This window comes from Halioglobus sp. HI00S01 (assembly GCF_001635445.1).
GTDB classification, from domain to species: Bacteria; Pseudomonadota; Gammaproteobacteria; order Pseudomonadales; family Halieaceae; genus Halioglobus; species Halioglobus japonicus.
In genome coordinates, this window is sequence record NZ_LWEE01000265.1 from 1 (window position 1) to 57,671 (window position 57,671).

At 57.4% G+C, this 57,671-nt stretch carries 51 protein-coding genes (1 of these 51 running past the window's edge); 28 read left to right on the top strand and 23 right to left on the bottom strand.

Going from position 1 to position 57,671, the window contains the following annotated elements:
* Positions 1-2,598 (top strand): type I secretion C-terminal target domain-containing protein (locus tag A3709_RS17470; protein WP_156507835.1); only part of this gene is annotated, 2,598 nt, incomplete at its 5' end.
* The gene (locus tag A3709_RS17475) at positions 2,598-2,912 is read left to right on the top strand and encodes a hypothetical protein (RefSeq protein ID WP_066057500.1); all 315 of its coding nucleotides are present in this window, start codon (positions 2,598-2,600) and stop codon (positions 2,910-2,912) included. The genes A3709_RS17470 and A3709_RS17475, both read left to right, overlap by 1 nt.
* Positions 2,913-2,919: 7 nt before the next feature.
* On the opposite strand, the gene A3709_RS17480 is transcribed toward A3709_RS17475, so the two are convergent.
* On the bottom strand, positions 2,920-4,839 hold the full coding sequence (locus tag A3709_RS17480) for an EAL domain-containing protein (RefSeq protein WP_066057502.1): 1,920 nt from the start codon (positions 4,837-4,839) through the stop codon (positions 2,920-2,922).
* Positions 4,840-4,864: 25 nt separating this feature from the next.
* Complete coding sequence (locus A3709_RS17485) at positions 4,865-5,533, bottom strand: transglutaminase-like cysteine peptidase (protein ID WP_066057506.1); 669 nt, start codon at positions 5,531-5,533, stop codon at positions 4,865-4,867.
* Between the two features lie 330 nt (positions 5,534-5,863).
* Between A3709_RS17485 and A3709_RS17490 the strand changes: the two genes are divergently transcribed.
* Positions 5,864-7,759, top strand: a complete 1,896-nt coding sequence (locus A3709_RS17490) for a TolC family outer membrane protein (protein WP_066057509.1) — start codon at positions 5,864-5,866, stop codon at positions 7,757-7,759.
* A 55-nt stretch (positions 7,760-7,814) separates the two neighbouring features.
* On the opposite strand, the gene A3709_RS17495 is transcribed toward A3709_RS17490, so the two are convergent.
* Positions 7,815-9,407 (bottom strand): S1C family serine protease, encoded by a 1,593-nt coding sequence (locus A3709_RS17495; RefSeq protein WP_066057512.1) that lies wholly within the window; start codon positions 9,405-9,407, stop codon positions 7,815-7,817.
* Positions 9,408-10,100 carry a DNA-3-methyladenine glycosylase I gene (locus A3709_RS17500; RefSeq protein WP_231871229.1) on the bottom strand — a complete coding sequence of 231 codons (693 nt, stop codon included), beginning with the start codon at positions 10,098-10,100 and terminating at the stop codon, positions 9,408-9,410.
* 85 nt (positions 10,101-10,185) lie between these two features.
* Between A3709_RS17500 and A3709_RS17505 the strand changes: the two genes are divergently transcribed.
* Positions 10,186-11,544, top strand: coding sequence for a mechanosensitive ion channel family protein (locus tag A3709_RS17505; RefSeq protein WP_082850182.1), 1,359 nt, complete (start codon positions 10,186-10,188; stop codon positions 11,542-11,544).
* An 8-nt stretch (positions 11,545-11,552) separates the two neighbouring features.
* Here the strand turns inward: A3709_RS17505 and A3709_RS17510 are convergent, their stop codons facing one another.
* Genes A3709_RS17510 through A3709_RS17520 form a run of 3 tightly spaced genes read right to left on the bottom strand, consistent with a single transcriptional unit; the run spans position 11,553 to position 17,148 of the window.
* Positions 11,553-13,508 (bottom strand): PQQ-binding-like beta-propeller repeat protein, encoded by a 1,956-nt coding sequence (locus A3709_RS17510; protein WP_066057515.1) that lies wholly within the window; start codon positions 13,506-13,508, stop codon positions 11,553-11,555.
* On the bottom strand, positions 13,505-15,403 hold the full coding sequence (locus A3709_RS17515) for a pyrroloquinoline quinone-dependent dehydrogenase (RefSeq protein ID WP_066057517.1): 1,899 nt from the start codon (positions 15,401-15,403) through the stop codon (positions 13,505-13,507). Before A3709_RS17515 ends, A3709_RS17510 begins: the two co-directional genes overlap by 4 nt.
* Positions 15,403-17,148 (bottom strand): lyase, encoded by a 1,746-nt coding sequence (locus tag A3709_RS17520; RefSeq protein WP_066057519.1) that lies wholly within the window; start codon positions 17,146-17,148, stop codon positions 15,403-15,405. Before A3709_RS17520 ends, A3709_RS17515 begins: the two co-directional genes overlap by 1 nt.
* A 167-nt stretch (positions 17,149-17,315) precedes the next feature.
* Here A3709_RS17520 and A3709_RS17525 point away from each other — a divergent pair, with 167 nt between their 5' ends.
* Entirely contained in the window at positions 17,316-18,350 is a 1,035-nt protein-coding gene (locus tag A3709_RS17525; RefSeq protein WP_066057522.1) for an AraC family transcriptional regulator, read from the top strand.
* Here A3709_RS17525 and A3709_RS17530 read toward each other — a convergent pair.
* Positions 18,347-19,588: a cytochrome P450 gene (locus A3709_RS17530; protein WP_066057525.1), complete on the bottom strand. Its 1,242-nt coding sequence runs from the start codon at positions 19,586-19,588 to the stop codon at positions 18,347-18,349. The genes A3709_RS17525 and A3709_RS17530 overlap by 4 nt on opposite strands.
* Positions 19,589-19,792: 204 nt before the next feature.
* The gene (locus A3709_RS17535; RefSeq protein WP_066057528.1) at positions 19,793-20,719 is read right to left on the bottom strand and encodes a histone deacetylase family protein; all 927 of its coding nucleotides are present in this window, start codon (positions 20,717-20,719) and stop codon (positions 19,793-19,795) included.
* A gap of 131 nt (positions 20,720-20,850) precedes the next feature.
* Between A3709_RS17535 and A3709_RS17540 the strand changes: the two genes are divergently transcribed.
* Positions 20,851-23,532, top strand: coding sequence for a bifunctional acetate--CoA ligase family protein/GNAT family N-acetyltransferase (locus A3709_RS17540; protein WP_066057532.1), 2,682 nt, complete (start codon positions 20,851-20,853; stop codon positions 23,530-23,532).
* Here A3709_RS17540 and A3709_RS17545 read toward each other — a convergent pair.
* Complete coding sequence (locus A3709_RS17545; RefSeq protein ID WP_066057535.1) at positions 23,516-23,905, bottom strand: YbaN family protein; 390 nt, start codon at positions 23,903-23,905, stop codon at positions 23,516-23,518. The two genes, A3709_RS17540 and A3709_RS17545, sit on opposite strands and share 17 nt — an antisense overlap.
* A gap of 105 nt (positions 23,906-24,010) precedes the next feature.
* Here A3709_RS17545 and A3709_RS17550 point away from each other — a divergent pair, with 105 nt between their 5' ends.
* The 4 genes from A3709_RS17550 (at position 24,011) to A3709_RS17565 (ending at position 28,782) form a co-directional block, all read left to right on the top strand.
* Positions 24,011-25,195, top strand: coding sequence for a patatin-like phospholipase family protein (locus tag A3709_RS17550; protein ID WP_066057539.1), 1,185 nt, complete (start codon positions 24,011-24,013; stop codon positions 25,193-25,195).
* Positions 25,196-25,244: 49 nt separating this feature from the next.
* A complete protein-coding gene (gene xrtH, locus A3709_RS17555) occupies positions 25,245-25,751 on the top strand; it encodes an exosortase H (RefSeq protein ID WP_066057542.1) in 507 nt (168 codons plus the stop codon).
* Positions 25,735-26,364, top strand: a complete 630-nt coding sequence (locus A3709_RS17560) for an exosortase H-associated membrane protein (RefSeq protein ID WP_066057545.1) — start codon at positions 25,735-25,737, stop codon at positions 26,362-26,364. The genes xrtH and A3709_RS17560 overlap by 17 nt, the downstream gene beginning before the upstream one ends.
* Positions 26,365-26,499: 135 nt before the next feature.
* Positions 26,500-28,782, top strand: a complete 2,283-nt coding sequence (locus tag A3709_RS17565) for a TonB-dependent receptor (RefSeq protein ID WP_066057548.1) — start codon at positions 26,500-26,502, stop codon at positions 28,780-28,782.
* Positions 28,783-29,297: 515 nt separating this feature from the next.
* On the opposite strand, the gene A3709_RS17570 is transcribed toward A3709_RS17565, so the two are convergent.
* From A3709_RS17570 to A3709_RS17580, 3 genes are all read right to left on the bottom strand, one after another.
* Positions 29,298-30,596 carry an NCS2 family permease gene (locus A3709_RS17570; RefSeq protein WP_066057551.1) on the bottom strand — a complete coding sequence of 433 codons (1,299 nt, stop codon included), beginning with the start codon at positions 30,594-30,596 and terminating at the stop codon, positions 29,298-29,300.
* A gap of 88 nt (positions 30,597-30,684) precedes the next feature.
* Positions 30,685-30,903 carry a DUF1653 domain-containing protein gene (locus A3709_RS17575; protein ID WP_066057555.1) on the bottom strand — a complete coding sequence of 73 codons (219 nt, stop codon included), beginning with the start codon at positions 30,901-30,903 and terminating at the stop codon, positions 30,685-30,687.
* Positions 30,904-30,923: 20 nt separating this feature from the next.
* Complete coding sequence (locus tag A3709_RS17580; protein ID WP_066057558.1) at positions 30,924-31,532, bottom strand: Crp/Fnr family transcriptional regulator; 609 nt, start codon at positions 31,530-31,532, stop codon at positions 30,924-30,926.
* A 40-nt stretch (positions 31,533-31,572) separates the two neighbouring features.
* Between A3709_RS17580 and A3709_RS17585 the strand changes: the two genes are divergently transcribed.
* The 6 genes from A3709_RS17585 to A3709_RS17610 all read left to right on the top strand — a co-directional run bounded on the left by A3709_RS17585 (position 31,573) and on the right by A3709_RS17610 (position 36,183).
* Complete coding sequence (locus A3709_RS17585) at positions 31,573-32,364, top strand: class II aldolase/adducin family protein (RefSeq protein WP_066057561.1); 792 nt, start codon at positions 31,573-31,575, stop codon at positions 32,362-32,364.
* Between the two features lie 95 nt (positions 32,365-32,459).
* On the top strand, positions 32,460-34,130 hold the full coding sequence (locus tag A3709_RS17590; protein WP_066057563.1) for an alkaline phosphatase: 1,671 nt from the start codon (positions 32,460-32,462) through the stop codon (positions 34,128-34,130).
* 92 nt (positions 34,131-34,222) lie between these two features.
* Positions 34,223-34,708 carry an RNA polymerase sigma factor gene (locus A3709_RS17595; RefSeq protein ID WP_082850185.1) on the top strand — a complete coding sequence of 162 codons (486 nt, stop codon included), beginning with the start codon at positions 34,223-34,225 and terminating at the stop codon, positions 34,706-34,708.
* Positions 34,705-35,136 carry a hypothetical protein gene (locus A3709_RS17600; protein ID WP_066057570.1) on the top strand — a complete coding sequence of 144 codons (432 nt, stop codon included), beginning with the start codon at positions 34,705-34,707 and terminating at the stop codon, positions 35,134-35,136. Before A3709_RS17595 ends, A3709_RS17600 begins: the two co-directional genes overlap by 4 nt.
* Complete coding sequence (locus A3709_RS17605) at positions 35,133-35,657, top strand: DUF4252 domain-containing protein (protein ID WP_066057573.1); 525 nt, start codon at positions 35,133-35,135, stop codon at positions 35,655-35,657. Before A3709_RS17600 ends, A3709_RS17605 begins: the two co-directional genes overlap by 4 nt.
* A 4-nt stretch (positions 35,658-35,661) precedes the next feature.
* Positions 35,662-36,183 carry a DUF4252 domain-containing protein gene (locus A3709_RS17610; RefSeq protein WP_066057576.1) on the top strand — a complete coding sequence of 174 codons (522 nt, stop codon included), beginning with the start codon at positions 35,662-35,664 and terminating at the stop codon, positions 36,181-36,183.
* Here the strand turns inward: A3709_RS17610 and A3709_RS17615 are convergent.
* Together A3709_RS17615 and A3709_RS17620 are read right to left on the bottom strand one after the other, a co-directional pair.
* Positions 36,180-36,923: a gluconate 2-dehydrogenase subunit 3 family protein gene (locus A3709_RS17615; RefSeq protein ID WP_066057579.1), complete on the bottom strand. Its 744-nt coding sequence runs from the start codon at positions 36,921-36,923 to the stop codon at positions 36,180-36,182. The genes A3709_RS17610 and A3709_RS17615 overlap by 4 nt on opposite strands.
* Complete coding sequence (locus tag A3709_RS17620) at positions 36,920-38,605, bottom strand: GMC family oxidoreductase (protein WP_066057582.1); 1,686 nt, start codon at positions 38,603-38,605, stop codon at positions 36,920-36,922. Before A3709_RS17620 ends, A3709_RS17615 begins: the two co-directional genes overlap by 4 nt.
* A 109-nt stretch (positions 38,606-38,714) precedes the next feature.
* On the opposite strand from A3709_RS17620, the gene A3709_RS17625 reads away from it, so the two are divergent.
* The 3 genes from A3709_RS17625 (at position 38,715) to A3709_RS17635 (ending at position 42,770) form a co-directional block, all read left to right on the top strand.
* Positions 38,715-39,578, top strand: a complete 864-nt coding sequence (locus A3709_RS17625) for a sugar phosphate isomerase/epimerase (RefSeq protein ID WP_066057585.1) — start codon at positions 38,715-38,717, stop codon at positions 39,576-39,578.
* A 21-nt stretch (positions 39,579-39,599) separates the two neighbouring features.
* Positions 39,600-40,424, top strand: a complete 825-nt coding sequence (locus A3709_RS17630) for an SDR family oxidoreductase (protein ID WP_066057588.1) — start codon at positions 39,600-39,602, stop codon at positions 40,422-40,424.
* Between the two features lie 279 nt (positions 40,425-40,703).
* Entirely contained in the window at positions 40,704-42,770 is a 2,067-nt protein-coding gene (locus A3709_RS17635) for a VCBS repeat-containing protein (protein ID WP_197484273.1), read from the top strand.
* 491 nt (positions 42,771-43,261) lie between these two features.
* Here A3709_RS17635 and A3709_RS17645 read toward each other — a convergent pair whose 3' ends face one another.
* Positions 43,262-43,618 carry a DUF3127 domain-containing protein gene (locus A3709_RS17645; protein WP_066057600.1) on the bottom strand — a complete coding sequence of 119 codons (357 nt, stop codon included), beginning with the start codon at positions 43,616-43,618 and terminating at the stop codon, positions 43,262-43,264.
* 248 nt (positions 43,619-43,866) lie between these two features.
* Here A3709_RS17645 and A3709_RS17650 point away from each other — a divergent pair, with 248 nt between their 5' ends.
* The 3 genes from A3709_RS17650 (at position 43,867) to A3709_RS17660 (ending at position 46,191) form a co-directional block, all read left to right on the top strand.
* Entirely contained in the window at positions 43,867-44,598 is a 732-nt protein-coding gene (locus A3709_RS17650; protein WP_156507836.1) for a hypothetical protein, read from the top strand.
* 30 nt (positions 44,599-44,628) lie between these two features.
* The gene (locus tag A3709_RS17655) at positions 44,629-44,847 is read left to right on the top strand and encodes a hypothetical protein (protein ID WP_066057605.1); all 219 of its coding nucleotides are present in this window, start codon (positions 44,629-44,631) and stop codon (positions 44,845-44,847) included.
* A 339-nt stretch (positions 44,848-45,186) separates the two neighbouring features.
* A complete protein-coding gene (locus tag A3709_RS17660; protein ID WP_231871230.1) occupies positions 45,187-46,191 on the top strand; it encodes a RimK family alpha-L-glutamate ligase in 1,005 nt (334 codons plus the stop codon).
* Here the strand turns inward: A3709_RS17660 and A3709_RS23430 are convergent.
* Positions 46,122-46,742 carry a VOC family protein gene (locus A3709_RS23430; RefSeq protein WP_156507837.1) on the bottom strand — a complete coding sequence of 207 codons (621 nt, stop codon included), beginning with the start codon at positions 46,740-46,742 and terminating at the stop codon, positions 46,122-46,124. The two genes, A3709_RS17660 and A3709_RS23430, sit on opposite strands and share 70 nt — an antisense overlap.
* Before the next feature lie 160 nt (positions 46,743-46,902).
* On the opposite strand from A3709_RS23430, the gene A3709_RS17665 reads away from it, so the two are divergent.
* Both A3709_RS17665 and A3709_RS17670 read left to right on the top strand, forming a co-directional pair.
* Positions 46,903-47,319, top strand: a complete 417-nt coding sequence (locus A3709_RS17665; RefSeq protein WP_066057608.1) for a YidB family protein — start codon at positions 46,903-46,905, stop codon at positions 47,317-47,319.
* Between the two features lie 175 nt (positions 47,320-47,494).
* Entirely contained in the window at positions 47,495-48,268 is a 774-nt protein-coding gene (locus A3709_RS17670) for a hypothetical protein (protein ID WP_066057611.1), read from the top strand.
* Here A3709_RS17670 and A3709_RS17675 read toward each other — a convergent pair.
* Positions 48,257-49,009, bottom strand: a complete 753-nt coding sequence (locus A3709_RS17675; RefSeq protein WP_066057614.1) for a 2OG-Fe(II) oxygenase — start codon at positions 49,007-49,009, stop codon at positions 48,257-48,259. The two genes, A3709_RS17670 and A3709_RS17675, sit on opposite strands and share 12 nt — an antisense overlap.
* 316 nt (positions 49,010-49,325) lie before the next feature.
* Here A3709_RS17675 and A3709_RS17680 point away from each other — a divergent pair, with 316 nt between their 5' ends.
* The 3 genes from A3709_RS17680 to A3709_RS17690 all read left to right on the top strand — a co-directional run bounded on the left by A3709_RS17680 (position 49,326) and on the right by A3709_RS17690 (position 52,852).
* Entirely contained in the window at positions 49,326-50,510 is a 1,185-nt protein-coding gene (locus A3709_RS17680) for a hydroxymethylglutaryl-CoA reductase (protein ID WP_066057617.1), read from the top strand.
* A 12-nt stretch (positions 50,511-50,522) separates the two neighbouring features.
* Positions 50,523-51,638 (top strand): acyl-CoA dehydrogenase family protein, encoded by a 1,116-nt coding sequence (locus tag A3709_RS17685; RefSeq protein ID WP_066058522.1) that lies wholly within the window; start codon positions 50,523-50,525, stop codon positions 51,636-51,638.
* 11 nt (positions 51,639-51,649) lie between these two features.
* Entirely contained in the window at positions 51,650-52,852 is a 1,203-nt protein-coding gene (locus tag A3709_RS17690; RefSeq protein ID WP_156507838.1) for an acyl-CoA dehydrogenase family protein, read from the top strand.
* A gap of 17 nt (positions 52,853-52,869) precedes the next feature.
* Here A3709_RS17690 and A3709_RS17695 read toward each other — a convergent pair whose 3' ends face one another.
* From A3709_RS17695 to flgA, 5 genes are all read right to left on the bottom strand, one after another.
* Positions 52,870-54,171 carry a PAS domain-containing protein gene (locus A3709_RS17695; protein WP_066057621.1) on the bottom strand — a complete coding sequence of 434 codons (1,302 nt, stop codon included), beginning with the start codon at positions 54,169-54,171 and terminating at the stop codon, positions 52,870-52,872.
* Positions 54,172-54,368: 197 nt separating this feature from the next.
* Positions 54,369-55,556: an EAL and HDOD domain-containing protein gene (locus A3709_RS17700; RefSeq protein WP_066057624.1), complete on the bottom strand. Its 1,188-nt coding sequence runs from the start codon at positions 55,554-55,556 to the stop codon at positions 54,369-54,371.
* The gene (gene flgN, locus A3709_RS17705) at positions 55,549-56,010 is read right to left on the bottom strand and encodes a flagellar export chaperone FlgN (protein ID WP_066057627.1); all 462 of its coding nucleotides are present in this window, start codon (positions 56,008-56,010) and stop codon (positions 55,549-55,551) included. The genes A3709_RS17700 and flgN overlap by 8 nt, the downstream gene beginning before the upstream one ends.
* Positions 56,011-56,013: 3 nt before the next feature.
* A complete protein-coding gene (gene flgM / locus A3709_RS17710) occupies positions 56,014-56,286 on the bottom strand; it encodes a flagellar biosynthesis anti-sigma factor FlgM (protein WP_066057630.1) in 273 nt (90 codons plus the stop codon).
* 102 nt (positions 56,287-56,388) lie between these two features.
* A complete protein-coding gene (flgA, locus tag A3709_RS17715; RefSeq protein ID WP_082850189.1) occupies positions 56,389-57,126 on the bottom strand; it encodes a flagellar basal body P-ring formation chaperone FlgA in 738 nt (245 codons plus the stop codon).
* Between the two features lie 159 nt (positions 57,127-57,285).
* On the opposite strand from flgA, the gene flgB reads away from it, so the two are divergent.
* Positions 57,286-57,671, top strand: the 5' portion of a protein-coding gene (flgB, locus tag A3709_RS17720; protein ID WP_066057636.1) for a flagellar basal body rod protein FlgB. Its footprint extends 37 nt past the window's final position; the window shows 386 of its 423 coding nt (coding positions 1-386); the start codon lies at positions 57,286-57,288; its stop codon lies beyond the right edge, outside the window.

Below are 57,671 nucleotides of genomic sequence, written 5' to 3' on the forward strand. Positions count from 1 at the left end.
GAAATCGATGTACGTGACGATGGTCCGCAAGCGGTGGACGATGGCGCCTTCGACGTTGAAGAAGACAGCACAGAGGTCATTAGTTTCGCTGATGTGCTGGACAACGATATTGAAGGTGCAGATCAGCCGGTTAGCGTCACACTGGGTGACGACGCGACCAACGGTACTGTGGTGGTAGTGGGCGAGACCTTTGAGTACACCCCGAACGAAGGTTACGCAGGTCCGGACAGTTTCACATACATCATTACTGACGCCGACGGCGATACCTCCGAGGCCACCGTTTCGCTGAACGTTGATAGCGATTCTGTACCGATGGTGTCTGTGGTATACGCGGGTGAGCGCGATTGGGTGGCTGAATCAGCACTGGCTGATGGCAGCAACCCGGGCAGCCCCGATGAAGCCACTTCCGGTGACTTCAATATCACCCACACTGGCACTGATACTACCGACAAGTTGGAAGTGCAGGACAAGGACGGCAACTACATCGATGTCACCAATCCTCCCGGTGGTGGAATTGATGTTGAAGGCGACTATGGTGTGTTGAATGTGCAGCTTGTTGCCGGGGAATATGTCTGGACATACACTCTTAGCGGGCCGACTGACGATCACGACGATATAAGTATTGTTGAAGCCGGCGATACGGTTCCCGAGAGCTTCGCTGTACGGGTAACTGATACTGACGGCGATACTGACGATACAACGCTTGATATCGATGTACGCGACGATGGTCCCGAGGTCGAGATCGCCGAAGCAGATGAGTATGACTCAGATGACGATTCTGACACCGTGCCGGAAGACAAGAGCGGCGACGTCAGCATTGGTGCTGCTATCAATATTGTCGAAGGTGCTGATCAGGATGGTGAACTGAGCATCAGTCTCGATGATGCCAACTACAACGGTGCCGCACTCACAGCTCTGGCATTGACTGCCGGTGTACCAGTATCGACCTCGGCGACGATTGCCAAGAACGGTAATGACCTCGGTGTGCTGACCATTGATTGGGACGGTACTAGTGCCAGTTGGTCGTTTGAACCGGTAGGCAACACCGCTGAGACCAATCCGGACAACCTCGAGTTCACGTTCACAACCAATGTAACCGAAAGCGATGGTGATATAGCCTCTGATTCGCACCAGGTTGAAGTGGACCCCGTAGCGGACGTCCCCACCGGTGTGGTGATCTCCTTTGGCGATCCCAGTATTGAAGGTAACGACCTTGAGGTCTTCATCAATCAGGAGGTTGGTGATCAGCTTGGCGACGACGTGATTAACGGTACTCCCAACTTTGACTACAACGACATCGTTGTAGTGCCGCTGGACTTCGGTGGCGAGTTTGCTAACCAGGTTATTACGATTAACCCTTCAGTGGATATCACCGGTAGCTGGAACCATGACGGCGACGGTGCGTACTTCGACGATAACTGGGGCATGATTGTTTACGATCCCACGGATCCGGCCTTTGGCGGTGGTTTTGACGATGGCCTGTCGTCCATTCCCAACGGTGCCCAGGGTAATCCGGTAGCGTTCTTTTTCTACAACGAAAATACTGTGGAGCAGAACCAGACCGAACCGGATATCGAAGTGATCGATGGTGTGCAGTTCTTCCGCTTTGGTGCGCCCCAGAATGGCGAGAATGATTCATTTGCCTTCTCGCACACTCCGTCTCTGGATATTCAGCTGAATGAAAACGGCCAGGCTTATGTGGTCTTTGGGGCCGAAACCACGCAGCAATCAGAATCGGTTGTGATTGACGGCGTTGCCGTTGCCGATGCTCCCGACACTTACGTGTATGGCGTCGATCTCGATGTGGGCCTGGCGGATACCGACGGCAGCGAAAGCATGACGGTAACTATTACCCTCAATACCTTCGAAACCGGTACCGATATACCGGTGGATGTCTCTGCCAACCTTCTCGATGGTTCCAGCGATGAAGTGCCTGATACAGGCGCGCCAACTGATAATCAGTGGGTGGTCACAGTGGCACCGGGGCAAAGCCTGGATGAAGTGTTCGAGTTGCGTATGCTGCAGACAGAGGAGGGTTTCGACTTCAGTGTCACCATTGTTGCCGAGACTACCGAAGCTGCAAATAGCGACACCGCAGACACGCTGCCGATTACATCGGGGGTCGAGAGTGTTCCTCCTGCCGGTGCCGCGGCGGCCAGTTCCGCAGCGCCTGCGGCATTCGCCACGGGGCTCAGTGAGCAGGATCCGGTCGAGGAGGTGGGTTCCCCCGATAATGAGCTTGCTGCCGGTGAAGTTCCGCTGATTGGTACGGACGCAAACGACGTATTCATGTTTGACCTGGCCGATGCGGGCTCACCTGCCAGCTATGAAGTTTCCAACTTCGGCGCGGACGGTCAGGATGCGCTTGATCTCAGCGACCTGTTGCAGGGTGAGTCGGAGGACACGCTGGAGAACTATCTCAACATCACGTCTGACGGTACCAATACCGTGATCGAGATAGCCTCGAGCGGCTTCAGCAGTGGTTACGATGCTGCCGAGGTAGACTCCACCATCACGCTGCTCAATGTCGACCTTGGCAATGATACGGCGGCCGCCATCGCTGAGCTGTTGAGCAATCAGCAGCTGAACGTCGACTGATGCCGTTTGTGATGCGGGGCGACGACGGTTCCGTCGTCGCCATCAGTCTTGTTCAGAAAGATGGTTTCAATGAGGAATTGCCCGAGGGTTCGGAGGAGCTGACAGCGTTTCGCAGTATCGGTGCAAGTACCGGGGGGCTGGACGAAACCGACCAGGACTTCGTGCGGGTACTGGAAGACGTTGTCGAGTTGTTAATCGACAAGGGGATTATCCTCTTTACCGAGCTTCCGCAGTCGGCGCAGGACAAAATCATGCGCCGCCAGCGCCTGAGAAGCGAGCTTGGCGAGCGGCTCAACCTGATTGGCGACGACTGATTTCTGACTACCCTGGGGTTCTCATGCCGGGGCCGGTAGCACCATCGGCCCCGAGTTCCTGCAGGATCTTCCACTCTGCTTCATTGCGCACTCCCTCGGCATACACACTGACGCCAATTGAGTGACCCACTGTGCATAGCGTTCTCAGCAAGGTCTGATTGGCCGCGTTGTCATTGATGTCGCGTACAAAGCTGGCGTCGATTTTGAGGTAATCAAGACCTATGTCGCTCAGTTTGCCAAGCTCTGCCAGCTGGTGGCCCACATGTTCTATACCCATCTGCACGCCGTGCGCTTTGGCGCCGTGGCACAGGGGCTTGAAGCGCTCGAGGTGGCGGAAGGCCATGGCCTCGGGTAGTTCGAGGCACAGCTTGCGGGCGGCTTCTGGCGAGCCGGCGAGGGTCTCCTCGAGCCAGGGCAGGAATCCGGGCTCAACCACTGCCGCGACCGACAGGTTGGCGGCAATGGGTTCGCTGCCATTGTTGAGTGCGTCTAGGGCCAATTGAATCAGGGTTTTGTCGAGCTCCAGAGAGACCTCAAGCCGATTCACCCAGGGCAGGAAGACGCCGGCGGACAGACGCTCGCCGTTCTGCAATAGCCTGACGGGGGCTTCGTTATGGATGAGCTGGCCCTGCAAACCCAGCACGGGGTAAAAATCCAGGCTGAAACTCTTTTGTGCAAAGGCCTGTTCAAGAATGGCGCGCCAGTCTTCCAGTTGCTGGCGTACCGGCCGCAGCTGCGAATCGCTTTCCACGGTTACGCTGATGGTTCTGCCGCCTTGTTCCTCACTTTTTTGGAGCGCATTATCGAGACGCGTCAATAGCGTGCTAATCGTGTCGCCATGGGCGTAGATAGTGCAGGCGGTGGGCAGCTCAATCTCGGTACCCACATCGCGGCCATCGAGGCTCTGGCCAATAGCATTCAGTGCCAGCTCCGCCGTTTCCTGTGGGTCGATGGCCCGGGGAGCCAGTAAGGCAAAGTCAGAACCGTTAAGCCGACTGGCCGACCAGCGACTGTGACCGGCGACGATGTCCTGCAGTGCTGCGCCAATATCCTGCAACACACTGTCCATGGTGGCGCGGCCCCATTGCTGGTTGAGCTCGGCCAGCTGGCGAATACGCACCAGACTTACACTGCCGGTGGCGTTAACGTCATCGCTTTCCAGCGCCGCAGCCACTTCCTTGAGAAAGGGTTCGCGGTTACTCAGGCCAGTGACCTTATCGAAATTGGCGGCCTGTTGATATTTCTGAAGTCGCTCTGCTTCTTGCTCGAGTACGCCTTTAATCCGCCCCGACAAGTCGTTCATTGCACTAACGACCTGCTTGAACTCCAGGGTCTTCGGTTCCGGGATGCGAATAAATCGACGCTCGCCAATGGCCTGGGCCTGATCTACAACATCGTCCAGGGGCTTGAGGATATGCTGCAGAATACGTCCGCCGATCAGGCAGGACACGAGCATGAACAGCACAAAAATCAGCGCCAGTATCTGGGTGCTTTGCCACAATTGGTCGTATGCAAAGCGTGAGTGGCTGCGCAGATTCAGTGTGCCCACCTGAGACCAGCCGGACTGGATGACTGCGGCACCGTCGTCAATGTTGAGCGGGAAGGCATTGACGAACCACGCCGGCGCTTCGCTGGCCGACTGGGTGTCGTGGCGCCGGATTAATACCTCGCCCTCGGGAGAGAGCAGTTCGATCAACTCATAAAAGCCCGTGTCGAACTGAGCGGACAGGGTGAGTTCCAAAAGCACTTCGTCGGCGCCTTGCTGCGTGAGCGACAGCGCTAGCGCTGCCGCGTTATCGGCATTTTTCATGCTGATCTGCTGCTCCAGGTAGGACTTGGCCGAAAGCATGGAAACCAGGAAGCTGCCGCTGAACACCGCCAGTAACAGTGCGATGATGGCCAGCCAGAGTTTTGTTCGTAGTGACATCGTCTTTCTTCCTTATTGGTTTTCGCTAGCCCAGGCCTTCGGCGGCGGCGCGTTGTAGCAGATCGCGCCAGCGGGAAAGCTTGGCGCCCGGGTTAGTCGTAGCAGGGGCGGCAGCCCCACCCACCCAAAGTCCTTTGCTGTTGAATCCGTACACCGGGGTCAGGTCGGTGCGTTTGCTGGCGGGGTAAATGTCGCCGATCAGGTTGTCCAGAATCAGGGGCTCCGATGTGGGAGTTGCGTAGTAGGCCAATACCATATGGGCGAGATGAATCTGGCTGTTGGGTCCGCCTGTCTGGGCTTTAACGTAGGTGATCCTGAGTTTATTGACGTCGATGCCGGCGAGTATCAGCGTGGTGTATTTGAAAATAGCGAAGTCTTCGCAGTCGCCCATGCGCTTGGACATGGTTTCCAGCGGCGTTGCCCAGTAGTCTTTCTGCCCCCAGGCTTCCGGGTCCTGCACCCAGCGTATGCGGCGGTTGATGAAGTCGTTGGCGCTTTTGAGTTGCGCCAGTTCGTCCTGCGCGGCCATAGCATCAATAGACGCACGCCACTCGTCTACCAGATTCACCGTCTCCTGGCCGTAGCGGTTCATGGCAACCGAGCGCAGCTTCGCATAGTCAACCTGTGCCCAGACGAGCGAGCCCAGACAGGCGCAGGCCAGAAGCAATGAGCAGATCAGTCGATATGTAGGCATGGCTCCCAGTAGGCAGCGTTTTCGCTGCAATTCGGCGCAGTTGGATAATTTTTATTCAAAAAAACCGCTCGAAAGCTGGCGTGCAAAGAATAATAGACTACTTTCTGGGTTTCACTGCGTTCTGAAACTAACTTTTCTAGCTCTGTAATCACGTGATATCGCGTGTTATTGCAAAGAGCGCCGTGTACAGCAAAAATTAAGCGATAGCCTACACTCGGTAGGCGAGTAGGGAAGGAAATCGGCACGGCAGGATGTTGTGCATGAAAGCAATAAAAGCACTGCGGTGTCGGCCGCGGTAAGAATCTATTTGGGATCACAAGGATTGGTACAATGAAACATCTCCCATTCAAGCGAATCTCGCTGGCTCTGGCTGTGTCCGCTACAGCCCTTGGCGCAACCGCGCAGACCACGAGTGCGCCATCTGACGACATTGTCTCTGACTTTAAAACCGCAATTACCCAGGGTGTGACCTTAAGCCCCAGGGTGAATGCCGAGTGGTATAACTTCGAAGCGACCCGCGAAGCCCAGCGCGGTGCCCGCGGCGGCTATCTGCCCAGCGCTGACCTTTACTCGGAATGGGGTCGGGAAGAGCGCGAAACGCCACTGATTGATTTCGACGACTACTCTCGAGATGCTACCCGCTTCAGCATTACCCAGATGCTGTTTGACGGTTTCGCCACCCGCGATGAGGTAGCGCGCTTGGGCTATGCCAAGCTGTCCCGCTACTATGACTTCAAGCGTGCATCGGAAGAGATGGCGCTGGAGGCTGCGGAGGCTTACCTTGACACGGTCCAGTTCCAGCAACTGGTGAAGTACGCCGAAGAAAACTACGTGGTTCACAAGCAGGTCTACGATCGTATTGCCGAGCGTACCGGCGGTGGCGTCAGCCAGGGTGTAGACCTCGATCAAGCCGCAGCGCGTGTAGCGCTGGCCGAGTCCAACCTGGTGACTGAGATTACCAACCTGCATGACGTGATCACCCGCTTCCACCGTGTTGTGCACGGTATGCCGGCTGAGAACCTGCAGCTACCCGACGTACCTTCAGGCCAGATTCCCGAAATGCGGGAGACCGCTCTGGATCTCGCCTACCAGCGCAGCCCCGTGATTAACTCGGCCATCGAAAACCTGCGCTCTGCACAGGAAGCACTGAACGCCACCAATGCGCCGTTTATGCCGCGCCTTGATTTGCGCTATCGCAATGAGGTGGAGCACGACACCGATGGCCTGGAAGGGCGCTACGACGAGGAAGCCATTGAAGTTGTGGTGAGCTACAACCTCTATCGCGGCGGTGCCGACAGTGCGCGCAAGCGCGAGTTCTACAACCTGTATAACGCGGCTATTGAGGAGCGGAAGCAGGCCTGTTTAAACGTGCGTCAGGAGGTGACCATTGCGTTTAACGATATCGAGGCCCTGGAACAACAGGTGATGCTACTGGAGCGTAACCGTGTTGCCCAGGACAAAACCCGTCGCGCCTATCGCGACCAGTTCGATATCGGCCAGCGCACGCTGCTGGATCTGTTGGATTCGCAGAACGAATATTTCGACACCCAGCGCGCCCACATGAGTGCCCTGACTGACCTGCGTACCGCCCAGGCGCGCACGCTGTCCAACATGGGCCTGTTGTTGGCTTCTCTGGATGTGGATGGCCTGAATGCGGAACAGCTTGCCGAGCTGGACCTCGACTTGTCCCGTGACGCCGATGATGAAAACGCTCAGGCGCTGTGTCCCCCCGGGGTGGCTTTGCCCGCGTCGGTGGATCGCGATGCGCTGTTTGCCCGCCTGAACGGCACTAACGATGCAGCTGCTGCTGCAGCCTCTGCCGCTGCTCTGGCTGGGCTCGCAGCAGGTAGCGACCGCTATACAGCGGTGGGTGGCGATATGGTGTCGCTGACCATGGATGTGCAGTTTGAGTTCGACTCGTCACGTATCTCCTCCTCTTACGATACAGAGATGGCCAATGCTGCCGCAGTCCTCAAGGAGCACCCTGGTGTGCGTGCCACGGTTGAAGGTCATACCGATAGTGTGGGTGACGATCAGTACAATCAGTGGCTCTCAGAAAGTCGCGCCAACGCCGTGCGGGATCTGCTGATTCAGTCGCACGGCATTCCAGCTGATCAGTTGGTGGCTATCGGCCGCGGTGAAAGCATGCCGTTGGTAGGTAACGACACTGATTCAGGTCGGGCTCAGAACCGTCGCGTTGAACTGGTGATGGATATCGCCCAGTAATCGCATTCTGGTGAGAAAAGGGGCGCCATGTGGCGCCCTTTTTTCATGCGCAGCGTTAGCGGCAGAACTCTTCAATGGCAATGGCAAAGTTGAGGCTCTGGCCCTCGCTGACCGAAAAAGTCGTGATACCTACCAGGTTTCCCGTCTGATCAAAAAGGCCTCCGCCCGAGGAGCCTGAGGAGATCGCCGCATCGGTCTGGATCAGGCGCAAACCCCTACGGGCCCTTTTCTGGCCCACAATACCCCGGGACAGCGATGTCTCCAGGCCGCGAGGATTGCCGATGGCGGCTACTTCCTCACCAATGCGGACGCTGTCATGGGCGCGGGCGTACTGAACGTAACTGGGAAGGGTTTGTGCGGTCTGTAACACGCAGCGGTCGCCGGCCGTGTCTACAGCAACGAGGCTGGCAGACAGTTCGGTGCCAATTCTTCGCAGCTTGATTTGCCGCGGGTTACTCAACAGATGGCAGTTGGTGACCAGGGTGCGCGGTGATACAGCAATCGCCGTGCCGGTGGAGCGACCGGCGCTACCGCGAGAGTCCACGGTCCAAACCGATTGGCTGTTGTTTTCAAACACGGTAGTCCAGGGCTGGGCGTAGGGAATACTCTGCAAGCGGCAGATATCTGCCTGCAGCGGGCGCCAGCGACCCGCAACCGCCGGCTGTGTCGGTCCGGCGCTGTTGAACGTGGCGGCCGGGCGGGCGTTACTGGCGGCGACGTGTGGTGCCCGGAAATCCAGGGCGGCGACAAACGTCAGACCCTTGGCAGCATCGCGGCGTGCTTCATCGACAATCTGTTTCTGGGCAGCACTCATCCTAGGCAGTCGGGCTTCAACAAACGCTTTGCGCCGCGACTCGTAGCTGTAGTGCGGGCTGGTGAAATTGTCGGCACTACAGGACGCCCACTCCTTTCCTTTGGCTAACGCCATGCCGTCGCGCCAGTGGTAGTAGGCGGTGTTCCAGTTTTCCATCGCGGGCGCCAGACCAAACTCCAGATAGGCGAGGCCAAGGTGGGCTTCGCAGCGGTCAAGGCTCGACCAGCCCGCCTGCGATGCGAGTATGGCGCTGAAGCGTTTGTGTGCGTCTGTGTACAAGCTGCGCGCCGTCAGCGCTCGGGCATAGTTGATTTCCAGCGCCCGGGCGCCATTGTTCACCGCCAGGCCGAGATAGTTGAAAGCCTTGGTGGGATCACGCGGCACGGCTGCGGAGCCTTCAGAGTAAGCGCGGTACAGGTAGGTGCCCGCCTGGCCCAGGCGTTGGCTGTCGGTGCCGGTCAGTGCATACTGTTCCAGTATGCTCACCAGTTCGGCCTCCTGGCCGATGATGTCGTAGTAATCCACCAGCGTCGCCAGTGCCTGGGTGTCGCCGCGGTCTAGGGCTTGTTGGCAGTTGCGCAGTTCGCGCTGGCGCAGATTGGCCAGCTCCCCGGCCGATAGTGATCGCTGGTAACGGGTTTTACCGCGGGCGTCTTTGCCCTGGCTGTTCACGATCGAGCCTGGGCACCAGCCGCTGTCGAGATTGCGCAGCGCACTAGAACCCGTGTGGTCTACCGTGGTTGACGAAGAGCAGGCCTGTAGTGTGGCGATCCCGAGCGCCAGGCCCGTCGCGCGAAGCCATGGGAGAATGCGCTTTAGGTTGCGTCGAGTCATTCAGTCATCCAGCGAGCATGCGCAAATGCGACTGATATGGCTGTAGGGGAGTTCACTTTGCGCGTGCCACTCATTGAACGCCCCCTGAATGAGTTTGAGTTCACGCTGGGTAGTGGGGTTTGGTTTGATATCGAGTCCGGCGCGGCGCAGACAGCAGACCACGTCGCCGGTGAGGACAAACGTGTCCTTACCCATATTGCGCAGCACACGTTGGCCGCTCATGCCACCGAGCCGGCTGCCGCCTCTCTTCAGATGGGCAAATAAACCGATCAGATCATCGCTGGGCCAGCGGCTGACCATTTTGCCAAAGCTGCCGTGCTCTTTGCTGACATCGAGAATGTACTGGGCGTTATGTTGCACGCTCAGCACTTTCTGGCGGTTGCGAATGATCTTCGGATTCTGGCTGATACGGTCGATCTGGTCGGGGCTCAGCATAAGAATGCGGTCGGGTGGGAAGTTGAAAAACACCTCTTCAAATTCATCCCATTTGTTGTCGACCACACGCCAGACGAAGCCGGCCTGAAACACACAGCGGGTCATCTCCGCCAACCAGCGATCATTTTTGCTGGCGCTCAGGACGCGGCTGGATTTCACAGCGGGCATGAGCCGCGCGAGAGCGCGTTCACCGCCTTTGCGTTCGCAGGCACGGGCGTAAATTGCGGTAAATTTCTCCATGCCCGCAGTGTAGAACAAAGCCTTCCCCCGGGTACAGCCATCGAGGTGTCAGTATTGCCAAGCCCTGCTATGCTGACAGTGATAACAGCATAAGAGTTCCGTCATGTCCGATACAGATCCCGTAGCCGCTGATCCGAACCAGGCGGTGGAAGCCGCCGCACTGGTCGTCGAAAAGCCCCTGATAACCCCAGCGGCTATTGACGAGGAAACCCTGTTCATTTTGCAAATGTTTGACCAGATGGATGCTCAGGCGCCACTGATGCGTTTGGTTATTGGCGCGTCCATTGTCGGTATCTCGCTGTTACTGCTGTTAATTACTCGCTTTCATTTCAAGCGCCGTGTGGGGCGCATGGAAGCGCTACCGGATGATCGCTACAAGGCACTGCGATGGCAGGCACAGGACTTACTGTCCGCCGAAGATATGAAAGCGTTTCGGGTCAGTTTTACCCAGTGGATTGGACGGTTCGTGTCGCTGGTATTTATTCTCGCGGCCATCAACGGATTATTGATGACGTCAGGCTGGACCCTGCGTCTGGCAGCGCGGATGATCAATGGCTTCTACCAGATTGTGTCATTTATATGGCAGGGGTTTGTCAGTTATCTCCCAAACCTGATTACGATCGTGCTCATCATCATGGTGGCCCGCTTCGTTATCCGCACTCTGTCAATGGTCTTCGATGGTATTCGCACTCGCAGAATCTACCTGAAGAACTTCTATCCCGAGTGGGCCGACACCAGTTTTGGCATTATCAAACTATTGATATACGCGTTGACGGCAGTGATTATTTTTCCTTATCTGCCAGGTTCCAGTTCGCCGGCATTTCAGGGAATCTCGATTTTCGTCGGTGTCTTGGTATCGCTGGGTTCGACCACCGCCGTGGCCAACATCATTGCTGGCGTGGTATTGACCTATACCCGCGCTTTCCAAATAGGTGACCAGGTCGACGTAGCGGAGACCCGTGGCCGGGTGGTGGAGCGGAGCATGTTTGTCACCCGCATCCAGACCCTCAAAAACGTGATTGTGTCGATCCCCAACTCCATGGTGTTGAACAACAACATCATTAACTACAGCAAAAATATGGGGCAGCGAGGTCTGCTGGTGCACACGGGGATTACGATTGGCTACGATGTGCCCTGGCAGGTCGTCAATCGTTTGCTGATCGCGGCGGCGGAAAAGACCGAGGGTATTGCTGAATCGCCGCCGCCATTTGTGCTGCAAGTGTCGCTGGAAGACAATTATGTGGCTTATGAAGTGAATGGCTGGACCCGCAAGCCGGAAGAGTTGCCCAGGATCTACTCAGCATTACATGCCAATATTCTCGATGAGTTCCACGGCCACAACGTGGAGATTACCTCGCCTCATTATCGCGCCGTGCGCGATGGCAACCCGGTGAATGTGCCGGAAGTGTTGCCGCGCGATGACGAGGACGGTGAGAGCGAAACGAAAGAGGGGAAGGCCTGATCGGCAATTCAGTCCGCCGAGAGCTTGAACGCGTACAGCACGTTGCCAGGCAGTTGACCGAACATGGCATAGCCTGACTGCACGTACAGCCAGTCTCCCGCGAGCAGTTGGCCGTCAACATCAATTGCTCCGCCATGACCTGTTACGCCGTTGACGGTGGTAACGGGCGTCGCGGTAGCGTATTCCCAGAGCACCTCGCCGTCTTTAATGGCATAGGCGCGTAACACGCCGTTGAGCCCGCCACTGAACACCAGATCCTCGGTAGCGGTCGCTGCTGATGAGAGGCCATAGTAGAACGAGCAGTTGTACTGATCCTCCAGCGGCCGATGCTTGCCGGCACGCATATTCTGCAGTCCCACCAACGGCTTATCCTCGTCCGCAAGATAGCAGCCGCGATCCACCCCCTGAAACCAGAGTACCTCGCCACTGCGTACATCAAGCGCGTGAATCCCGGGGCGTGGGTCGTAGCCCGGTCGCGTGCGTTCCGGATCGGCTGCGGGCACCAGCAGGCGCTCCCCGGCGAGTGCCATCCCCCAGTGGATTCCACCGTTGGTAGTGGTCTGATGAAGGTCCGGCCCCAGGGCGGCATTGCTCACCCGGGTTTTCCACAACAGTTCGCCATTCATGTCGAGCGCCATGGCATCTCCGGACTTTTGGCCCACCAGTAATAGCTCGCTGCCGTCATCGAGTTTGGCGTGGACGATCGAGGCCCCGATATCGAAATCGCCGCCGGCATTTTCTGGGCAATTGGTACCGTCGTTCAAACAGGCCGCGTTCCAGACATCGTCTGCGGTTGCCTGGAACTGCCACACTGTCTCACCGGTATCGAGATCGAGCGCAATTACCGCATCGGAGGTCGCGGTGGCGGGGTGGGACAGGTTTTCGCCGGTGCCAATATATAAGCGGTTGCGGGCGGCATCGATGGTAGGTGTGCTCCAGACGGAGGCGCCGGACGGGCCCAGTAGGGGCTTGCCGTCACTGGTTTGGCCCTGCACGACAGCGTCCGCGGTGGCATGCCACTCCCACAGACGATCGCCATTGGCGAGGTCCAGCGCCACCACGCCGCCGTGTGATTCGCAGCAAACATGATTGGGGTTTCCGGCTGCCGCAACTTCGTACGATGAGATCGGCACATACAAACGATTGTCGTGATGACTGATTGAGCCGGTAATGGTCGAGGTGCTGAACAGGCGAATATCTGAGCGCCAGCGGATTTCCAGGGATTGGCTGTCCACGGCATAAACCACTGCCATTGAATCTGCGAAGACCAGTACCGGCGCTGAATCTCCCGGAACGACGGTGATTGCCGAGCGAATGCCACTGGCGACTTTGGTATGGGCGTGAACACAGCCACGCTTGCGATCAATGGCGTAGAGCCGTCCTGTCTTGTCGCCAAAATACAGCGTGTCACCGACCACGGCGGGCTGGGAACGCATATCTGTGACTTTGGGAAACGCCATGGCCCAGGCCAATTGCAGCGATCCCACGTTGTCGCGATGAATATTGGTACGCCCCGGATCAACGAAGCGCCTGTTGCCGTCCCCCTGCCCCCAGTTGCTTACAAACATCTTGGGAGGAGAGTTGTCTGGCGTATCGCATTGCTGCTGGGCCATCCAGTTGAAATCGTCACTCTCTGCGCCACTGAGGTAGATGGCGATCAGCCCGCGCTCTATGTCAGTAAGATGGGCGGCCATGGGCTGCATCTTGCCGAACTTCAGGGCGACCATCACCGAATCCAGGGAATAGCCTGCGAGGGCCTCGCGCGTAGGGGCGTGCATTTGCGGGTTGTCGTGACAGCTGGCGCAGTGCTCGTTAAACAAGCGCTCGCCAAAAAAGGCCAAGGGCAGTTTGTCCGCATGCTGAATGGCAAGACCTTCAATTGTTTTCAGCGGCTTATCGGCACTGAAGAACCAGATCGCGGCTGCCGCGGGCAGCGCCACCAGCAGTAGCAGTAGTTTTTTCACGGGCGCTCCAGGGCAAAAGCAATGAGATAGTCGCTCTGGGGCCGACTGAACATAGCGTGGCCCCCCGCGTTAATGACCACGTACTGGCGGCCGCGATAGGTATAGGTCATGGGCGTTGCCGTCGCATCCACGGGCAGTTGATGGCGCCATAGCACTTCCCCGGTGGTGGTATCGAAAGCGCGAAACTGGCGATCCATGGTGGCACCGATGAAAAACAAGCCCCCGGCGGTGGCAATGCCGCCGCCCAGGTTGGGTGTGCCCCAGTCCAGGTGAAAGGGCACTGGGAAAGGCGCCATATCGTGTACAGAGCCCAGCGGTTTCTCCCACAAGGTCTTGCCGGCAACGAGGTCTACGGCCACCAGCTTGCCCCACGGTGGCGGGCTGCAAGGAATGCCCAGCGGCGATACCAGTGCGCCTACTTCCACATCGTAGGGTGTGCCACGCATAGGGACGCGCATGCGTACACCAGCGGCAGGATGGTCACTGGTGGACTCGCCCCTCGCTTCTGCGCGGGGGACCAGGCGGCCGCTAAACGGTGTGGTGTTGACGTTGACCAGCAAAATACCGCTGTCTTGCAAAATGGCGCCGCCGCCCCAATTGGCGCCGCCGAGGCTGCCCGGGAGCATGAGGGTCAATTTCTCACTGAGTGGCGTGAACAAACCCAGGTTATCCAGTGCCGACAATTGCCGGGCGCAGTCTGCCTTGTCCCAGGGGGTCAGACCCCAGGCCTGTTCGGGCATAAGGAACGGGTCCAGCAGGGGTGGCGGGGCAATGGGTTTCGGCTGGGTGGGTGCGGTGTGTTCGCCGGGTATTTGCGAAGGCGGTACCGGCTGTTCGGTGATTTCCCAGAGGCTTTTGCCGGTGCGGCGATCGAGTACGAATATGAAGCCCTGTTTGGTGGGCTGGGCAAGCGCCGGAATCTGTTCGCCGTGCTTTTGCCACTCGAAGAGAATGGGCTGGGCCGGGGTGTCGTAGTCCCATAAATCGTGACGCACATGCTGGAAATGCCATCGCACCTCACCGGTGGCGATATCTAGCGCGACAATACTGTTGGCGTAGCGATTGTCGCCGGGCCGGTTGCCGCCGTAGTAGTCCGGCGAGGGGGCGCTGGTGGGCAGATATACCAGGCCCAGGGATGCATCGATCGACATGGGGGCCCAGACATTGGCACTGCCGCTGCCACTGTGGCCTTCGAGTGGGTCAAACCCCCACAGGCGCTCGCCGGTGAGGCTGTCAAAGGCCTGGACCTTCCCCCGGGGCGATTCGGCGTAGTGGAAATCGATAACGGTTGATCCACTGACGACAACGCCCGCCGCAACGACCGGCGCCGAAGAATTGCTGACCTGGTCGGCGCCGCGCTCGCGGCCAAACTGAGTCACTTCGCCGTTGTTGCCGAAGTCTGTACAGCGTTTGCCCGTTAGAGCATCGACCGCGATCAGGCGCCGATCGTGCGTATTGGTAAACAGGCGATGGCGACAGGTTTGCTGCTCTGTGAGGCGCGGCTCTTCGTAGTACGCAACGCCGCGGCAGCGGAAGGGCCGCTCTCCGCTGGCATCGATGCCCGGGTCAAAGCGCCAGCGAGGTTCGCCCGTGCCTGGGTCCAGGGCAATGATTTCATTGAACTGGGTGCAGTACACCAGGGATTCACCAGCAGCCGCAGGCAGCAACAGGGGTGTGGACTGAGCGGAGGTCTGGGGCATGAGCGCCGCGCGGCGCTGTTGGTCGCCGCTGCGGAACATCCACGCCACGTCCAGATCGGCGACGTTCTCGCGAGTGATCTGGTCGGCGGTCGAAAAGTGCTGTCCGCCCGGGTCGCCTCCATAGTGGCGCCACTCGTCGGCCTGCGCCGCGAAGGCGGCGCACACCAGGGCTGTCGCGAGACCGGTGCGGCGCATTAGTCTGCCAGCGGTGTGATGCGCAGCAGGGTAGGCACGGCACCTTCTGTCTGCCAGGTGGGGAAGTGGGAATTGCTGGTGTAAATCGCCCCGTCTTCTTCAGACACTTCAATATCGCGCGTAAAGAAGCGCTGGCGCGGCATGGGATAGACCTTCCAGCTTTCGCTGGCGATATGGAAACCGAGAATGGTGTCAGACTGGTTGCCGTTAACCCATACGACGCCGCGTTTGCGATCGACGTTAAGCGCATAGGGGAGTTCGTTGACAACCGGAAGCTCGTAGTCGGTGAATTCCTGCTTGCGCGGGTCGTACTTCACGAGCAATGAATTCTGGAACGCCACAATCCACAGATTGCCCTCGGCGTCGGCCCGCAGTCTGCGCGGTCCCTCGTAGGGGAAATCAATCATCGTGACTTCGCCGCTGTCTGGGTCAATGTGGGCGAGATCATTCGCGTACAGCCGCGCAACCCAGATACCACCGTCCGGAGCGACATCAATCCCATAGGGCATGGGCAGTCCTGTGGACTCACGGTCGGGTGAGGGCAGGGGGCGATCTTCCGGGTCAATGCTGAACAGTAACGGCAATGCCTTGAACATCAGCCATTCCTTCACACTGCGAGCGGGGAGGTCGTAAAGCGTGAACTCGCGGGTGTCGCGATCAAACTTTGCGACCTGGGAGGATAGTGCCAGGGTAAACCACACATCGTCATTGGCATCGGTGCGAATAGTGTGGGGATACAGGCCGCCTGGCATGCCGTGAATGATGAATTCCTTTTTGGTGACATCAAACTCCAGCAGCGCCTGCTGCATGGAGGGCGTGATAAAGATATTGCCGTCCGAGGGTGATACAGCGAACGAGTGGACCCCCATATAGTTGTGCATTTTCGGGAACACTTCGAAGCGGTTGCCCAGAATGCCGCCGAGGCGGGCGTCTTCGTAGTGAGGCACTTTGTATACGGTGTATTCACCGGTGTCGGTGTCGATCTCGTAAATCCGGTCGAACAGGTTGTCGCCCACGTAGACATAGCCATTGGGGTGAAGCAGAAAATCATGCATCTGGGAGAAGCCATCACCGATGGGCCACTCGGTCATCTCTATGTCTGCCAGGTGGCTCTCCCAGCGGCGCGGCAGGGGCACCTGGTCCGGGTTTTCACGCAGTTCGCGGTATTCAGACTGCATCATTTCGGCAATGGGCAGCTGGTCATCGGTGGGCAGACGGGCACCATAGGTATTCATGCGCTGGATTACGCTGAGCCACTGTTCCACGGTGCGCTCATTGCGCATAAAAGGTGAGGCCTGCTGGTGACAGAAGGCACAGTTGAGCTGAAACACCTGCTTGAGTTCCTGATCGCCGCCGAAGGTCAGCTGTGACAACCATACATTCGACGGGTAACTGGCATAGTGCTCTTCGTCGCTCATGGGCGCCAGTGCCACTGTGGCGGTTGGTGCGTCCAGGTAGGCNTCGCGATAACCCTGGGCCCGCACGCGATAGCTGAATTTACCGTCCTGGAAAATATCGACCTGGCCTTCAGCATCGCTAAATCGGGTGACGGTAACCGCGGCTGTGTTGCTTGTGCCGTCGGGTGTGTAGCCATCATCGCTGAGGTCCGCGGCGGGCACTTCCAGCGGGGTGCGGGTGACCATTGCCTGGGCGAGAGGCAGGCCCTGGGCGTCGGTGACGAGCAGTGAATCCGCGTGAGCGGCGGCCGAGCACAGCAGCAGGGCGATAGGCAATAGGGAGCGCATCGAGTAGTCCTTCCAGATAGAACCTTTATTGTGGCAGAGCACAGCTGAATTGCCATTGCCCGCAGGCGCCAGGGCCTATGGCAATGCGCGCCAACGGCTGCCGATGAGGGCGTTGACTGGTATTCTTGGTGGCTGTAATAAGGGGAATGAAATGAAGGGATTGGGCCATGTTGCCTGACAATGAGCGCGAGGTGAGTGTCAGCCTGACCCTGGCGCTGCTGGATGCCATGCGTCTGGCGGGTGAGGCCGAGCCTGAGGCCCTGCTGGGCGAGTTGGGCATTGATGCTCGGCTGCTTGAGCGCCCCGAGAACCGCATCAGTTTTGATCAGCAGCAGGCGCTGTGGCAGCAAGCGGTGCAACGCTGTGGTTCGCCGGAATTTGGTCTGCAGTTTGCCCGAGCGATTCAGCCCGCCAGTTTTGGCCTGGTGGGGTATATGGTCATGAATTGCGACACCATTGATGCCTGCCTCGATGTGATCGTTGAGTACCAGTTTCTCGCCGGGCAGGGCGGCAGCTTTGTGCGCAGCGAGTGCGATGGCTATCCCGCGCTGGAATACCAGGCCGTCAACCGGGACGATGCGGTAACAGCCCATCGTGTTGTGGCAATGTTTGCATCGATTGTGGCGCTCGGTCGCTGGTTGGCTGGTGATGCCTATGTGCCGCAACAATTGCAGTTGTGCGTAGTGCCGGGTGATCAACCTGCAACATTCAGTGAATATTTTCACTGCCCTGTGGCCGGTGGTAGCAGCGCCAATCGGTTGGTGTTCTCACCTGAGGTGCTGGCCCTACCAATTCCTCACGCCAGTGCGGAGCTGTTGGCCTTGCTGACGGAGCGCGCTGACCGCGTACTCGCGACGCTGGCGCTGGAGCCAGGCGTGGCTGCCCGGGTGGCCGGTTTAATGGCGTCACAACTCACCCAGACCCTGCCTGCGAAGCAGGCGATTGCTTCCCAGATAGGCATGAGTGAACGCACCTTACAGCGACGGTTGCAGGAGGAGGGGACCAGCTATCAACGATTGCTCGACCAGACGCGCCATCAACTGGCATTGGAGTTACTGGGCAATCGTGAGATATCACTGGCGACGGTAGCAGGGCAGCTTGGTTTTGCCGAACCCAGCGCATTTTATCGCGCTTTTCGCAAATGGCAGGGTGTTACCCCTGGCGACTATCGCCAGGGGCTGGAGGCGGGGAGGTCGCGCTAGGCGTTAGTGCGCAGCATCAGGCGCTTGAACACAATGGCGTTGTGGTCGTCCGCGTCGCGTTCCGGCTCTTCAGCCAGTTCCACATCAGGGAAGCGCGTAAACAGTTCACACATGGTCAGGTACAGCTGGCGCTTGGCCAGTGCCGCGCCAATGCAGAACCTCGGCCCATAACCGAACATGGCGTCGGGATTAAATTCCCGCTTCACGTCGAATGTTTCCGGTGAGTCATAGTAGGCAGGGTTGTAGTCTTTCAGGTGCGGCATCATCAGCACCATGACGCCTTTGCGCAACTGCTCGCCCATAAACTCCATATCATTCGGCGCATAGCGTGCAAAGCCCATTTTGGACGCGACGCCCCAGCGGCTGATCTCGGAGAAGGCGTTGGAAAATGCATCTGGAGATTCCAGTGCCGCTGCTACCTGATCCTTGTGCTTGAGCAGTGAATACACCGACCACTGCTGGGCCACCAGGGTGGTATCGGCGCCGGCACCGATCAGTGCCAGTACCAGTGTTACGATGTCCCACTCCTTGAAATTCTCGTTCTCTTCTTCGATTTTCAACAGTGTGGACAGAAAATCATCCTGCTCAGGCTGGGCCCGACGTTCGGCGATCACCTTGAGAATGATATCGATGGCTTTGTTGCAGTCCTGGCGCGCGGCCTCGCGCTGCTCATCGGAGATGGTGGGGTTCCAGGTCTCGGTAAAGGTCAGGATCACTTTGCGTATTTCCGGCCAATACTTCTCGGGGATGCCGACCATCCGGGTAATGGAGATAAAGGGAATGTGCTGGGCGATATCTTCGATGTAATCGAAAGTCTCGGGTGATCCCAGCTCGTCGAACAGTTTCTCCACGTCCGGCTTGATCTTTTCCTGGATCTTGTCGACCACGTTGCGTGAGAACGCCGGGGAGACGACTTTGCGCACCAGGCGATGATGTCCGTGGTCTGCCAGCAGGCTGTGGCCAATCATGGCGCGCTCAAAGTTGCTCCACTTGTCTTCACTGGGGCGCTCGGGAGCGAATTCCCAGTCATAGAAATCGGACGACAATGGCTCCGTTTTCCAGCAGGCCATGATGTCTTCCATGCGCGTGACAATCCAGGCCTGCCAGGGCTCGTACCAGACGATGGGGCCGCGCTCGGCCAGGGCCAGGCACTGCGACACGGGGTCATTCATGTACTCCGGCGAATGGGGGTTAAAAATTTCTGCCACGGGGGGCAGGGCGGTTGCAGCCTCCGACATAGTCGTCTCCGGGATTATTATGCGATAGCAAAAGTATACATATGTCTACTTTTGCCGCAAGTGACAGATCGTTCATTTACTGGTGCGTATGAGCTTTTATACCTGAACAAATCGTGAGCGGAGAAAAGGAGGGCGAGCACACCATCGCAAAGCCGCCAGCAAGGACGGCTGGGCCTGGCAGAGGGTGCACAGCGGCAGTTTGGGTTAGTTGTCGCCCAACAGGGCTTTAAGGTGTGCTTCCACGCTGCGCGCCAGCGCATGCAGGTCGTAGCCGCCCTCGAGCGAAGAAACGATCCGGCCATCAGCGCTGGCCAACGCCTGTTGGCACAGCTGCCGGGTGACCCAGGCAAAATCCTCATCGACCAGTCGGAAGTCTGCCAGGGGGTCTGCCTGATGGGCGTCGAAACCGGCAGAGATGAATATCAATTGGGGGGCAAAGGCCTCCAGTGCCGGCAGCCAGTGGGTGTTTACGGCGGCGCGGAAAGCCTCGCCGTCACTGCCTGCGGGCAGCGGCGAATTGACCACATTCGCCGCTTCGCAAGCTTCGCCGCTGTGCGGGTAAAAGGGGTGTTGGAACGTTGAGCAAAAAAGAATCCGCTCGTCGCCAGCCACGATGTCTTCTGTGCCGTTGCCGTGATGAACATCAAAATCGACGATGGCCACGCGCTCCAGGCCGTGGTGTTCGAGGGCGTGGTAGGCGCCCACAGCGATGTTGTTAAACAGACAGAACCCCATGGCTTTGTCGCGTTCCGCGTGGTGCCCGGGCGGGCGCACGCCGCAGAAAACCTGACGGGTCTTCTCGCCCATCACCAGATCCACTCCCTGAATAACAGCGCCCGCGGCAAGCAGCGCTGCCTGCAGGGAGTAAGGGTTCATGGTGGTATCGGGATCGACCGACACCGAGCCGATTTCCGGCGATTGAGCGAACAAATGATCTACATGGCGGCTGCTGTGGGCATACAGCAACTGGTCGCGTTGCGCGGCCGAGGCGTCATAGCGTTGCAGCGCCATATCCAGACCGCTGGCTATCAGTCGGTCGTTGATGGCGCTCAACCTGGCGGGCTGCTCCGGGTGGTAGCTTCCCATGTCGTGCAATTCGCAGGTGGGGTGGCTGATGTAGGCAATGTTCATGACGCGCTCCATGCTCAGGGTGATCTTGCACCCTGGCCGTGTTGCAGGCAAGAAGCAGGACAGATTTGTGCCTATACTTTGTTCCGGATCATTCCTCGGGGGCGGCGCAGGGGCACTGGCTGACGGTCACAATGCGAAAACATTATCTGGAAAGCCTCTTCAGTCCCGATGCAGTGGCTGTGGTGTGCGATGAAGCGTATGCCACCATCGGCGAACAAGTACTGACCAATCTTCGCAGTGGGGCGTTTGCCGGTGCTATTCACCTGGTGACTGCGGGTAAGCACAAACTGGCCGGGTACAAACCCAGAGCTGCCCTAGCGGATCTGGACGGCCCGGTGGCATTGGCTATTGTGGCAGCGGGGACAGAGCATCAAGCCGACATTATGCATGCCTGTGGCGAGATCGGGGTCAAAGCGGTGGTGATCCTCTCCGGTGGCTTCAGCGAGATGCAGGAGTGCGGCCTGGCATTCCAGAACGAACTGGTCGAAATTGCCCGCCGCTACCACATCGCCCTGGTGGGGCCGCGTTGCCTGGGCATTGCAAGGCCGCGTAACCATTTTAATGCCACCTCGGCTCGCAGTCCGATTCGCGAGGGCAAGGTGGCGCTGGTCACCCAGTCTGGCGCGTTTTGCTCGGCCATTCTCGACTGGGCGGATGACGCCGGTTTTGGTTTTTCTGCGGTCGCATCATTGGGGGCCACGTCAGACGTCAAACTCGGCGATGTCCTCGATTATCTCGCACAGGACCCCCATACCAGCAGCATTCTTCTCTACGTGGAACGCATTACCAATGCCCGGCTGTTCCTCAGTGGCCTGCGCGCAGCGGCGCGACTGAAACCGGTTGTGGTCATCAAGTCGGGTCGCAACGATGCCGGTGCCCGGGCGGCGGCCAGCCAGATGCAGACTCCCCTGGGGCGCGACGAGGTGTTTGATGCGGCCATACGCCGCGCTGGCGCGGTGCGTGTCACTATTGTTCATCAGCTCTTTGCCGCCGCCACGATTCTGGCCTCGGGGGCAAGGGTAAAAGAAGGTCGTCTCGGGGTGGTGACCAACGGCGGAGCACCCGGGGTTATGGCGGCGGATTGGGCCGGTGATGCCGATCTGGCGCTGGCTCAGTTGTCCGATGACACCATGGAGCGATTAAGCGATGCTCTTCCCGACTACTGGACCTGTTCCCACCCGGTAGACATTCTTGGTAATGCCGATGCCGAGCGTTATCAAAAGGTGGTTGCGGCACTGCTCGATGATCCCGGTGTGGACGGGGTACTGGCGCTACTGACTCCGCAGGGCTTTACCGATGCCTCGGCCTGTGCAGACGGCGTGATTGCAGCCAGCACCAAGGCCCGCAAGCCCGTGCTGGCATCCTGGATGGGGAGCAAGCTGGTGGACGAGGGGCGCAAGAAACTGACCGCAGCGGGTATCCCACAATTTATGTCCCCGGAAGCCGGTGTGGATGCCTTCAACTATCTCGCGCGCTACCGGCGCAATCAAAGCGCGCTATTGCAGGTGCCTGAACCCTTATCGGAACACCCCGACCCGGACGTGCATGGCGCCAAGACAATGATTGACCACGCCCTGAGCGAGGGGCGGAGTACGCTGACGATGGCCGAGTCGCGTGCTGTATTGCGGGCGTTCCATATTCCGGTGTTGCCGAGCATGGTGGCCGCCAGCGCTGCCGAGGCACTCATTGCCGCGGAGAACATCGGCTTTCCCATTGCGATGAAAATTGTCTCCCCGGACATTGAGCATAAGTCTGAAGTGGGCGGCGTGCGGCTGAATATCAGTGAATCACGGGCCGTGGCGGCAGCGTACGAAGAACTCATGCGCGATGTGGCGGATCGCGAGGGTGATGCCCAGCTGTGTGGGGTTAGTATTGAGCCGATGGTGGATCGGCCCCATGCCCGGGAATTGTTGGTTGGTATCTCCCGGGACCCGGTCTTCGGGCCGGTTATCCATATGGGGCCGGCTGGCACGGCCGCCGAGGCGCTGGCCGGGCAGACCCAGGTCGCGCTGCCGCCGCTGAATGACTTCCTGGCGCGAGAACTCGTTGATCGCACTGCTGTGTCGCACTACCTGCGTCAATTTCGGAAAATGCCGGCGGTTAATATGGCTGCACTCTCGGAGGTCTTGCAGCGGGTGTCGGAAATGGCCTGTGAACTGCCTGTGATAAGCCGATTTGAAATCAACCCACTGCTGGTCGATGAGGCCAGCGCGGTTGCGATAGAGGCGAATATTCATGTCGCGGCGGACAGTCTGGCCACGGATCACTACGGCCACATGGCGATCCACCCGTACCCTGCCGATATGCAAAGTCGCTTGCAGCTGACCGATGGCGCGGAGATTCTGATGCGCCCGATTCGTCCCGAGGACGGCCGCAGTGAGGAAAATTTTGTCGCCAATCTATCCGCGGAGAGTAAGTACTTCCGCTTCATGCATGGCCTGGATCGGCTCACGCCCAGCATGCTTGCCCGCTTTACCCAGATTGATTACGACCGGGAGATGGCGCTGGTTGCGATCCAGCAGAACAGCGCGGGCGAAGACACCTTTATCGGCGTGGTGCGATACGTCACCAACCCTGATGCAAATTCCTGTGAGTTCGCCCTGGCGATCGCCGATGAGTGGCAGTCACATGGCCTGGGCCCGCGTTTGATGGAGCGGTTAATCGATATCGCCAGAGAACGGGGCCTGGAAACCATGATAGGCGAAGTGCTGGCCCAGAATGCCCGCATGTTGCGCATGTGCAAGCGGCTGGGCTTTCGCGCCCTGCGCAGCCCCGAAGACCCGGAAGTAGTGGAGGTTACGCTTCCTTTGTAATGCGATCGCAGTTAGGGCAGGTGCGCAGGCTGAGCACAACGGTGGCACCAATGGCCATCAGCAAGGCAGTGCCGGCTCTCAGGGTGGTGCTCTCCATGGCAAAGGCGATCGACGCCCCGCCTGCGGACAGCATGGAGAGAATGGCTATAGCTTTAGAGCGCTGCGAAATACAGCGCTGCTCTTCCCAGTTTCTGATCATCGGGCCGAACAACTCACTGGCCAGTAATCGCTGGTGCCATTTTTCCGAGGAGCGGGCGAAGAACCACGCGGCGAGCAAAACAAAGGGGGTACTGGGCAGCACCGGCAGCACAATGCCGGCCAGCGCTAGGCCAAGAAAAAGAAAGCCCAGTGGTTTGTATAGTTGGCGTTTCATGCGAACGGGATTTCCGGAGGACCAAAACGACTATGCTATCGCTAATGGCCAGTTCACGCATCCAGGTACTGGTCTTCGACACCAACTTCCAGTAAAACGTAGGGCATGACTGCCGATCACTTGCCCGCCCAGGACCGCACCGCCCTTGTACTCACTGGCGGCGGCGCCCGGGCAGCCTATCAGGTGGGTGTATTGCGGGCAGCGTCCGAGGTCCTTGAAAAACAAGCTCACAACCCTTTTTCCATTATTACCGGCACCTCCGCGGGCGCGCTCAATGCCGTCGCGCTTGGGGCGTCCGCCAGTAACTTCCGCCTCGCAGTCAAGAAGGTGGAGGAGATCTGGAGCAACCTGAGTGTCGATCAGGTGTACCGTTCCGGCTATCTGGACCTGGCGGGTAGCGTACTTCGCCTGCTGGGCTCCCTCTTTCACCGGGGCACCGGGATCCGCAAACCTCTGGCACTGCTCGATACCGCGCCACTGGCGGAGTTACTGGCATCGTCGATTGACTTTGACAAACTGGAGAAGCGCCTGCGAGGTGGNCAGCTCGATGCCATTGGTGTTACCGCCTCCAGCTATCACACCGGCGAATCGGTGACGTTTTACCAGAGCGACCTGGATGGCAGTGTTCTATTGCCCTGGCGCCGCTCCCGGCGTCGCGGAGTGCCGGCAACACTGGGTGTTGAGCACCTGCTGGCGTCGTCGGCGATTCCGGCCATCCTCCCGGCCACGCAGGTGGACGGTGCCTATTACGGCGATGGTGCCCTGAGGCAGGTGTCACCCATCAGCCCGGCGCTGCACCTGGGTGCCCAGCGGATTATGGTGGTGGGGGTGAGTGGTAATCCCAGCCATGAGCCGGCCGACGTGCGTGAACCCCATTCGCCTTCGTTGGCTAAGATGATTGGCCACGTATTCAACAGCGCCTTTATTGATGCTCTGGAAAGCGACATGGAGAACCTGCAGCGCATCAATGAACTGGTGGGCATTGTGCAGAATGCCGACCCCAGCGCGGAAACCGGTGAATCCCGGTTGGTGGACTTTCTCTGCATTAACCCGTCGATTGAGATCGACCAGGTGGCCTCGGATCACCTGCATCGCCTGCCATCGGCCATGCGTACGCTGTTGAATGTGACCGGAGCCACACCCAAAGGCGGCGGCACCAGCCTCGCCAGTTACCTGTTGTTCGAGGGGGCTTTCTGTCGGGACCTGATTGAGTTTGGTTATCGGGACGCCCTGGATCAGCGGCATATGATCGAAGCCTTTTTCCACCCGCAGCCTGAGATCATGCTCTGACCCCAGCTGTGCTACCATCGGCCTTAGTTTTGTCGTTAGTAGGTGTGAAGTGAACCGGTTTATCGTCGTTTTCGGGGTGGTGCTCGTAACCCTGTTTACCGTGGAAATGCTCAATCCTGTGCAGGAGCATGTCATCGTGCCCTTTACCACGGGCCTGGCCAAGCTCAGTGCGGCGTTGATTTCACCGTTTGATGAAAACGTCATCGCCTATGGCAAAATCCTCCAGTTTCAGGACACTGGCTTTGCAGTGTCAATCGAGGCTGGCTGTAACGGGGTAGAAGCCACTATTGTCCTGATTGCCGCGGTGCTGGCGTTCCCTGCCACCTGGAAACAGCGCTTAGCGGCGATTCTGCTGGGATTTGTGGCCGTTCAGGTGATGAATATTGCCCGGATTATCAGCCTGTTCTACCTCGGTGACTGGGATCTCGACATTTTCGGCTGGGTGCACCTCTACCTGTGGCCGGCCCTCATCATGCTCGATGTGCTGGTGGTATTCATCTTCTACCTCCGCTATTTGTCCAATCGCGAGGAAGAGGCCAATGTCGCCGCTGCCTGAGAACCGCCATCTGCGGCAGTTCCTGCTGTTTGTATTTGCGCTCATCATCCCCTGCTTTGCGCTGTGGACGGTGGCGGCGGATATGGTCGCCATGCCTGTGGTCGGCCTGAGCAATATTATTCTCGGGAACTGGTTCCCCTACGCGGTTGACTCCATTATTTTCCAGAATTCCGATGTGTATCTGCTGACCCAGTTTGGCGAGGCCGGTGGCCGGCCGGTGCCAGCTGAGCAGTCCGAATATCAGTTCGGTTTCCAAATTAATCCGGCCATTCTGTCTTACTCCTTGCCGTTCTACGCCACGCTGCATTTCGCTACCCAGAAAGATGAATACCTCACCAGCTTCCTGGCCGGCGTGCTCATTCTCTATCCCTTCATTTTATTCGGGCTGGTGAGCCTGTGTATGAAGGACCTGATGGTTAACCTCGGCGCGCTATTTATGGAGCACCCTGGGGTATTCATCCCCAACGGCAATGTGATTGGCCTTCTCTACCAATTGAATGTGCTGATTGTGCCCACCGTGGCACCCATTGCGGTGTGGGCCTGGCAGAGTCAGAAAACCGAGTTGTTCACCAGTATTCTGGGAGCGCGCCAGGATGTCGCTGAACAGGCGTAGCGCTGGTATTTTGCCACCGGATTCGATGTTGCATTTTGGCTGGCAAATGCTAAATTTCGGCGCCTTCGGTACCAACCGTAAATCGAAAGGGGCACAGACTCCTGTAAAGCACACTTGTCTACAGAGGATTCGTACATGTTTGAGCCCCGTTTCGGGCTGCGGGCTATTGCCGTCGCAGTCAGCACCGCTATTCCCTTTTCCGCCTCAGCGCAGGATGCTCGCCCGGTCTTTGAAGAGGTCGTGGTCACCGCCGAGAAACGCACCGAGAGCCTGCAGGACCTGTCCCAGGCCGTTACCGCACTCTCTGGTCAGGATCTCGATGAGCGCCAGATCACGTCATTCGTAGATCTCAGTGCCGTTGCACCCGGCGTCAACATCGCCAAAAACGAAGGCTTTAAAACCGTTATCACCATCCGCGGTGTCGGCAACGAGGCCAACCAGAACGCCATTGCCAACCCTTCTGTGTCCTACCACCTGGATGGCATTTACGTGGCATCGCCCTACGCCTTGCAGACCGATTTCCTTGACCTGGAGCGTATCGAAGTGCTGCGTGGCCCCCAAGGCACCCTGTTTGGCCAGAACTCTACCGGTGGCGCGATCAACGTGATCACCCAGGCGCCCACCCTCGATGAGGTGTACGGTACTGCCGACCTGACCCTTGGTAACTACGACCTTGTTCAGGCCCGTGGCGCGATTAATGTGCCCATGGGTGATAAAGTGGCCCTGCGTGCCAGTGTCTCAACCAATAAGCACGATGGATTCTCCGAGAACGTGGTTCTCAATCAAGACCTGGATGACCGCGACAGCATCTCCGGCCGCGTACGCCTGCTGATCGAACCTTCAGCGACATTCCGCGCCCACCTGACTGCGCAGTACTTCGATGAAGATGTGAACGGCGCCGCGCAGAAGGGTCTGCTGGATGAAACCCGCGACCCCCGTAAACTCCGCCAGGATTCTCTCGCCGAGTACCAGCTGACCTCTGAACTGTACAGCGCTGTGCTGGAGTGGGATCTGGATGCCTTTACCGTGAAGTCGCTGACCAGCTACCAGGACGATGACATCCTGATCCGTCGCGACAACGACCGCCACGATCTGGACAGTCTGCCGCCCTTCGCGCTGCTGCCCAGCTTCTACGATGCCGAGACCAACGAGCAGACCACCTTTACCCAGGAGATCAACCTGATTTCCGGCGACCCACTGTTCGGCAAGCTGGACTGGGTAGCGGGTGTGTTCTACCTCGACACCGAGGTAGATATCAGCATCCTGGAGCGTCTGGACTTCGGCTTTGACGGCACCTTCGATCCCTTCACTGTGGAAGATGTATACAATTTCGACGGCGACTTCGGCTTCATCTCCGACTCCAAGCCCGAGCGTGATTCCGTGTCCGTTTACGGTCAGGGCACCTGGCACTTCAACGATACCTGGCGCGGTGTGTTCGGCCTGCGTTACACCGAAGACGAGGTGTATTCTGAAGTCACCAACTTCTATGGTCGCGACGGCACCGACATTCTCGAAGTGGAATCCGACAAGGTCACTGGCCGTGTCGTACTGGAGCACGATTTCGGTGACGCCACCATGGGTTACGTCTCTTACACCCGTGGCTTCAAGCCCGGCGGTTCCAACCTGACCTACGGTCGCGAAGATGAAATCGCCCCGATCGTGGTACTGCCCACTTACAACGAAGAAGTGGTCGACGCCTTTGAAGTTGGCCTGAAAACTGACCTCGCTGACGGCCGCGTTCGCCTCAACGGTGCCGCGTTCTACTACGACTACGAGGGTCTGCAGTACCAGGCCACTGACCCGGAAGTTTTCCAGGGCGGTGTAGGCAACATTCCCGAGTCTGAAATCTACGGCGCCGAACTCGAATTCGCCGCCTTCCTGACCGACTCGCTGGTGCTGGACGCGCGCATGGCCTGGCTGGAAACAGAAATCACCGCCGACCACGACGCCCTCGACAACGTCGCTTCCGACGCGGCCACCAACGCATTGCTGGGCCAGGGCTTTGACCTGTTCAGCCCCGAGATCCAGATCGCCCGTGCGGCCGAGATCGCCAACGTCAAAGGCAACGAACTGGCCAAGACGCCCGGTTTTACCGGTAACCTGGCCCTGAGCCATGACGCTACTCTGGGTAGCTGGGGTGACCTGCGCAGCGTACTGCAGTACACCTACCGCGGTGACTTCAAGCACCGTATCTTCAACAACGATGTCACTGACTCTGTCGACAGCTACGACGTGATCGACCTGATCCTGGGCTTCCATCCTGCTGATGGCGACTGGCGCGTCGAACTGATCGGCAAGAACCTCACCGACGAAGACGGCATCAACGCCCGCTTCACCGACGTATTCGGTGTGGGCGCCACTGGTGACGAGCTGATCGCTCCGCGCCAGTATATGGTGCGCTTTGGCCTCGACTTTTAAGTTGGGCTGAGGTCATCTGAGAGGAAGCGTCCTTCGGGGCGCTTTTTTTTGTCTGGCAGTTTGTGGGGATCTTTACTCATCGGCATAGGAACAGGACGGAGTTTTCGAAACCACTGCTAGTCATCCATGAGCGTTTCGGCGTGCGGCATCCATGCCTCCCGACGATTTCGAAAACCCCGCCCTGTCCCCATGCCTAGTCCCGCAGGTAGTCTCGGGGTAGCGATGATTAGATTTCGAAAGTTACACCGACAGCATTAATCGAGGCAGCGGGTGAGCTTAATTGCAGTCGCAGATAGCTCCCTTCGATAGGTGGGCTGAGTTGAAGGTTAGATTTATTTGATCACTGACAGAGGTGTAGAGCTCCAATTCCGCTTCTGAAATTGTCGGGCGCCATGGATGGCCTTGCAGCGGTTTCAGAAGGTGAATTGGAGCTCTATGCCGACGGGTCAAGAACCGCACAACACTACCGCTCTCAACGACGGCTGATGTCAAGCCAGTTTGAATAATCTGCCGGCCTAAAAGAACGCAAACTTCGCAACAAATATGGTGGTAAGGAACCAGGCTCCAAATGAGACATCATTGGCCCGGCCAGCAAATACCTTGATGACGGTGTAGCTGATAAAGCCCACCGCAATACCATTGGCAATCGAGAACGACAGCGGAATCATGATGATGGTGAGCAGGGCGGGGGTGAGCTCAGTGGCGTCGGAGTAGTCCAGTTGTTCCATGCCCGACATCATCAGCAGTGCCACATACACTAGCGCGCCAGCAGTCGCATAGGCCGGCNCCATNCCCGCCAGTGGGGCGAAGAACATTGCCAGCAGGAACAGCAGGCCTACCACGACCGCGGTGAGGCCAGTGCGTCCGCCGGCGGCGACACCCGCGGCACTTTCCACGTAGCTTGTTACCGGGGCACAGCCGAACAATGCGCCGACAACACTCGAGGAAGAGTCCGCCTGCAGGGCCTTGTTCATGTTCTGGATTTCACCTTCTTCATTGACCAAGTGGGCGCGGGTGGCTACACCCAGCAGCGTGCCTGCGGTGTCGAACAGGTTCACGAACAGAATCGCAATCACTACGCTGACCATGCCCACTTCCAGGGCGCCGGCGATGTCCAGCTGCATGAAGGTGGGGGCTATGCTCGGGGGGGGCGACACAATGCCCTGGTATTCCACCAGGCCGGCCACTAGCCCAATGACGGTAATGAGCAGCACGCCCAGCATGATGGAGCCAGGTACCTGGCGGACCGAGAGTCCTGCGATGAGCAGGAAGCCAAGGGCGCCGAGCAGGGGTTCTGGTTGGGTCAGGTCGCCCAGGGAAATCAGGGTGGCCGGGTTGTCGATGATCAGTCCGGCGCTCTTGAGGCCGATAAAGCCGATAAACAGGCCGACACCTGCGGCCATGGCCACGCGCAAATCCTTGGGAATACTGTTGAGCATCCAGGCGCGCAGCGGGGTGACACTCATGATGACAAACAGGATGCCAGCGATAAATACCGCCCCCAGAGCCACCTGCCAGCTGTAGCCCATCTCGCCGACCACTGTGTAGGTGAAGAAGGCGTTCAGGCCCATGCCCGGTGCCAGGCCGACGGGCCAGTTGGCGTAGAGGCCCATGAAGATACAGGCCAGGGCGGCCGCCAGACAGGTGGCGGCAAAGCTGGCGCCATGATCCATGCCGGCTGAAGCCATCATCTGTGGGTTCACAAAGATGATGTAGGCCATGGTAATGAACGTGGTGAGGCCTGCGACCAGCTCCGTGCTTACGCGGGTCTGGTGGTGCTCCAGTTTGAACAGCCGTTCCAACAGTGCTTGCATAGTGGGCCTGATTACCTGTGCCTGAAAAACCGCAATAGTGTCACACCCGCCGATGGCGGGAAAGGCGCGGGGATGGGGAAGGCAGTATTCAGGCGGGCCGGAGATAGCTGAAGCGGGGTTTGACCTCGCCGTCGCGTTCGACGGTTTCCTGCCACATGGCCAGTGGCCTCACCCACAGGGCGCGTTCACCGTATTGGGGGCGGTAAACTACCAGTGTCTCCTCGGTTTCGGAGTGTGTGGCCAGGCCGATGAGTTCGTACTCGTTGCCTTTGAAGTGCTGGTAGATACCCGGCTGTAGGTCGCTCATGGTGTGCCTTTTAACATATGTTAATGATGCTCAGGGGTCGCGTCCCTAAGCTTGCGTTTGATTCTGGAGAGTGAGACCGCATCGATACCGAGGTATGAGGCAATATGGCCCTGGGTGACTCGGTCGCTGAGATCCGGTTCATTGGCGAGTAGCCATTGGTAGCGTTCTTCAGCGTTACAGGTCAGCAGGACCGCCTCACGCTGCTGATTGCGCAAAAAAGCCTCGGTGAGAAACACCCGGTACAGGCGGGCGATCTGCAGATTCTGATCAGCGGCATCCAGCAGGTCATTGAGATGAAAGCTGATCGCCTCGACAGGCTCCAGACACTCGATGGAGAAGGGTGCGGCACCGCCGGAAATGGCGGCACTCACGGGGCCGGCGATCTGGCCCGCGCGAATAAAGGATTTGTTGCGCTCTCGCCCTTCCGGCGTGGTGTAGAAAAGGCGTACCAGCCCCGTGTTAACGACGTACAGGGTGTCGCTGACATCGCCGGCGTGAATCAGGAATTCGCCGGCGTCACAGTTAACCGGGGCCATGCGTGCCAGCCAGGGTAAATCCGCTGGCAGGTCATGCAGGCCCCAGCGATGCAGCCACTGGTTGCGAGTAGTATTGAAATCCGCTGCGCTCATGGCAGCAGTATAAACCGAACCAAGGTGAAAGGAGATTGAGATGAACGACGTTGCTAACGAAATTGTGATGAACATGGACAAGGCCGAAGATATTCTGGCCCAGCCGGAAGATGTCGTCGCCATCCGTGTGGATCGCAAGAACAAGCTGGCGGCGGCCCTGCGCCTGTTCGGCAAGTTTGGTTTCGACGAAGGCGTGGCGGGTCACATTACTGTGCGTGACCCGGAGCACACCGACCACTTCTGGGTGAACCCCATGGGCAAATCGTTCAAGCAGATGAAGGTGTCCGACCTGGTGCTGGTCAATCACAAAGGTGAAGTGGTGGAAGGTGAAGGTCTGCTCAATGGCGCAGCGTTTACCATTCACTCCCAGATCCACATGTCCGACCCCTCGATTACCGCAGCCGCGCACTCACACTCGGTGTACGGCAAGGCGTTCTCGTCATTGGGCAAGACCCTGGCGCCGCTAACCCAGGACGCCTGTGCCTTCTACGAAGACCACGTGCTGTTCGATGATTTCTCCGGCGTAGTGCTGGATAACAGCGAAGGCGAGCGTATCGCAGCCGCCCTGGATGGGCGCAAGGCGGCGATTCTGCAAAATCACGGTCTGCTGACCGTGGGCGAAACCATCGACGCCGCCGCCTGGTGGTACATCACCCTGGAGCGCAGCTGCCAGGCGCAGCTGCTGGCCGAGGCGGCAGGCACCCCCAAGCCAATTGAGCACGATGTAGCGCTGGGTACGCGCGACACTGTGGGCTCGGCGCTCGCAGGCTGGTTCAGCTTCCAGCCGCTGTACGATGTGATTATCGAGGAGCAACCAGAGCTGCTTGACTGATCTTGACGGCAGTTCCGGGTTGACAACAACCCGGTCGCGATTACTCTCTGTAAGGCCCTCCGCGTGAGGGCCTTTTCAATTGCACGGAGAAGGTAATGAGCAGAATCAGTCGCCGCAACATTATTAAGGGCCTGTCAGCCACGGCCGTCCTGCCGGTGGTGGGCTGTGCCACGGGGCCGGGAGCATCCGATATCAGTGGGGCCACGTTTTCCCACGGCGTTGCCAGCGGCGACCCCGACCAGAGCAGTGTTGTGCTCTGGACCAGGGTGAGTGGTGCCTCCGGGCCGGTGACAGGTCGCTGGCAACTCGCCAGTGATCCCCATTTTGCGCAAGTGGTAGCCGAGGGTGACTTCAGCACCGATGCCTCGCGCGACTGGACGGTGAAAGTGGTGCCCGACGGTTTGTCGGCGGGCGAACGCTTCTACTACCGGTTTAATGTCGGTGACATCTATTCACTGCCGGGACGCACCCGCACACTGCCCAGCGGCCATGTGGAGCGCCTTGGCCTGGCTGTCGCATCCTGTTCCAACTATCCCTTCGGTTACTTTAATGCCTATGAAGCGATTGCCCTGGATCAACAGGTCGATCTGGTTCTGCACCTGGGTGACTATATTTACGAATATGGTCCCGATGGTTACGGCGGCGAAAGCGGCGCAGCGCTGAATCGCAACCACCAGCCGCCGCGGGAGATTCTCAGCTTGGCGGACTACCGCCAGCGCCACGCCCAGTACAAAGCCGACGCTCAATCGCAGGCTATGCACAGCAATCACCCGTTGATTGCTATCTGGGATGACCATGAGATTACCAATGACCCATGGATGGATGGAGCGGAAAATCACCAGCCTGAAACCGAGGGCGACTGGACGGCGCGCAAGCAAATCGCGCTGCAGGCCTACTATGAATGGATGCCGATCCGCGAACCTGGCGCCGGCGGAAATCGGGCAGAGTACTGGCGGCACTTTGGCTACGGCGATCTGGCCAGTCTGATTACGCTGGAAACCCGGTTGACGGGCCGCAGCGAACAGCTCAACTACGAAGATCATCTGGAACAGCTGCAAACCGCCGATGATGTGCGCCGTTTTTATCGCGAGGATTTATGGGACCCTTCGCGGGAGCTGTTATCCGACGCAGGCAAGACATTCACCGGCGAGGCATTGGCTGAGTCGGTTCAGGCGGGCAGGTCCTGGCGCATTCTCGGCAACCAGATTCTCATGGCGCGCTGGCTGGCACCGATAATTACCGATCAACAGCTTGCGGACATGGGCGTCGAGCCCGGCACCATGCTCTATGAGTATGCGCATCGCTTCCGGCCGCTGGGTGAAGCGGGCCTGCCGCTCAACCTCGATGCCTGGGATGGTTATCCCTATGCTCGTGAAACCTTGTATGGCATGGCCAGTCAGGCAGGTGCGAACGACCTGCTGGTGTTGACCGGAGATACTCACGCCTTCTGGCAGAACCAGCTGTTTAACGCCGACGGCCAGGCGATGGGCGTTGAGATTGGTACTTCTGGTATTACCTCTCCCGGGCCTTTCAGTGGGCTGGGTCCGGAGCAGGCTGCGGCGTTCGATCAGGTATTGGCAGACGCCAGTCCGGACGTGCTGTGGACCAGTGGTCAGACCAACGGCTATGTGCGGCTGGTGTTGACGCACGAGGCCGCCACGGTCGACTACATGGGCGTGAGCAGTGTGGTCTCGCGCGACTACCGCCCCGCCAGTATTCGTCAGGTGCGTATCGAAAAATCCGGCAAGTCGCTTAGTTTCGCCTGATCTCCCACCATTCATCGCTGGAATCGCGCGGTTCGTCGCAACCCGCGCCAGCGAAGTAACTTTTCTTCTCCCCAGTCGTATAGTCCGTGAATATGGACAAACAATTTCAACAATGGACGATCGCCTACCAGGAGCAGAACTGGTCAATGGCCCGATTTCTACTCAAGGACGAGGCCGAGGCAGAGGACGTAGTGCAGGATGCATTCATCCGCCTCTGGCAGCACCGCGACACGCTCTCGGAGGCGCGGGTGAAACCCTGGTTACTGCGTGTAACGCGCAATCTCTGCCTGGATCGACTGCGCCTTGAGCGCCCTCGAGCAGAGTCTGGGCCGGATGAATTGGCCGGGGGGGAAGAGCCGCTTGCGAGTATGCAGCGCAGCAGGGAAGGGCAGGTACTGCAGGCCGCCGTAATGGGCCTGGACGAACCCTACCGCTCGCTGGTCATCATGCGCGATGTGCAGCAGCACAGTTATGAAGACGTGGCGGCCACGTTGGAATTGAGCCTGCCCCAGGTAAAGACCTACCTGCACCGGGCGCGAAAAACACTGCGGGAACAACTGACGGAGTTGCGACCATGACGGAAAAACCAGACTTGCACAGTGATGAGTGGGAGCAGGTGCTGCAGCAGGCCCTGGCTGATTTGCCTACCGAGCCTATGCCGGCCAGCTTGCAGAACGAGCTGCAGCGGATCCCCCGCGATCATGCCGAGCGTCACCCCTGGTGGCGTGCCAGCTGGTTGCGTCCAGCCTTCGCGTTTGGCGTGATCGCCGTGCCCCTGGCTGTGGCGCTCATGGCGCAGCAGCAACAAATTCAGCGGCAGGAACAGCAACTTGCCCAGGCCCAGCAGGATCTGGCGATCGCGCTGACCTATTTGCAGAAAGCCAATGAACAAGTCGCCAGTCAGATGGCGGCCAGTATCGGTTCGGGTGTGGCCCGGCCGGTAACGGACACAACAATCCAGGTGATTGAAAAGCCCCTGGACACTACTCGGGAGTACGAACTATGAGAACCTTGATTGCAATTGTTACCAGCTGTTTGATCAGTGTTGCAGCCCTGGCGCAGGACTATGAAAGCATGCCGGGCTATGTGGACTTCGGCACCATGAACGAGATCTACGGTGAACCCCGGGTGATGATCAATATCGGCGGACCTCTGATGCAGTTACTGTCTGCGGCAGCAGCAGCCTCTGAGGACCCGGAAGCGGCCGCGATTATGCAGGGACTGGAGGGTATCCGCGTGAATGTCTACGACACGGGCGGTAATCTGGCGCCGGCGCTGGAACGCATGAATCAGGCCAAGACCACCCTGCAGGCCGCCAACTGGCAGCCCATTGTGCAGGTGCAGGAAGCGGATGAGCAGGTGCAGATGTTTACCCGGGTGAATGACGACAAGATGGAAGGCATGGCCATTATGGTGGTCAACCAGGAAGAGGCCGTGTTTCTGAACATTCTTGGCAATATCGATCCGGCCCAGGTGAGCAAGGTGATGGCGCAGATGAACGTCGATGTTGACGTCGACACGGATTAAGGCCATGCATACCTTGAAAATAGCACTGCTATTGGTAATGGTTGCCCTCACCGGCTGCGGTGTGACCGCTCCGCACCGCAACGCCGGTTACGCCGATCTCGATGGCCTGTCGATGTGGGATGTCGATGCCACCATGACCCTGTCAATCGGCCCCACGTTGCTCAGCATCGCATCAAACGCTATTGAAGATGATCCGGCGACCAAGGCCTTGCTGTGTCAGTTGGATGGTGTACGGGTCAAGCTCTACGAGATCGAGGAAGACCCGATCGCGGTGGCAGAAGACCTGGGTGAGATTAACGCCCGTCTTAACGAAGATGGTTGGCAGCAAATTATTCTGGTGCGCGAGGAAGGCGAGACGACCTACGTGCTGATGAAAATGGTGGAAGAACGTATCGCTGGCCTCACCGTACTCACTGCCGACAGCTCTGAGGTCGTGTTGGTCAATGTAATGGGCGAGCTGCAGCCGGAGATGCTCTCGAGCACTATGCAGGCACTGGATGTCCCTGCACCGCCGATTGATGTTTAGCCGCTTACCGGTTCCTGGTAGGCATAGTCCAGGAGCCCCAGGTCATTGAGCACACCGTCAAGGTGTGTCATGGCCTCGGGGCTTGGTCCCGGATAGTCGCCCGCTATGGGCACATTCCCCACATAGCCCATGTCTTTCACACCCTCGGGTGAACTGAAGTAGGCGATGGCCGCCAGTGAGCGCAGTCCGTCAAATACCCGGGAAATATAGGCGTATTGCAGCTTACTCTCGGCCTCCTCGTAGGCGACGTCATCCAGGATGGCGCGTTGTTTTTGTGCGCTGGTTGCCAGAAACGACTGGCCTGTGCGGCGCTGGGATTCCTCATCGAACCACACCAGCGCAGACAGGATTTCCGGCCGCGTTTCCTGCTGCTGGGGGTAGGGCGCGCTGACCCACTCATCGACCAGGTCGACAACACCGGCTTCCGATGCTGAGGGGAAGTCGCCTTCCCGGGGAATCATCAAGTCGAGTATCGCCTTGGCGAGCTTGCGCTGATGAGGTGTCATGGTGAGTGGCCAGGGCGCCTTGACTGGTGGATTCAGTGTCGGGTCGGTGCCGTAGCCCTCTGCGGTAATGGGTTCGAGTTGCAGGTCTGGCCAGTTACCGGCGAGCTTGGCCGCCTTGATCACCGTGGCCTCGCAGCCGGTTATCAGCGGCGTTGTTACTGCTGCGGTCACGGCTGCCAGCCATTTCAGCGACTGGCGTCGGGTGATGCCTGGTTCAGTTGTCTCGTGGCTCATGCTATCGCCCCCTTGTTCAGTTGCTCAGCCAGCCATGATGCATTGCGCATGGCCAGAGTCATAATGGTGAGCGTGCAATTCTTGTGGGGGTTGGAGGCAAATACGCCGCCGTCCATCACGAACAGGTTATCGCAGTCCCAGGCCTGCCCCCACTGGTTGGTGACGGAATCTTTGGGCGAAGTGCCCATGCGCGTTGTACCCACCTCGTGGATGATCTCGCCGCCTTTTTTGATCGTTTCGGCGGGATCTGGCAACTCGTCTGGCACATCGGCCCCGAGTAGCTTGAAGATATCGCGCGCTGTGGCGAGTCCGTGACGCACCTGGTTGAGTTCCTGTTCGGACCACTTCCAGTGAAATTTGGCCACCGGAATGCCCCAGCGATCAGTGACCGCATCGTCGATTTCCATATAGCAACCGGCGTTGGGTACCATCTCTCCACGCAGAGCCAGAGAGATCTGTGATCCATAGTCGAACCTGGCCCGGCGCTTCATCTCCACGCCGTAGCCCTGAAGCTTCTCGGGATAGTAACCACCGGGCGGTTTGAAACCTGTACTCATCTCAAAGTGATAGCCCCGCGCAAAATCCAGCTCGCCCCTGGCCTGCATATCGTGGCCCCACCAGGGCAGGAATAGGTGATTGGCTGTATGGCCGTCCTCGTTATAAATGGGGCGGCCTTTCAGTGCGGGAATCACGGCGCTCATATTTGCCCCGGTTGAATCCATAAGGTTGCGCCCTACTTGGCCCGAGCGGTTGGCCAGCCCCTGCGGGTGTTGCTCACTCTTTGAGTTGAGGAGTATCCGTGCCGATTCGCAGGCGCTGGCCGCCAGAACGACCAAGGGTGCGGCGACGGTGCGAGGGGCGCCCGTTTTGCGGTCGATATAGGTGACGGCTTCGGCGCGTCCCTGTGCATCGACCTCGACGGACCTGACCATGGCGTCGGTCTGTACAGTCAGTAAACCGGTGGCTCTGGCCATCGGAATGAGCGAAGTCGTGGTCTGGAAGGCAGCGCCGATGGAACAGCCCCGGCCACACTGTGTTGCCCAGAAACAGGCGGCCCGATCGTCTTTGGGTCGGGTCAGGATGGCGCGATGCATGGGAGCGGCGGGGATGCCCAGCTTGCCCGCGGCAGCGGCAACTAACAATTCAGGCACGCGCGGTTTAGGCGGCGGCATTAATACGCCGGGAGATGAGTCTGGCATGTCGTCCAGCCCCGTATTCGTGCCACACACCCCCACCAGTTCTTCGGTGCGATCGTACCAGGGGGCGAGTTCATCGTATTCAAAGGGCCAGTCTGCCCCGAAACCGTCGCGGCTGAATCCTTTGAAATCATGGTGAGAGAATCTGAGTGAATACCGCCCCCAATGATTGGTGCGCCCGCCCAGCATGCGCGCTCGCCACCACTTGAACTCGGTATTATCGGCCATGGTGTAGGGTTCGCCCGGCACCTCCCAGCCGCCGTCGACTGTGGCATCGTAATAACCGAAGTTCTTGTCTGGCGTGGGCGCACCGCGCAACGGTGCGTCCGCCGGGGTATTGAACATTGGCGTCTCGGTAACCGGGTCGTAGTCGCGACCGGCCTCGAGCATTAGCACCCGCTTGCCCAATTTGGTCAGGGTATGGGCTGCCATGGCACCGCCGGCGCCGGAACCGATTACCACCACATCGTAAGCTTGATCGGACATGGAATTCTCATTAATGTGGGTTGCACCACGCAGTATATAAATCTTTGCCCTCCTGTGGTGGTTGCGGTCTGAAAAAAATAACAGCGGCTGCAAGAGATGGAGATCGTGAATGAGAAAAATAACAGGCGCACTCGCGCTGTGTTTGGGTATGCTCTGGCATATGACGGCCGCGGCCCAGGCTCCGATGAATCCTAAAGTAGGCGTGCAACTCTGGTCGGTGCGCGATGCGCTGCAGGCGGATTTTGCCGGGACATTGGCTGCCCTGGCGGACATGGGGTTTGACGGGGTTGAGTTCTACGGAAACGAATATGGCCCCTATGGCGGCAAGCCGCTTGCACTCAAAGCGTATTTGGAAAGTATTGGCCTGGTATCTGCCGGGGCACATGTGTCAGCAGCAGCGCTCGAGCCCGATCAGTTGGCCCAGACCCTCGCGTTCCATCAACAACTGGGTTCGCCGGCACTGGTGGTGGGCATGGATAAGCGGGCCTGGAACAAGAAGGGGGTTTACGAACTCAGTCGATTACTCAATGCAGCATCGCAGGGCAGTCGTGATAGTGGTATTCACATTGGCTACCACAACCACGATAAGGAGTTTCGCAGCTTTAAAGACAGTACGTTCTGGGATGTGCTGGCGGAAAATACCCTCGATGAAGTTGTGCTGCAGCTCGATGTGGGTTGGGCCAACTATGCTGATGTTGATGCCGTCGCCTATGTGCGGAAGTATCCTGGCCGCACCTTCAGCACACACTACAAGGTGCACAAACCGCTGTTTAGCCTGAATAAACGACCCTTCGTGGGGGAGGGCGATACAGATTGGCCAGCGCTGCTCGAAGCTAACCTCACGGAGGGCGGCACGGCCTGGTTGCTAGTGGAACAAGAGGCCTATCCCGATAACATTACGTCGCTGGAGGCGGTGGCAACGTCATTGCAGGGCTTACAAGCGCTTTTGGCGGCACACGAGAATACAGAATAGTAACGTAAGGGGAGTGATGCGATGCAAGGCAAACGAGTACTGATAACAGGTGGCAACAGTGGTATTGGGCTGATCGCTGCGCGTAAGCTGGCCGCAGCGGGCGCCGAGGTGATACTGGCCTGCAGGGACAGTGATAAAACCCGGCAGGCGCTGGAAGTAATCGGTGCCGGGGCGGAAATCGCGCCGGTGAATCTGGCGGTAGACCTCGCCAGTCTCGCCAGCGTGCGCGAACTCGCGGCGACGTTTCTGGCCCGCTACGATCGCCTGGATGTCCTGATTAATAACGCAGGAATCATGCCCGCGGAGCAGGTAATCACCGAAGATGGTTTTGAAATGCAGATGGCGGTGAACCATCTTAGCCATTTTCTGCTGACCCACCTGTTATTGGATTGTCTCAAAGTCAGTGCACCGGCGCGCATTGTGAATGTGTCTTCGATGATGCACAAGAAGGGTGAGATGGATCTGGCGACTTTTACCGGCTTCCACAAGTACAAAATGCAGGCCGCGTACAGCCAGTCGAAATTGGCTAATATGATGTTCACGGTTGAACTGGCAGAGCGGTTAAATGGCTCGGGAGTGACTGTTAACGCGTTGCACCCGGGTGCGGTGGCCACGGACATCGTGCGCAGCTTCCCCTGGCTGGTGCGTAAGATCGTGGGGCTGTTGTTTATCTCGCCAGAGAAAGGAGCTAAAACCACCATGATGCTGGCTAGTGATCCGGAACTGGAAGCCGTCAGTGGCAAGTACTATGACCAGTGCAAGCTCGCCGGCTATTCGCCGGTGGCTGATGACAACCTGCAGCGTGACGCATTCTGGGCGGCATCCACCAAGGCAGTCGGTCTCTGATAAAGGGGTCTGACCCCTTAGGCGTGGCACGATATAGTAAACCGTTATCCAGGGCGCGACTTGCTTACAAAGCATCCCCGGTCCGCTATGATAAACTGTTTTGGGGGTCGCGATTGACACTCTCTCCGCAAGCAGAGTTTCAGCAAAACAACCTACGCCAAGCGCGACTTCCCCTCCCCGGAGACAAATGTTAGGGGGCGTTCGCCCGATCTAGGAAACTTAACACGGAAAGGCAAACCAAAACCGTAAGGGAGTTAGCAGTAAAAAATGTATTCAAGGATGATAGTTTTAGGTCTTAGCCTGTCTGTTTTTACGGGATGCAAGATCAAGATGGAGGCGCCGGAAGGAGGCGGAGTTACAACTGCATCAGGAGACTACTACTGCGAAGCTGGCAAAACCTGCGAGGTCGACATTCCTGACGGAGAGGCTTGGGCGGGCACCTTTATTGCCCAGCCGCAACCTGGTTACGTCTTCGATAGCTGGCAATCAGGAGGAGCTTGTGGCGGACAATCTGAGCCGTGCTCCATCAGTTTGCTCGGTGAACATACAGCGTATGACATCGAGGCCCGCCTTATTCCGATGTTCAGAAAAGCCGCGGGTGGCAAACATGCGGTCACACTGAATCCGCTGCCAACAAGTGTTTTGATTGACGATGGGCTCTTCGATATCAGAGAGATTGACCATATCGCCGTCGAGGATAACTACTCCACAATCAAGTATTTTGGTCTGGGCGACACTGACGCCGATGGCAATCCAGAGGTTTTTGTCAGCGGCTGGACAGACGGCGGCTCATACATAGACACCAACGGAGAAGAGCGTCCCGCCAATGCCAGGCTGCAGGTTTTTGAAGCGGGTCCCGATGCAACAGAATTGCTGGATGCAAACGAACTACTGGGCCGATCCACCACTGACGGAACCGCTTTCATAAGGGTTCACGATTTTGATCGCAATGGGCACGACGACCTGCTGATTATCGGCCACAATGAATCGCCATTCGTTCCGACCGAGAATATATTATTCCTGAATGACGGTAACCAGCTTACACCACGTTCTATCGAGCCTGCCATGGCTATGCACGAGGGAAGCCTCGCTGACATCAATGGCGATGGCTATACCGACATCATCGGATCAGCCTATATGTCTAGCTACGACTGGTCCGACGATCCGGCTGCGCCCTTTTCTTATGGCGATGCGGTCATGATCCTGATCAATGATCAGAATGGAGGCTTCAAAGCGTGGCCACTCAGATTCAACGTCTCAATCGAGGGCAGCGCAGACTTCCAAAAAATCGGTGGACAATGGATACACACGGGTTCGGCCGTAGCCGCGGCTAACCTCGATGACGACCCGGAGGCAGAACTGGTCATTGTCGATGCATACGACGGAAGCAATGGTGATGTCTCTACAAGCAGCTACGGTAGCAGCTCAATCATCATAGACAATATTCGTTTTGATAGCAGCCGCGCTTACGGAGACATCAAGCCACTTCCGATACCGTATTTTCACAAACAAGACAGGTTTAAGGACAGTCAATCAAAGTTTCTGTCCTCTGAATTTGGCACCGGGCGCGCGCACGATATACAGGTCGATCTGTTCGATATGGACAACGATGGCGATCAGGACATACTCGTTAGCTCGATGCTTTGGAACGATGACTACAAGGAATCTGCCGGCGTACTTCAGTTCCTGCAAAACAAGGGAAATGGCAGGTTTAGCGATATCACCGATAAAGCGCTCTACAACTACAACCTCGGCAACCAGGGTGGGCACGACAACCTGCTTATGGACGTGAATGGCGATGGTTTCATTGACATTCTGGCGGTTGACGCATCAACGAGGGTAGCCGAGCCACACGAGTGGACAGGCTGGATCGGCGAGATCTACCGCGTCCCAGATCAAGCCTGGGCAAATGAGGTGCTTATAAACACCGGCAACGGAAAGTTTGTATCGACCCTCTGGGAGGGCTTCGCCGAACTGGACCAGCGCACGGAGTCAATCCTGAAATCCTATGGGCCAACCTATGAACCCTACTTTCTGGGCGGCCAAAAATACTTCCCCTATTTGCTGGCTGACGGCCGACTCGGCTTCATCACTTATGGGGTGGCCAATGAGCGCGAGTTTTATTTCGATGTCAGGGCGAACAGTCGGCTACATACCGGGCCAAATGCCACTGACCCATCGCGGCACGGCGCGGCGGGCTATAACGAGTACTACTATCTCACAGAGAATCCCGATGTCGTAGCTCTGGTGAAGAAGGGCGAATTCGAGAATGGCCTTGAGCACTACCTTGAAATCGGCAAAGCTGAGGGCCGTCGAGCGTTCGCTGAGGGCGCTGTAGTTCGATAAACAAAAGTCCCACAAACACCGGTTCGGTAAACACACCACAGCGCCAATCTGGTGCCAAGGGTCCTCCAATAGGAGGTCCGCGTGTTATAAGAAAAAGGCTCCGTTGAAGGGAAATAGCCCTCGGCAATTTCCCATAACAGCTTGCGCTCCTCCATCTCTTCCCAGAATTGAAGATGTCGAATTTCTCGCAAGAAATAGGTAATAGAGTTGGTAGCAAGGCCATGCCTCAAGTTTTCAGTGGTATAGAGGGTCGGGAAGAAATCGAGGGCATGGTCGTCCAGGCGAATGACCAGAAACCGCTCAACCTCGTCGACTATGAGGGTATCTATCTGGCGAATGTGCCGACCGTTTTGGTAAACATAAAATTACGCTTAACGGACGACACTCCACGAAACCGCAGTGGTTTATAGTTTTTCGCTCAAATCTTAATAAAAGTCGTTTTCTGGCAGGGACTTATGCGATTTGGTGTACAGAAGGTAGAAACCACCTCGTCAAAACGGGATGTCGTCGTCAAAGCTGCCGCCCTGAGATGCAGGGGGCGCGGTATCCGGGTAGTCGTTGGTGATGGGGGCGCTGTCGCTTGCCGCGGCAGAAATTTTCCAGCCCTGCAGGTTGTTGAAATAACGGCCGTTGTATTCGCGGCCGCGAATATCGAAAGTGACTGTCACTTCCTGACCGGGCTGCAGACTTTCCAGTAGCGTCACCTTGTCCTGCACAAACTCGAGGTTGATATCTTGGGGGTATCGGCCGTCGTCGACGGTCACCACCATCTCCTGCTTGCGAAAGCCGCTTTCGAAGGTCTTGAGATCCTGGATGAGTTTGATTTTGCCGGTAAGTTCGTAAGACACCCTGATAAACCCGCGTTATTTATGCCAGCACTTATCATAGCTTTTTTCTGCGGTGCGTTGGTGTTTTTCTCGTGTTCGGTTGGTGCTGTAAGCTGAGCGATTGCTGTTTTTTTGATCAGGCATCGCCCCAAGTGGTAACTGGTGATTTTTACTCTGGCCTAAGGGCACGGCCGCAGTTAGCATGTCTGTAAAGCGGCATCCAGAGTGGATGATGTCGCTGTGAAACGTAAGGCACTAGGGCATCGGGCATGAAGACCAGTAGTACGGTCAGGTTGATATTTGGAGTAGTTGCAGCATTGTTTCTGGCCGGCTGCAAGATCGAAATCTATGTGCCTGATGGTGGCGCTGTGGTCACGACATCCGGTGATGTCCGCTGCGAAGCGGGCCAAATCTGTCGGCTGAACGTCAACGACTTGTTCTTCGACCAGGTATTTACTGCGGTGCCCGCCGAGGGCTTTACCTTTGTGGGCTGGCGAACTCGTGACCGCGGCCTTTGCGGTGGCAGTGTGGAAGCCTGCCATCTCACCACCGCGGGTATGGAAGGCAATGCCAGCCTGATGGCAGTGCTGGAGTCAGATGAGGTGTTCTATCTGGAGCCAGTCTTTGAGGCCACGGCGCCGTTTCTGCTGCTCTATGGGGGTGACGAACAACAGTTTTATCTGGGATGTCTCAATTGTCCGGGAACCTTTCTTGATTCAGTGTGCAATGCGAACGGCAACCATGGTGCTGCTTTTGCCCCTTACAGTATCTGGAACGCTGCCGGTGATTTCGGGTCCCTCGTCACCAATTACAGTCCGTGGAATGTATTCGCCACCGCCGCTCCGGTGATTCGTGACACCGACGGACAACTCTACGGTTATCTCACCGCCAATGTCGCTCAGCCCGGCAGAACTCTGGTGCCGCTGTTGGTGCAGCTCACCAACTACGCTGCCGATCCGCAGTACTCGTTGCCCGCGGTAAGGGATTGGTTCTGTAACTAATGCACCTGGGCGCCCGCCGCGGAGCCTGCCTTGATCGCCAGGCTCGGTGGCGTTGTGCACGGCCTCGCCAGCAATCTCATGAATGAGATTGATGATCTTGGCGACAGATTCCTTGAGTCCCGAGTGGTCGTAGACCAGAACATTAAAGCGATGTGCCCGTGTGACCATGCGGCTCATCAGCACCAGTTCACCCTCCGTGAGCACCTTGCCCTGGTCCATTTCATCCTTGACCTTGCGCAGGAAGGGTAAGTGATAGCGAACAAAGCGCTCAATAACGACCTGCTCGACGCCATCGTGGTCCAGTTCTTCGTCGCGATGTAACTCGGGAAACTCATATTCTTCTTCAGCGCTGTCTTCGTCGTCTTCTGCCACGGTTTATCGCCCTGTGCAATGGGATGCCTGCATCAACCACAGATCAGACAGCGGCCGCTTGCATGGCTGTTGTGCCCCGTATGGCGCGCCTTGGCGGTGATAGCGCAGAGCTGGAAAATTGATCAATTTTTGGCTAAAGTGCGCCACCTTGGGCCTCCCTGCGTATACCTGCACAACCACAGGCCCGCTTCTCCCCTGAACTGAGACAAAACTGGTATGAATTCGGCACTTCCAGCGCAACCGCTGCGCGCGGCTATGAACGCCTCTACTCCGAAAGTATATGTGCTGCACGAGCACGACGAATGGACCTCGCACCTGCAGGTCAGGCTCGAGGAATTGGGTGTGCCCTATGAAATGTGGCACCTCGATCAGGGGCTTCTGGATTTGTCAAAAGCGCCACCTGAGGGCGTGTTTTACAGTCGAATCAGTGCGTCTTCGCATACGCGCGATCACCGCTACGCGCCGGAATTCACCGAAAGTGTATTGGCGTGGCTTGAGCGCCATGGACGGGTAGTGATTAACGGCAGCCGCGCTCTGCGCCTGGAAGTGAGCAAGGTTAACCAGTACATGGCGTTGAATGAGGCGGGCATTGCCACGCCGAGAACACTGGCCGCTGTTGGCAGGGATAACGTGGTTGAAGCGGCCCGACAACTGGGTATGGATAGCTTTATCACCAAGCACAATCGCGCTGGCAAGGGGCAGGGGGTACAACTGTTTCACTCCATCGCGGCCCTGGAAGATTATCTCTATAGTCCCGCGTACGATGCCCCGGTGGACGGTACCACGCTAATCCAGCAGTACATCAAGGCCCCCACCCCGCACATTATTCGCCACGAATTTATCGGCGGGAAATTTTTGTACGCAGTGAAAATTGATACCTCAGAGGGGTTTGAACTCTGCCCGGCGGACGCCTGCAGCATCGACACCATGTTTTGTCCGGTGGAGGGGCAGCCCGAGGAGCCCAAGGCCAAGTTTGAAATTCTCACTGACTACCACCCTGAATTTATCGACCAATACGAAGCGTTCCTGCAGGCCAACAATATTCAGGTGGCAGGGATTGAAGCGATTGAGGATGACGCTGGTCAGATCTACGCCTATGACGTAAACACCAATACCAACTACAACTCCGATGCGGAGGCTGTGGCCGAGCGCTACGCCATGTTGCAACTCGCGCAATACCTGGCTGCGGAGCTGGAGGCGTTGGCGCCCGTTAAGGCCTGAGCCTTATCGGCCCAGTGCCAAACGGGTGTGACGCGATTATAGAATTCGTCCGCCCAGCGAGATGCTGGTATGGATACCGCTGCCATAGCCGCGGCCTCTCCAGGAGCTATAGCCGCTGGAGATACCGACGCTGCCGTGGCGATGTCGCCGCGATCACCGAGTGAAGTCGGGGGTGTATAAACCGTACCGCCGCTGTTGGCCACAGCATCAGTCGCCGCGGCAATATCGTAAACCGATAGCAGCGAAACCCACTGGGAGATGTCAGCGGAGGTGGCCAGCTGTGTCTGGTCTATCATGCCGCCGATGGGACGGCCCTGGTTGTAAATCATTCGATAATTGATGTTGGCGTCGGGCAAGGAGCGAAATTCCCAGCCCAGTAAAGTCGCGTAAAAACGTTCTGTCTCTGCCGGCGTGTCGGTCACTAGTTCATGCCACACGATTTTTCCCGCGAGTCGATCACTGCCGCTACTAATAGCGGGTACATTGACATCGCTCACGCTGTAGGCTGCCACGGTTAGCAAGGCTGTTAGCACGCATAGTAATCCGTTCATTGATGCTGTTCCCCCCGGATTGTTGTGTGACCCTCACTATAGGATAGGAAGTGATGGCTCGCGAAATGGGCGGTGGGCTGACGGTTGCATTTTTGATTCGCGGGCTCGGGGAATTCGTCTATGCTTGAGTGACACTTACCGGTGCAACGGGGAGGAAGTGATGGATATTGTGCAAATGGGTGCCCAGTTATTGTCACAAAAACTGGGACTGCAAATTGATGAGGCGACCATTCGGAGTGCGCTAAGCACGCTTTTGGGCGATGGTCAGGGCAATGTTGACCTGGCAGGCCTCGCCAGCAAGATGGCGAGCAGTGGTGAACTGGGCAACATCGTTAACTCTTGGTTGGGTGACGGTGCAAATTCCCCCATCAGCGCAGAGAGTTTGACTGGGTTAATGGGCGAGGGCCCGATGGCCGATTTCGCCGGCAGTATCGGTACAGACACCGGCACTGCTGCAAACGGGCTGGCTGAGGTATTGCCTCAGCTGATGGATCAGTCGAGCAGCGGTGGGGCTCTACTGGAATCTGTAGGTGGCCTGGGTGGGCTGATGGGCGCGGCCAAGTCCTTGCTTAGCTAATTGGCCGCGAGGTTCAGCCCGGCCATCTCCGCAGGCGATGTTGCCGCGTCCTCATTCCGGGGGAGTTTTCACAGCCGCGCATTGAATCGCAAAATTTGTGCTTTATCTATGCACATGTAGCCGCTATGCTTGATTGTAAATGAATATTATTCGCAATTAAGTATTGGGGGTTTGAATGTTGGCGCTGACCAGGACCTGGAAACTGTTGAGTGTTGGCATGTTGGTGGCGCTCTTGGCCACTCGTGTAAGTGCGAGCGGCGCCGTTGGTGATCACGTTAATGCACTGTCTGAACACGTTGATGAGTACACGGAAGAAGTGGTGTGGCTCATCGGCAAAATCGACGGCATTATCTCTACCTACGAGACCAAAGGGAGCGTTGCCGCCGGTACCGATGCCATTGTCGATCACTGGGAAGCCGTGGATTTTCATTCAGCAATAGAAACGCACTATATCCCGCTCTACGCTAGTATCTGGCAAGGGCTATTCGCCGTTAAGACGGCGATAGATGAAGGCAAGCCTGAGGCCGATGTGCGGGCGACGCAGGCGTCACTTGAGAGTGTACTCTGGCAGTCACTGGGCGCGGTAAAGGTCGCAGCGCAATATCAGGAACGCGGCCTGCTGCCTGAATACACAGCGACCTCGGCGGACTCACCCACTGAAACGATTGACGTTATCAAGCAGCGCCTGGATCGGGTCCTCGCGAAGTACGCGGAACAATTGCCTGAGCAGGCCCGGAATATTGCCACGGCAGCTTATGCCGAACAGTTCGAGAGCATTGAAGATGAGATCGAGAAGCGCGATGCCGAACTAACGGAAGACCTTGAGGTCGACTTCAATGTGCGCCTGCCCGAGGCAATCGACGCTGGCGTGTCAGTGGATGCATTGCGCGACTTGGTGCTCGCCATGCAGGCAAAACTGAATCAGGCGAAGACCCTCTTAAGCGAATAGTATTTCCGTACGAACGATGTACTTCACGCCACTGCGGATCTTTTCGCCGGCGTGAACGCAATGCTGGGAGTGAGTGCCGTGGGGAAAGCACAGCACGGCGCCCTTGGGAGTATGAACGCTGACCACATTGATATCTTCATTGTGGGTGGCTGGTTGGCTCGCATCAGATTTGCTCACCAAAAACTGTGTCTTTCCCCCTTCATAATCATCGCTGAGAAAGATGAGGTAGGTGAACTGGCTGTACTGGCCGGGATAGGCATCGGCGATGAGTTTGCCGTCAATGACGCGGCTACCAGGCCATGCGCCATCGGTGTGAGGGCTGAAGAAGTCACCTGGCCCGTAGCGGTAAAATCGAAAGCGCGCGTTGAGCCCGGTTGGGTGCTGGCCGCCAACGCTCTCGCTGATCAGCGCCTGGGAGCGCTCCCACAGCGTGCCGTCGATGTGCTCGCTGACGACCCAGTTCATGTTCTCGTTGTGCCGCACATCGTGGGACAGTGATACCGGCGAATCTTCGTGAAATCCCAGCGACTCGGCGATGGAAACAATATTGTCGGCCTCTTGCTCGCTGAGAACATTGAGCAGCTGGAATGCGCCGGGCACCTCGGGAATGTCTACGCGGGTAATGCTCTCGTTTCGCGCGTCTTCGTAGGGGTTCACCGCGCCTGGCCTGTCAGTCCAGGTGGGCATGGGCGTGGGGCTAAAGCCTGTCTCCCACGCGATTACGTATAGGTCGTCCTGCATTCATATTTCCTATGGCAGCGATTCGCCGCTTGCGCGGCCGAAGTAGTTTAGCCCAACTGTGACCTGAAGCACTGCGATGTAATGCGCATCTGATTGCCGAGCAGACGCTGACAACGGTCAGCAAACGCGTGGCAATCTACCTTATGCTGCCGGGATGGCAAGTAGCGCTGTCGCCTGCCTCGCCCCGAGCAGCCGGCAACCTCTTAGTCGCGTGAAGGGCAGGCGCTTCTTCATGTACGTAGCCGTTATATTGACACTGTCAATATAATGGCGTATCTTACGATTAAATGTTGACGTCGTCTATATGGAGTAAGCGATGAGCACAAAAATCCCCCGCAGTAAGGGAAACGACTACACACCGGAGATGATTGCCGAGCGCCAGGCATTTCTGGAAGACAGGGCCGGCACAACGCTGCATCACACCAAGGGTTTTACCTTCGACCCCGAGAGCATGGCCGGCAACTGTGAACAACTGTTCGGCGTGGCTCAGGTGCCCATTGGTGTGGCGGGCCCGCTGGTGGTTAATGGTGAGCACGCCCAGGGTGATTTTTACGTCCCAATGGCAACGATCGAAGGTACGTTGGTTGCAAGTTATAACCGCGGTATGCGAGTCATCCGCGAGAGCGGCGGTGTGATCACCACCGTTATGGGCGAGGCGATGCAGCGTGCACCGGTATTCATGTTCAAGAATGCGCGCGATGCCCGCGACTTTGGTAACTGGGTTCGCGACAATTTTGCGGCGATCAAGGCCCAGGCGGAATCCACCACCTCAGTGGGTAAGCTGCTGGAGATCGAGCAGTACCCGGTACACAACATGGTCTACACGCGCTTTGACTACAGCACTGGCGACGCAGCGGGCCAAAATATGACTGGCGGTGCCACATTCGTTGCCTGTGAGTGGATTCGGGCCAACTACCCCAAGCTGCGCACCTACGGTTTGTCCGGCGGTATGGACACCGAAAAGAAGACATCGTTTGTAAACTCCCTGAAAGGGCGGGGTCGGAAGGTGACGGCGGAAATTACCATCCCTCGCCAAGTGTTGTCGGATGTGCTGCGGACGACGCCCGAGCACTTGCGCAATAGTACCGGTGTGAATACGCTGGCTGCTTTTCTTACTGGCGCATCCAATAACGCGGCACACCCGGCCAATGGCCTGGCGGCCCTGTTTATGGCGACGGGCCAGGACATGGCTACCATTGGTGAGGCGAACCAGTGCTCCGTGTACAGCTATGTGAACACCGCGGGCGATCTCTATTATTCCGTGACACTGCCGGCATTGATTATGGCGACTTACGGTGGCGGTACCGGCCTTGCCACACAGCGCGAGTGCCTGGAGCTAATGGGCTGTTATGGCAAGGGTAAAGCTTACAAACTGCTTGAAATCGCAGCCGGGTTGGTTGTGGCGGGCGAGTTGTCACTCGTCTCCGCCACCAAGACCGACAAGGAAACAGGGACCAATGAATGGGTGGATGCCCACGAGAAACTCGGCCGTAACCGATAAGTGAGATCAATGATGAGCGAGCCACAGCAAGCCCCGATGTTTGACCTGACCCTGAGTGAAGAGCAGCTCATGTTCAGGGATACCCTGCAGCGACTGGCGGACAACGATATGCGCGCTTTGGCAAAGTCCGCGGATGTTTCAGGCGAGTTGCCAGTCGGTTTCTATGCCCAGGCGGCAGAACTGGGGCTGACCATGTTGCCCATCCCAGAGGCACTCGGCGGNTCGGGTATGGGCCGCAGCCCGGTGTCCAATGCACTGATTATGGAAGACCTTGCCCGGGGCGATATGTCACTGGCGCTTGGCGCTGTGATGCCTCAGGCTTTCGTTAATACACTGCTGGACCAGGGCAGTGATGCGCAGCGCGAACAGTATCTGCCGAAGTTCTGTGAGGGTATATTTGTGCCGGCGACCACGGCATTAATGGAACCCAGGGCGACTTTTGATCCAGAGCACCTGGCCTGTACTGCCCGTCGAACCGAGAGCGGCTATGTACTCAACGGTAAGAAATGCATGGTGCCGCTGGGCCTTGACGCCGAATTGTTGCTGGTGATCGCCAGCGTGGAGGGTGAGGGCGCGGCCGCGTTTATCGTAGAAGGCACGCCTGAGGGCATGACGCGTGCAGCGGAAACTCATATGGGCCTGCGGTCTCTGCAACTGGCCTCTCTGAATTTCACCGATGTGACATTGCCTGCGGAGGCGATTCTCGGTGCCGGCGAGTTCGACCTGCAGCGGTTTGTCGACTTGTCGCGGATAGGCATTTGCGCGCTCGCAGTGGGCGTTGGACAGAGCGTACTAGACTACACCAAGGTCTACGTTAATGAACGAGAGGCCTTTGGCGAGCCTATTAGCAACCGCCAATCAGTGGCTTTTAAGGTCGCTGATATGGCGATCGAGTTGGAAGCCATGCGCCTGATGACCTGGCGTGCCGCATCGCTGGCAGAGCAGGGCAAGGCGTTTCACGAGCAGGCCTATCTCGCCAAAGTTGCCTGTGGTCGATATGCCATGCAGATAGGCACCGACGGCGTACAGTTGCTGGGCGGTCACGGTTACTGTCGTGAGCACCCGGTGGAAATGTGGTATCGCAATATGCGATCAATCGCCTTGCTTGACGGCGTAGCGAGTGTATAGGAGAAAGAGCCATGATCCAGCTTGAGTTGTCTGAACAGCATCAGAAGCTTTATGAAAATGTGCGCTTGCTGGCGGAGCACATGATGCGCCCTTACTCGCGCAAATATGACCGAGAAGAGCACACCTACCCGCAAGAAATGGATGAAGTGGTAAAGCTGCTTGAGGCAGGCAGGTCCGGCGGTTCCGGNGACGCCCGCCAGGAACGCCCCGCTGGTGAAACCGTTAACGGTGGCAACATGGGTGCTGTCATTGGTTTGCAGGGGCTTGCCTGGGGCGATCTTGGTCTATTCCTCGGCATGCGCACCAATGGGCTGGGTAACGCCGCCATTAACGCAGTAGGTACGGCCGAGCAGCGCGAGAAATACGGCAAAAGTTATGCCGCCATGTGTATTACCGAGCCTTCCACGGGCTCTGATTCGGCCAACATATCAACCACTGCGGTGCGCGATGGTGATGAGTGGGTGCTCAATGGCGAGAAGATTTACGTCACCGGTGGCGAGTTCAGTGACACCCTGGTGGTGTGGGCAACCCTCGACAAGTCTCTGGGTAAGGCCGCCATAAAATCCTTTATTGTAGAGAAGGGGACTCCCGGCTGCGAAGTAACGCGCCTGGAGCATAAGATGGGGATCCGGGCTTCGGATACGGCGGCTATTAGTTTCGTCGATTGTCGTATTCCTATGGAGAACCTGCTGGGTAGCGCCGAGATTGCCGCAGATGCGGCCGGCCGCAAGAAAGCGTTCGGCGGTGTTATGCAGACGTTTGATAACACCCGCCCGCCGGTAGCGGCCATGGCGCTGGGCATAGGCCGCGCCGCCCTTGATCTGGCGCGTGAACTGTTGGCCGAAGAAGGGGTGGAGCTGGACTACCGGGAAAAACCGGATAATGTCAGTGCCATCAAGGCAGAGCTTTATAAGATGGAAGCCGAGTGGGAAGGCGCTCGTCTGCTAACCCTCAAAGCGGCCTGGATGGCTGACAACAGCCAGCCGAACTCGGTGGAAGCCTCTATGTGCAAGGCCAAAGCGGGGCGTATGGGTAATGAGGTTGCCCTGCGTTGTGTGGAGCTTTGTCAATGCCTTGGCTACAGCGAGCAACACCTGCTGGAGAAGTTTGCCCGTGACTCCAAGATCGTTGATATTTTCGAGGGCACGCAGCAGATTCAGCAACTGATTGTGGCCCGGGGGGTGCTGGGTAAATCGTCTAGTGAACTCAAGTAATCGCAGCGAAGCGTAGGCTATTCGTGCCTGGTCAGGGTCAGGTCGCTTCGTCTGGAGTGCCCTTGATCCGCCCAGTCTGTCACGTCAAGATGACAGATCACCGCCGCGCCATCTAAGGCGTGTGTAGCATTGACGCTCATATGAAAGGTTAGATCGCCCTCGCTTGTTGTGCATGTGTACATGTGGGAGAATCGACTGCGCTGTCCGCTGATTACATCACGAATGGCGTCGCCGATTAATTTCGCCTCATCGGGCTCTGCATTGTCACAGACCTCGAGATAGTTAACGCCCTCCGCGACGCCCATCGACATGGGAGCACCATTGCGTCTCGCGAAACTGTCCCAGGCGGCATTCGTGAAAATAATATTTCCACTGCGATCAATCAGAGCAATATTCCCGGGCAGTTTGTTGATGACCGCTGCCAGTAATCGATGGCGTCTCATGATACTTATGTCTTGTAGACCGATAATGACGCCAAAGCGGGACTCCTTAGGTTGCCGATAGGGTGTTATCTGGCAGATCAGGTACCGACCCCGTATGCATTTGATCCTGCGTTCCAACGCCACACCGTGAGTTATGACTTCGCCGATGTCCTGCTGCAGACCGGGGTAACTGAGTAAGTTTTCCACCGCTAGGAAATTATCACCTATGTGGTCTTGGTCCAGCAGAAAATACTCTGTGGCGGTGCCGTTGTAATCGAGCAGGCGCATGTTCTGATCGAGCAGGATCTTCGCGTCGTTTCCAGTCAGCATCAGGCCACGCCATATGGGCGTGAGCGTTTGCTCTTGATGGGATTCGGGCTGTTGAGGGCCTACGTCGAACGTTGGACTCCGTTCCAACTCCTCCTCAAGCATGGCACGGCACAATCTCAAGGCATCATAGTGTTGGGAGGTCAGTGCGGTAATGGGGGCGCGGCTGGCAATGTTCAGTACACCAATGTTGTGACCGTCCGGCGCCTTGATCGCTTGTCCTATATAGGAGCGAATCTTCATTGGACCGGTGACTGAGGTGTTGGTGTGAAAACGTGGGTCTTCCAGGGTGTCTGGCACAATGAGCGGCTCTTCGCTGAGAAGTGCGTGGGCGGCAAAGGCAAAGTCCCGGGCGCGTTCACTCCCTTGGTCAACGAAACCTACACTGGCTTTGAACCAGACCCGATCTCGATCGACAAGCGCAAAGGAGGAAACCGAAGCGTCAAAAACGATGCCCGCAAGGCGAACTATACGTTCGTAGCGTTCTTCGTTCTGGGTGTCCAGAATGTGCAGCTTATCCAGCGACGCTAGTCTGGCATCCTCGTTGATCGGGCGAGCGGGAATCTTCATGGGCGGCTTCGTAGATCACAGTTGGTGTAACAAATGGGTGGATACACGCTCGGACATTGTAAATACGTGCCGGGAGTGGCCAATCCTTGTTCACTAATTATCAAGATAACGATAGCTGACTATCATCGATATGCAATGTCAGTTCTACGGTGCGTTCTGTTACCAGGTGCCATGGGCTGCGGGCTCAGTGACTTAGCTCAGTGACTTAGGGACCGCTGTATCTGGGTGGCCCAGGCATTGCAGTGGCGATAGCAGGGCTCGTAGTGCGCCTTGGGAATCAGGTAGGTGAGTTGCTCGAATTCACCGGCTTCGTAATGCGCTACTTCACCGATGACCTGCCCCATTGGCCCGCGCTTATCAAGCAACGCATCGCGGATCTCCTGATTGAGCGGTAGTTGGTCGACGAGCTCGTCCATGGGGATTTCTGCGATGAGATCAAGATTTGATAGCAAGCCGGTGAGGAAATAGGTCAGCGGTTGGTCCCTGTCCGCCATCTCTGCGAGCATCTCGCACATCCTAGCGCGGATCAATGATGCGCGGAAGAGTTCCGTGGGTTGCCCAGGCGCGGTTTCCAGCAGAAATAGGCTTACCCAGCGCTGCAGCTGCTGAACGCCCAGAAGGTTTACCGCGTGGGCGAGTGAATCCACTTCGCGACTCAGGCTCAGAGCCGCTGAATTGACCATTCTGAGAATCTTGAAGGTGAGGCCTGGATCGTTGAGGACGATGGTTTCAATGTCGCTGGCATTGGTGGAATCGTCGCGTAGCGCGCTGAGTAACTGCAGAAGCGTCATCCTGTTGTTACTGAGTTGACCACCGCTGGCGCAGCCGGGTTTATCGAGAAGAATTCCGGAGAAGAAGCAGTAGCCGAGTTCCTGGAGGGCCAGGAATTCCTCATGGCCGGGTACGTTGTCTACAGCGAGTTCAAGGTCGTACTGTTGTGCCACCTGGGCGATTTTTTGGGCGCCCTTCATGCCCTGTGCACCGTACTGTAGTTTGATGATGTGGGCTTGCTGCAGCCAGGAAACCGGGGGTGGTGGATGTGCATCAGAGACTTCTAGGGCAAGGCGGTAACCCGCGTCTGCGAGACGTTGAAATACGTCCTGGATATCGCTGTCCTGGGCTTGCAGGGGGCTCAGAACAGGCACGAACAACTCTGTCGAGAGCCCCGGGGGCAGCGTGCTGGCAAGTTGTGCCGGCAGAAAGATCGGCGCTGAACGTTGCGCAGGTCCTTCGATGAGATCGCTGTATTCTTCGTTGATCAGTTCGATGGCGGCGAGCCTGGAGTGCCGGTCCTGGTTGGCTTCGAGCAGTGGTTCGATGGCAGTCAGTTCTAGATTGCTCGCATAGATGGCGCGCATGGCCAGTAGTGGTGCAGAGTCAGGCATGGGAGGATATATGCGATTCATAGGGTGCCGTGGTGCCTTCAGGACCGTATATCCAATTATGATTGGCGTCGCGAATGAACTCCAGAATGCGCTCATTGCTCAACATCCGCTCATGGATCATCAGGCCATTACCCTTGTTTAACTGGCTGACAACGACAGCCTTGTCGTGTAGGTCGTTGAGCAGTTGAACTTTCATCAGGCTCTCGTTATCGGGGGTCGCATCATTCATCGATGCCAAGTCAACTTCTTCCTGAATCGTAGCCAATTGCTCTTCTATCTGAACCAGTGAATGAAAATAGGTCTGTTTGCGCTCTGCGATCCTAAGAAGTTGCTCGCCGTCAGGGTTGATCCTGCACAACTCAGAACGCTCTTGGGTAAGAATATCTTCCAGAGCAGTTAACTCGTTACATTTGGCACTAAGCGCCTGTAAGGCACTGTCAGATTGCGAATCCATTGCTTACTTTCCTTTGAAGTTGTTGATCAAGCCCTCAGCTATCCTTTCCGGATTAATTTGCAAACGTCCTTCGACAATAGCCTGACGTACCTCGTTAACTCTCAGACTGCTGACGTCGAAGCTGGAGTCGCTGAGTTTCTGCTGCAGTTCGCTGGATAGCTTGGCACTGGTCGAGCCGGTACCGGGAGTACCGCTGCTTACCTCGCGAGCCGGTCCTGCCTTACCTTGATTGTTTAGGGGTAAGGGCACCGGTGGGCTGGTGTTGTTAATCTTCATTGTCGCGGCCTCTACATTTAAAGGGTTCTAAAGTGACTATCGGCGAGACTGGGAAAGACTTTAGTCTATTGCGTTTGGCGCTCTAGTGGGACTGGTTGCTAACTAGAAACTGACTTTTACCACGCCCTCGGGGCTCAGTCGTCCGGCGAGTAATTTGCTGCCTTCGGTGCGCACATTCACCAGGTCGCCGGCGTGACCTTCTTGTAAGGCTTCGCCCCGACCACTGATTCTGAAACCGCTGCCAATGATCTCGTAGAACACTGGCTGGCCACGCCTGACCAGTAGAGCCTGCTGTAGATAGGCGCGCTTGATAATCCCGCCACGCTCTATATTGCGCGCTGCCATTTTACCAATGGCATCAGATGGTTCTGAAAATGTAGATTCGATCATGGATGTCAGCTCGCCCTTGCGGACTTCTAGCATCGCGGGTGTCACCAGCGTGCCCTGCTTGATCGACGTCGTAGCCACCAGATACGCGCCCTGAACATTGATTTGGGCGGGAAGAAAGACCGTTCGCTCTTGAGCGCCCTGGCATTGCAGGCCCACGAAAAGCCGGCCATTAGCATTGAATTTTTTGCTCTGCAGAAAGGCAACCGGGTTGGCGCAGTCACTAAGATCGTGGCGACTGGGAAGCAGTGTGGCAGAGACAGTGGTGCCGACATGGGCTAATTCCGTCTCAATGTGCTCTCTAGCAATGGTGCGTGGATCGTTCGCCGGGATGTCCGTTGCGCTCGCAGCCAGCGCGGCTGTCATGTTCATCGCCAGGTAGCAGGAGAGCGCCACTACACAGGCGATTGCCGAGGAGGCTCTGCCTTTATATATACAAACGGTTGCGCTCATGGCTGACTACCGGGGCGGTTGATTATGCTTTGCAGTGTAAGCGCATTAAGTACAGGGAAAGGCTGAGATAGCGACATAAAAATGCCGTTTATCCACGCATTGTTATCGGCAGATTCGGCCTAAGCTTGAGTCGTAGTGATGAGTGGTGGGAGAACGGCAATGTACGACAAGCTCAATGCAATGTTTCAGTTTCATGAGCAGAATCTGGGTTTGCGGCACTACCGGCAAACCCTTTTGGCAAACAATATTGCCAATGCAGACACGCCAAATTACAAGGCGACGGATATCCGTTTCTCCGACGCTTTGTCCAAAGCAACCGACAACTCACTTGTTCCCAGACAATTCGCGCACCCGGTGCGACAAGTAAAAGGACATATAGCACTCGAAACTCCTGTCCAATCCTCGTTCGGAAATAGCGACCTGCTCTATCGTATTCCGAGCCAGGCCTCGATCGATGGCAACAGTGTGGATATTGATCAAGAGAGAGCGGAGTTTCTCGATAACTCGGTTCGTTATCAGGCAGCGTTGACGCTGGCCAACAGCTA

Excerpts from the sequence above, each read along its gene's own strand:
- A3709_RS17475 (WP_066057500.1), top strand. The coding sequence starts at position 2,598 with ATGCCGTTTGTGATGCGGGGCGACGACGGTTCCGTCGTCGCCATCAGT.
- A3709_RS17480 (WP_066057502.1), bottom strand. The coding sequence starts at position 4,839 with ATGTCACTACGAACAAAACTCTGGCTGGCCATCATCGCACTGTTACTG.
- A3709_RS17485 (WP_066057506.1), bottom strand. The coding sequence starts at position 5,533 with ATGCCTACATATCGACTGATCTGCTCATTGCTTCTGGCCTGCGCCTGT.
- A3709_RS17490 (WP_066057509.1), top strand. The coding sequence starts at position 5,864 with ATGAAACATCTCCCATTCAAGCGAATCTCGCTGGCTCTGGCTGTGTCC.
- A3709_RS17495 (WP_066057512.1), bottom strand. The coding sequence starts at position 9,407 with ATGACTCGACGCAACCTAAAGCGCATTCTCCCATGGCTTCGCGCGACG.
- A3709_RS17505 (WP_082850182.1), top strand. The coding sequence starts at position 10,186 with ATGTCCGATACAGATCCCGTAGCCGCTGATCCGAACCAGGCGGTGGAA.
- A3709_RS17515 (WP_066057517.1), bottom strand. The coding sequence starts at position 15,403 with ATGCGCCGCACCGGTCTCGCGACAGCCCTGGTGTGCGCCGCCTTCGCG.
- A3709_RS17525 (WP_066057522.1), top strand. The coding sequence starts at position 17,316 with ATGTTGCCTGACAATGAGCGCGAGGTGAGTGTCAGCCTGACCCTGGCG.
- A3709_RS17530 (WP_066057525.1), bottom strand. The coding sequence starts at position 19,588 with ATGTCGGAGGCTGCAACCGCCCTGCCCCCCGTGGCAGAAATTTTTAAC.
- A3709_RS17535 (WP_066057528.1), bottom strand. The coding sequence starts at position 20,719 with ATGAACATTGCCTACATCAGCCACCCCACCTGCGAATTGCACGACATG.
- A3709_RS17540 (WP_066057532.1), top strand. The coding sequence starts at position 20,851 with ATGCGAAAACATTATCTGGAAAGCCTCTTCAGTCCCGATGCAGTGGCT.
- A3709_RS17545 (WP_066057535.1), bottom strand. The coding sequence starts at position 23,905 with ATGAAACGCCAACTATACAAACCACTGGGCTTTCTTTTTCTTGGCCTA.
- A3709_RS17560 (WP_066057545.1), top strand. The coding sequence starts at position 25,735 with ATGTCGCCGCTGCCTGAGAACCGCCATCTGCGGCAGTTCCTGCTGTTT.
- A3709_RS17565 (WP_066057548.1), top strand. The coding sequence starts at position 26,500 with ATGTTTGAGCCCCGTTTCGGGCTGCGGGCTATTGCCGTCGCAGTCAGC.
- A3709_RS17575 (WP_066057555.1), bottom strand. The coding sequence starts at position 30,903 with ATGAGCGACCTACAGCCGGGTATCTACCAGCACTTCAAAGGCAACGAG.
- A3709_RS17580 (WP_066057558.1), bottom strand. The coding sequence starts at position 31,532 with ATGAGCGCAGCGGATTTCAATACTACTCGCAACCAGTGGCTGCATCGC.
- A3709_RS17585 (WP_066057561.1), top strand. The coding sequence starts at position 31,573 with ATGAACGACGTTGCTAACGAAATTGTGATGAACATGGACAAGGCCGAA.
- A3709_RS17590 (WP_066057563.1), top strand. The coding sequence starts at position 32,460 with ATGAGCAGAATCAGTCGCCGCAACATTATTAAGGGCCTGTCAGCCACG.
- A3709_RS17595 (WP_082850185.1), top strand. The coding sequence starts at position 34,223 with ATGGACAAACAATTTCAACAATGGACGATCGCCTACCAGGAGCAGAAC.
- A3709_RS17600 (WP_066057570.1), top strand. The coding sequence starts at position 34,705 with ATGACGGAAAAACCAGACTTGCACAGTGATGAGTGGGAGCAGGTGCTG.
- A3709_RS17605 (WP_066057573.1), top strand. The coding sequence starts at position 35,133 with ATGAGAACCTTGATTGCAATTGTTACCAGCTGTTTGATCAGTGTTGCA.
- A3709_RS17610 (WP_066057576.1), top strand. The coding sequence starts at position 35,662 with ATGCATACCTTGAAAATAGCACTGCTATTGGTAATGGTTGCCCTCACC.
- A3709_RS17615 (WP_066057579.1), bottom strand. The coding sequence starts at position 36,923 with ATGAGCCACGAGACAACTGAACCAGGCATCACCCGACGCCAGTCGCTG.
- A3709_RS17620 (WP_066057582.1), bottom strand. The coding sequence starts at position 38,605 with ATGTCCGATCAAGCTTACGATGTGGTGGTAATCGGTTCCGGCGCCGGC.
- A3709_RS17625 (WP_066057585.1), top strand. The coding sequence starts at position 38,715 with ATGAGAAAAATAACAGGCGCACTCGCGCTGTGTTTGGGTATGCTCTGG.
- A3709_RS17630 (WP_066057588.1), top strand. The coding sequence starts at position 39,600 with ATGCAAGGCAAACGAGTACTGATAACAGGTGGCAACAGTGGTATTGGG.
- A3709_RS17635 (WP_197484273.1), top strand. The coding sequence starts at position 40,704 with ATGATAGTTTTAGGTCTTAGCCTGTCTGTTTTTACGGGATGCAAGATC.
- A3709_RS17650 (WP_156507836.1), top strand. The coding sequence starts at position 43,867 with ATGAAGACCAGTAGTACGGTCAGGTTGATATTTGGAGTAGTTGCAGCA.
- A3709_RS17660 (WP_231871230.1), top strand. The coding sequence starts at position 45,187 with ATGAATTCGGCACTTCCAGCGCAACCGCTGCGCGCGGCTATGAACGCC.
- A3709_RS23430 (WP_156507837.1), bottom strand. The coding sequence starts at position 46,742 with ATGAACGGATTACTATGCGTGCTAACAGCCTTGCTAACCGTGGCAGCC.
- A3709_RS17665 (WP_066057608.1), top strand. The coding sequence starts at position 46,903 with ATGGATATTGTGCAAATGGGTGCCCAGTTATTGTCACAAAAACTGGGA.
- A3709_RS17670 (WP_066057611.1), top strand. The coding sequence starts at position 47,495 with ATGTTGGCGCTGACCAGGACCTGGAAACTGTTGAGTGTTGGCATGTTG.
- A3709_RS17675 (WP_066057614.1), bottom strand. The coding sequence starts at position 49,009 with ATGCAGGACGACCTATACGTAATCGCGTGGGAGACAGGCTTTAGCCCC.
- A3709_RS17680 (WP_066057617.1), top strand. The coding sequence starts at position 49,326 with ATGAGCACAAAAATCCCCCGCAGTAAGGGAAACGACTACACACCGGAG.
- A3709_RS17695 (WP_066057621.1), bottom strand. The coding sequence starts at position 54,171 with ATGAAGATTCCCGCTCGCCCGATCAACGAGGATGCCAGACTAGCGTCG.
- A3709_RS17700 (WP_066057624.1), bottom strand. The coding sequence starts at position 55,556 with ATGCCTGACTCTGCACCACTACTGGCCATGCGCGCCATCTATGCGAGC.
- flgN (WP_066057627.1), bottom strand. The coding sequence starts at position 56,010 with ATGGATTCGCAATCTGACAGTGCCTTACAGGCGCTTAGTGCCAAATGT.
- flgM (WP_066057630.1), bottom strand. The coding sequence starts at position 56,286 with ATGAAGATTAACAACACCAGCCCACCGGTGCCCTTACCCCTAAACAAT.
- flgA (WP_082850189.1), bottom strand. The coding sequence starts at position 57,126 with ATGAGCGCAACCGTTTGTATATATAAAGGCAGAGCCTCCTCGGCAATC.